The sequence below is a fragment of the Halalkalibacter oceani genome (assembly GCF_023715605.1).
GTDB classification, from domain to species: domain Bacteria; phylum Bacillota; class Bacilli; order Bacillales; family Bacillaceae_D; genus Halalkalibacter; species Halalkalibacter oceani.
In genome coordinates this window covers 57,672-115,342 of the sequence record NZ_JAMBOL010000012.1, presented here as the reverse complement: position 1 = coordinate 115,342, position 57,671 = coordinate 57,672, and the positions used below count along the sequence as shown (strand labels likewise).

The window sequence follows — 57,671 nt, the reverse complement described above, 5'->3', positions numbered from 1 at the left end:
TGACAAGCGTGTAAAGGGCTTTCTCCGGATTAAATAAAAACCCCGAAGTGATGACGATGAACCCGTTGATCACAAAGAAATAAATCCCTACCGGCCGGTCGCTCACCCTTGATAAAATCAAGGCGATAATATCGACCCCGCCTGATGAAGCCCCCCATTTCAGCGTGATCCCGGCTCCGATTGCCGCGATCACCCCGCCAAAGACAGCATTTAACAGAATATCCGGCGAAAATTCATAAACCGGTAAGAGCTCGAGAAACAATGTCGTCAGTGCGACATTAATAAAGCTGTAGAGCGTAAAGCTTTTCCCGATCTTCAGCCAGCCGACAATCGCGACAGGAATATTCAGGACAAATAACAAGATCCCCGTCGAAACAGGCAGCACCGAAGCCAACAGCTGAGCAATCCCTGTAAAGCCGCTGGCAAATACGTTTGCCGGAATGAGAAAAAAGTTAAGGGACGCTGCTAAAAAGAGCGCACCGATCGTCACAATAATCAGCTTCTGAATTTCTTGCATCCATTGAATTGACTTCATTTATGACGATACCTTTCTGCCGAGAAGATGCTCTTCGCACCAGCTAACCGATTTAAGGACGGCTGTTCTCGTAACCTTATGAGGCGTATTCGCCTCGGCGGAAAAATGAAGATGATCGGGCTTGTCCTGATAGCTCGCTGCGATGGTCTCGTGCAGCTTTTCAGAAAAAAGAAACGGGATAACCTGGTCTTCCGTCCCGTGCCAGATGAACAATGGACGACCCGCCAGCTTATCAAGCTGCTGCGACAGATCAAAAGGGCGTATTTGTGAAAGCACCCGCTGCTTTAACTCTGTGTCAAGCAGTTCCCCATCCTGCTCAAGCATCGCGATCTGCGCTTTCGCATACGTCTCATAATAAGCGGTGCCCATGAAAGAAACGGCGGTCTGAATCCATGGATAGGCGGCGAGCGCGCCATACATTGTAATCGCCCCCATCGATGTTCCGATCACGCCGAGACGATTTGCATCGACGCTTCCTTCAGCCACTAAAGCGTCCTTCATCTGCTCAAGCTCCTTAATCGAGGTCAGCACAATCTCCCAAAAGGCGAGATCCCGCTCCCTTCCGAAAAGACGCCCCTCTCTTTCTCCATGATGGAGCGCGTCAGGAAGTAAGACACGAAAGCCCTTTTCAGCCAGAAGATAGGCGACATGAAGATTGTGTTCTTTCGCGCTTGTGTAGCCGTGCAAAAAGAAAACAGCCGGCGCCCCCTGGTCTTCCAATTTAGCTTTCACGACGTCGAGCACCGGAATATGTGCTATATTTCTATTGCGAATAATAACCATTCTATCCACTCCATCCTTCCAGTCTTTTTCCTTATTATAGCATTCCCATAATCGGATTACATACTTCGCCGAAATCATAAAGAGCCCGAGACAAAAGGTTCTGATTCTCCCCTTTCGTCCCGGGCTTAAGCAGCGATGGAAAACGTCATCCGGAACAAAGCCTTCCATCGCTGCGATGTGTTTTATCGCAAACATGGCTTTCGCCACAGCCTACAGCTGTTTTAGTCAACTATGACTGTTGTTGCTGCTGCTTTTCATTATAATACTGGACACTTGTCATCGCGCCTTCATTGACCATTTTATTATCGGCATAGTCATGTGGATGAGAGTGCCCAAGCTTTGTTTGTTTTTCCTGTTTTGTGTTTTCGGCCGTTCGACCGGTTAGTTTTGAATAGGTTTCAAGGGCTGCTCGTTTGGCTTTTTCTCTCGTGTCAGGATTACGCAAAAGCACTGTCGCCGCGCCTGCCGCACTCGCTACCGCCGTTGCCATTAACGTTTTTTTCATTGCCATGACCATCTCCACCTTTCCTTAGTTAGGTTACCTATTACATTCCCCTCCGCAAGGAATGGTAAACCTTTTCTTATAATTCCAGCAAAGTAGCACATCCTATACGTGTAGAAAGAAGGTGAACGATGACGATGGCCACAACGGGAGACAATAACAAAAAGAAGCAGGATTCCAATGCCCGTAATCAGCAAAAAAATGAACAGGCAGCGGAAAATGCCCGCCACGGAAAACATAGCTATTCGAAAAAAAGTGATCATCTCTGATCACTTTTTTTCCTCTTCTTCATCCTCAGGCAAAAGCTCAGCCTGCTGTTCGCCAAAGCCGCGAAGATGATGATCCCAATAGGCGATTCTTTCAATCACCTGATCCTGATCGGCAATAAACCAGATTGAGCCATTTTCGACATCATACACGATAATTTGCTTGCCATCCATTCGATCACGAACGTACTGATTGCCGTACAGCCGGTACACATCGCGAAGCTCGTCCCCTACCTGCACCCCTTTCGAAGTCGGAAACCGGTCCGATGAGACGAATAAATAGCTGACTCTATCATCCTGTATCTCGACCTGCAGCTCAGGAACTTCCTCCGTCCGTTCATATCCGTAGCGGTCCTTATACGTATAAGGAACCATCTCACCGATAAAGCCGTTCAGCTCGGCAGCCTGACCAAATCCTGTGTTCCAGTGCACATCAGGATAAAGCCCGGACACTTTTTGCCGCGAATCACCGACGACCAGCCCGGCAATTTCCATAAAAGCAGGCGTATTCACTTGCAGAATGTCATCGTTTTGATAGTAATACCCATCAAACCCAAGTCGAATCACGTCTTCGAGCCTGATCATTTCGCGGTTATTTTTCTCAACGAATGGAAGGTCACGCAAAAGGGGAACGGCTTCAAGCGGATTCATCTCCTGCTCCTCATCTTCCCCTTGCCCGCTGCGCGTTTCCTGCTGCCCGCTCCGTTTTTCACGCAGAAACTCGTTTATTTCCCGCGAAGTAAACGCCCATTCATCGTCGATAAAATGCAGATTCATTAAAATCGGACGCAATGGAACCAATAAACTGCCTGCTTCCTCTACTACCTCTCCCTGATAGCGTTGTTCTTGTCCATCTATGTAAAAATAAATCTTCTCAGCCGCCACACCCTTTGCGGCAAAGACAAGACAACAGAAAAGCATTATGATGCCGTATGTCACTTTCATCTTCATGATTGGCCCATCCTCCAGTCGTCACAACCTCTGAAAACCTATTACTAGTTTACTAGAAATAAAGCAAAAGCACACGTCCTAACTTTGACAAAATTCGTGCGTCCACAGGCGACGTAATACCTATGAACAAAGGATCAGAGAAGATTATCAGCGAGAAAGCCGTATAAGACAAGCAGGGAAGAAACGAGTTCTCCTGCTTGTCATGACATTCGGGCGGGTTTATGCCTTCCCTTACTTTTCCTTTTTCAATTCCTCCGGTGAACGGACAACCCATTCCGCGCCCGATACCGTTTCGCCTGTCCAGGCAAGCATTCCGCCAGCGTAATTTTTCACATTCGTAAAGCCTTGATTTTGCAAATAAAGAGCGACATTCTGACTTCTGTTTCCACTTCGGCAAACAAAGAGATAATCTTGATCTTTATCAAGATCAGGTGCGACAGCCGGAATCGTCTGCATAGGAATTAACGGCAGTCCTGGAATATGAGCTTCTTCATATTCATCCAGTTCGCGCACATCAATAATAATCGGACGGTCTTCCTGCTTTAACAGCTCTTTTAATTCTTCCGGTTCCACTTGAATGATCCCATCTTGTTCAAATGCCATCATTACCACTCCTCGATCTGTTTTTTCTTCCTCTTCCACGATACAAATCCGCTTCCGCGATGTCAATTCGTCGGCTTGCTGCGCAGTCTCCATAAGCGATACGTATGGGAGACAATCACCTTGCCTACAGCATAGGTCGGTACGGCGAGCAATAAACCGAGCAAGCCGGCAAAACGGCTCGCCACAAGCAATAAGAGGATGATCGTCAACGGATGGATATCAAGCTTTCTTCCCATTATTTGCGGTGAAATTAAATTGCTCTCAATTTGCTGGACAATCACGACGACGATCACGACCCATAATGCCATAAACGGCGAATCAATGAAGCCGACAACGACGCCGGGAAAGGTGCCGATCCACGGACCGACAAAAGGAATGACATTCGTAAACATCGCCACGAGAGCCAGGACGAGCGGATAGTCGAGCCCGATAATCAAGTAGCCGATATAGACGAGCACACCGACACAGAAGCTGACGATAATTTGTCCCTGGATATAGGAGCTTAGCGCCTCATCCATGTCGTGCAGCACACGGCGTCCTTCCTGCTGCTGCTTCGTCGGGAAAAATTTGAGCACCTGCTTCGGCGCTTTATCCCCCTCCTTCAGCATATAAAACAGGACAAACGGAATGATAATGAGAATGATCACGACATTGGCGATAAAGCCGATAAAGCTGGCAATATTTGAGCCGACAGTCGAAACGATCCGATTCAAGTAATCGGCAAGCTGGGACGTAATCTCCTCAAATGTGACCGTCTCTCCCGGCTGGAAACGGGCAATGTATTCATTTTCCTGTAAATTGATGAACATATCCCGGATCTCATTAATGAAGATTGGCGCGTTTCGCACTAAACTGTTAAACTGCTTCTGCAATTCCGGTCCGACAAGCAGGATTAACGCAGTCAACAACGCGATCGCACATAAATACAACGCCAAAATGGCCAGGCTGCGCGGCATCCAGCGTGACAAAAAGTTGACAAACGGCCGCAGCAGATAGAACAACACCCCCGCCAAAATAATCGGAGCAAACAATGTTTGCACGAGAACAACAATCGGTTGAAAAATCCAATCGACTAATGTTCCCAAATAGATGATTAGAAAAATAAGCGCAATTCCATAACCGATACGGAATGCTTTCGATTGTGGCATAAGCAAAATCCCTTCCTGTTGACAGTTTTTTTCATTATACCATCTTCACCCCCATCCTACCCCTTTTATGTCCAGAAGAAACCGTCTCGGTCACAAGCCCGACGTTTAAAGCGGGAAATGAAGGGTATCTACTTTATACAATCCTTATTTAGGAGGGAGAACGATGGCTAATAGAAGAAACGTTGACGTCGAAGAACGTCATGTGGAGAAAAAAGAAAACAATAGTATGGTCATGGCGACTTTTATTAAATATGCAGCCTATTTGATTATCTTTTTCGGGATTATCTGGTTTTTGATTGAGTATGTTTTTCCAATGTTTTAACCATTTCTCCCCGTCCCCCCTAGCTGGAAGGTCCCACATGTCGGACTTTCCGGCATTTATTTTGTCAATACGGAGCGGACTAGGTCTAAATTCAGGATTGAATTTCAACCTGAATGTTGTAGAATTTAACTGATAGGACTTATCCTACATACTGCCGTAAGAGGAAAGCTCACTATCCTCTGTGTGGAAAATCGTTCACACACGATGTAAAAGGGGGAAGAATAATGAAAAAGCAATGGATGGTGCTCTTTGCCAGTTTCCTACTTCTCGCGCTCGCTGCGTGTGGACAAGGAACAACATCACCAGAAGAGCCCGAGCCGGCTCCTGATAACATTGAATTAGAAGAAAATGAAGACCTATCAGGAGAAGAAACACCTGCAGATGAAGAAGAACCAGTAACAGATGAAACACCTGATCAATCCGAAACTCCAGACGGTGAAGCTCAGGACAACAGCGTCCCTGTGGAGCTCGTTTTCTCCGACGATCAGGTCATGGATATGTTTAGAGTAGAACGGCAAATCGAAGCGGCAGAAGATGAAGTTTTTGTCGCTACCCTGCAAGAATGGGTTGCCGGTCCGACCGAAGATGAGGAAGGGCTTGTATCCTTAATCCCTGACAATGTCGAAGTACAGTCCGTCGAAGAAGTTGAAGGTGTCGCTCATGTTTCTTTCTCCGCTGAACTGCTGGACGCGCAGGCCGGATCTGGCACGGAAGAAATGATTCTTCAGCAAGTGGCCATGATTATGAAGCAATTCGGCTTTAACGAAACGCAAATTTTAATCGATGGGGAAAGCCATCCGGAACTGTTTGGTCACGTTGATACAAGCGTACCAATCGTCGCCGACAGTCTTGAAGACTACGAAAAAGTCGAATAAGAAAACCTCGCAGCAGCTTTTCTTAGAAGCGGCGTACGAATAATACTTTTTTTTAGAAAGAAGAGCCCTGGTTAAAAGGTTGAACTCACCTTTTGACCAGGGCTTTACGCGGTAAGCGAAGTCTGCGCCTGCTGTATAGAAGCCCTCTATTTTTCTATCTTTTTTGACTATTCCATTTTTTTATTGTTATACTTGACGTGATGTTTATTTACAAAGGAGGATGATCTGTTTGGCACAACCTAAATATGTTCTGGATATTGACAAAATCAAGGAAATTCCAGCATCAGAACGGGCGAAGCTAAAAGAAATCACAGAAAAATTTGTTTTTCGCGTCAATGAATATTATCTCGGTTTAATTGATTGGAATAATCCGAACGATCCCATTAGAAAGTTGGTTATCCCCAACGAAGGCGAATTAGAGGAATATGGGCGTTGGGATGCTTCTGATGAAGATACGAACTACGTCGTTCCCGGCTGTCAGCACAAATATGAAACAACCGCTTTGCTCATTTGTTCAGAAGTATGTGGGGCTTATTGCCGCTACTGCTTCCGCAAGCGGCTTTTTCGCAATGATGTCAAAGAAGCGATGTCCGATGTCAAGCCCGGTCTTGACTACATTGCCAACACATCTTCGATTAACAATGTGCTCCTGACAGGGGGCGACCCATTGATTCTCGCCACAAAAAAGCTGCGGATGATTATCGAACAGCTCCGTCAGATCGAGCATGTAAAGATTATCCGCATCGGCTCAAAGCTGCCGGTTTTTAACCCGATGAGAATCTACGAGGACGAGGCCTTGCTTGACCTCATCCGGCAGTACTCCACAGCTGAAAACCGCATTTATATTATGGCCCACATCAATCACCCGGTAGAAATTACGAAAGAAGCAAAGCAAGCATTTGATGCCTTGCACGACGCTGGCGCGATTGTCGTCAATCAAACTCCCGTTTTAAAAGGGATCAATGACGACCCGGACGTGCTGGCCGAATTGCTGGACAAGCTTTCATGGGCCGGGGTGACACCTTATTACTTCTTTATCAACCGCCCTGTCGCCGGCAATAACGATTTTGTTCTCACCTTGAAAGAGGCTTACCAGATTGTCGAAGCGGCCAAAGCGAAAACGTCCGGTTTAGGCAAACGCGTCCGCCTGTCGATGAGTCACACCTCCGGTAAAATTGAGATTTTGGCGATTGAAGATGGCAAGGCTTATTTAAAATATCATCAGTCACGTGACAATAACTATGGGAAGTTTATGGTTCTCGACTGCCCGGATGAGGCAGCCTGGTTCGATGATTTGCCAGGCAATGAACAATACTGGAGTCCACCAAAGAAAAAAACAGATCAAGTCATCTCTGTCAACGAGCTGCCCGAGATGCCGCAAAAGCGTAAAAAGAAGCGCAGTTCCGCGGCTATTTCTTAACAATTCCATGAATTGCGCTGCCATGTTAATAACCTTTTTCTTCATGATTCACTCTAGGAAGACAACGTTCGACATGATACACTAAAAAAAAACGCGTAGCGGCTTTTCTTTAGAAGTGGAGTGAAGAACGGTTGAAATGGATGACACTTTTTGGCATGCTCTGTTTTCTTTGTGCCTGTCAAACTACGGAATCCGCAGTGGATTTACAGATCGAAAATCAAAATAGCCATTTGGATGTCGAATTTGAAACGATTGAAACCGGGGACTGGGACGGGCAGCAAGGATTCTTTATCACGATCAGTGTGACTTCCGTAATGGAACAGTATCAGGCTGATGAATTTTCTTATGCCCTTGATTCGCTGTTGACAGATGAAAACGGCGCAACATATGAAGCACTCCATAGCGAAACCCTTCCACTGGAAAACGAAACAGAACAGGTCAAGGTGCGCCAATTTTACACACCGGAGCTGCCGGATGATCTTAGCCATCTCGATATTACAGTATTTGCCAAGCCTCTTTACTATAAAAGAGAGCTTGTTATTCCCGAAATGACAGATGGCACAACAAACCGGTTTGTCAATGATCTTCTCATCAACAAGGCCGAAACGGATGGCAGGCGTCTCATGATTGAAATTAGCGATATTCAGCCGATCAGCGGACTGAGCCTGTCGTTAATTCAGGATAACGAAGAAATCTATCCGGTCTTCTCGACGACGAATTATCTTGAAGATACCAATCAGCTTATCGCAAGCTATGACTTCGCCACCCCACTGCCGGACTTATTCACCTTAAAACTCACCCGCTTGCACCTCGAGGAACAAATTTGGAAGCTGCCGCTGACGATTCCAGTGGGATAGCGCCACTCAGAGGCTTATTACCTTTTGTCACAGCCTTTAAGCAATGAACGGAACCGCCACGATCTTTTAAAGCCCGTTGTGAGAAACCCACTCACAACGGGCTTGTGGCGTGTGAAGCCATTGCCAGTAGGTCCAAAGCTGGTTTTGTCTCAAGCTCTTTTTGGTTTAGCAACCTCGCTACCGGGATTGGACACGCTTTCCGCAGACGGCGATGCTTGTTTTTGCTGCATGAATCTGAAAAACCTACATAGATGAAAATACCGCATCTATAGAGGGTAAGCCCTTTCATATCCCTAATAAAATCAGATCTAATGATTTAATAAATTTCCATATAACTCATATTTTAAGCTATATTTGGTTGTTTTTCCAATTAAGGAATGCTATGCTCCATAAAGGAGTGAGAGCTCGTAATGGGTAAGAAATTTTTTGTGTGTATTTTCATCTTTTTATGTTTCTTTGGCATTTATCAGGTTTTGGGAGCAACAGAGGAAGTAAACAATGACTTAAGAAAAGACATGATTGAGTATATGGAGGTGTTAAAAAATAATAAAGATACTTTAGATGATTTCAGCCTGGAAACTCTTGAAGCATACGAATCATTAAGTACGAAAGAAAAAAATGAGTTCTTAGATTCAATCGCTGATCCAAAAGCGACTGAGGCTTTATTATTTGGTGATGAGGAAGAACGTAAGAAATATCGTATCGAAGTTGAGGAAAAAATTAGTTTCGACCTAGATGAATCTACTATTCTACCGTTTAGTGATATGACAGAAACTAGAACCACCGTTATGGTAAGGGCTGGGGTGCCTGTAACACATTTAGAAATAACTTTAAGTTACAATTACAGCAACGGGAGGGTTAACCACACTAATTGGGTCGAAGGTTCCCAAACTAATAATGATATTACAACGTCATATGAACTTTACAACAATGAAGATTATATAAGAAACGGTTACGCTTATGGTAGCTTATATTACAATGTTTATACAACACAGTTCCCTACAATAAGCGCAGCTCATAGACAGCAAATTCGCATTGACACATCAAATAACTCTTATCTTTCATGGATAAGATTATAATAGCAAAGAAGAGAATAGAGTGAGAATCCGAATTATCTTCAGCTAATGGCGGAAAAGGTTAGGCTCGAGGTAATTTTACAGGAACAGCCCCCCAGATGACGTCTTCCTTTGCGTTAATAAGTCTTAAGTAAGGAGGGGGTAGACTTGCTTAGAAAAATCATCGTCAATTTGTTTTGTTTCGCAATTATTCTCTATATCGCCTCTGGAATCCTGAATACCTTTGCAGGCAGACCGGACATTGAGCTACAGGTTAAGGATGACGCTTTTGTGATCTCATCCTCAAAACAAGGAGGCCAATGGGCAATTGATGACATTACCACGCTCGATATTAGGAATCAATTACCAAATTCCATTTCGAAGATTGAGGGCACATCAATTTGGAATTCTCGTATCGGGCAGGATCAAGTTTCAACAATAGATGGCAAAGAGGATTACCATGTCATATTTTTCTTGTCCGAAGACAGCTCGCCATTTATCACGATCGAACTGACGAGCCAAACGTTGATTTTTCTAAATCAGGATTCGGAGGCAGAGACGTTAGAATGGTACAATGAACTGCGCAAAGCAATGAACGATACAGCTTCATAACCAGGCCAGGGGAAAAGCTTGATTTCACCTTTCCCCCTGGCTCTTTATTCTTAGTTACGGCTTGACGACAGCCCGCTTCGTCAGCATTCGCATCACGCTGATCAGCCCAAATGATAAAAGCAGGCTGATGATCATGCCGACGGCTGGAGAAATGTCGGTTACCGGCAGAAAATCAAACTGCTGCTGTCCGACCCTGCCCCATACAAAGTCAAAAATCGAAATAATGACAATCCCGATCGCGATAAAAACGAGACCGATGAGCCAATGAAACAGATAAAAGCCCGCGCTGATCAGCCAGCCGACGAAATAAAAGACGATCAGCTGGAAGAAAGCCATCACAAACGTCATCCCGAGGCTTTCTTCGCTTAGTCCCCAGCCGAAGAATATTCGCTCTGCTCCATGAAGAAGGCCGGTGACAATCACGAGAAAGACACTTAACAGCACAGCCGCAGCGGCCACCCCGCTAAAATAATCACGCCGCGTGACCCCGTTTGAGACAAAATAGGTTAGCAATCCACCCATTGATAAGATTCCGAGCACGAGCATATAAATCCGATTTGCCTGCATCGCGCCCTGTAAAAGCGACCACTCCCATTCCCCAGTCGGATTCGCCGCGAATACCGCGACGCCAATGATCGCAAGGATGCAAAAGGCAAGATACCAGACCGTCCACGTCAAATACATGGAAAAAATGCCACGCATCACTTTTTTCGCTTTCTGATTCATTCCTCTTCCTCTCCTTCCGTCAAGTGAATAAACAGCTCCTGTAAGGCAATTGGTCCGATTTCCAAGCCATTTTGGATCGCCTGCTTCCGCTCTTCTGTTGTAAGCTTTTCATAAATCATCGCTGATTTTGTCCCGCCAAGGCTTTGCTGCTTCAGCACGTTCCGGCCGGCGATGAACGTTTCCACAACCTCTTTCGCCCCTGTTACCGTCGCTCCTTGCTCCAGCAATTCATCCGTTTTTTCATGAAGCAGCAGCGAGCCGTCCTTTATTACGAGCACTTCCTCAAACAGCGAATCCATTTCGGAAATTAAATGCGTCGACAAAATGATCGTCCGCGGGTGCTCCATATAATCCCGCAGCACTTCTTCATAAAAGCGCTCACGAGCAGGGGCATCGAGACCTAAATAAGCTTCATCAAAAATCGTAATCGGGCAACGGCTTGCCAAACCAATTGTAATGCCGAGCGCCGCCTGCATCCCGCGCGATAGTTTGTCGACTCGCTGCGTGAGCGGCAGTTTAAACCGTTGCGCCAGATGCTCGGCATACTGCTGATCGAACAGCGGCCTCAGCTTGGCAACATCCTTCAGCCATTTGGCGACCGTATCCGTTTCATATTCACGCTTTTCTTCACGGACAAAAACCACACTTTCCATAATGCCGGCATTTTCATACGCGTCGACTCCATCGACCATCATTCGTCCGGAAGTCGGCTTTTGAAAGGCGGCGAGCAGCGACAATAAAGAGGTTTTCCCAGCTCCATTACGTCCTAACAGCCCGTATATTTTTCCACCTTCCAGCTCAAAGGAAATATCGTTCAAAACGGTTTTCTTTCCAAACTGAAGCGTCACATGCTCTGCTTGAATCCTTTTCGTCATCACTATTCATCCCCTTCTTCAACGGATTGAATCATCGCCTGAACCTCTGCGATGGAAATGCCAAGCTTTCTTGCTTCCTGAACCGTTCTCCATACATATTCGTCTTTAAATCTTTGTCGGCGTTCCTCCAGCAGCTTGCTTCGCGCTCCTTTTGCAACAAACATCCCAATCCCTCTTTTCTTGTATAAAATTCCTTCATCGACGAGCTGATTAATCCCTTTTAAGACGGTCGCCGGATTGATTTGATAATGAGCGACTAACTGATTCGTAGATGGCGCTTTTTCTTCTTCCTGAAGCTGACCAGCTACTATCTCCTCTTCAATCATTTCCCGGATTTGCTGAAAAATCGGCCGATTCTCATCTAAGGATGACCGCACATTGGTTCACCACCTTTACGTTACATGGTTAGTTAGTTATGTAATTAACCATATAACAGTTACACCTTTACTGTCAATAGGAGAAAGAAAAAATAGGTGAACGTCATTAGGATTGTTCCTCATTTTTTGGTAAACTAGTGAGAAGTAAAGTTCGTTTAAGAGAATAGAGGGATTGTCAAAATGAAAACCGTCGTCACGACGTTGAATGCGAAATACATCCATACATGCTTAGCCCTGCGTTGTTTAAAGGCATACGCCGAACCGGATTTCCCGGTCGAAATCGTAGAGTATACGATCAAGGACCCGACTTTGTCGATTGTGGCCGACCTCTATGAGCGTAAGCCGGACGTGATTGGGTTCAGCTGTTATATTTGGAATATCGAAGAAACGATCAAAGTCATTAATCAGCTGAAAAAAGTGCTGCCGAAAACAAAAATCGTGTTGGGCGGTCCCGAGGTTTCCTACGATTCGAGAGAATGGATGGACACATTGCCCGCCGTCGATTTTATCGTCATCGGCGAAGGGGAAGAGACATTTAAGCAGTTTTTAGAGGAGCTGTCGACAACAGAAAAATATCACCTCGTTTTCGGACTTGCCTACCGCAAGCAGGATGAAGTGATCATCACCGCTCCGCGTCCTAAGTTAAAGCTCGGCGATCTCCCGTCTCCTTATCGCTTTACCGAGGATTTGCCTGCTCTCGGCCAGCGTGTCACTTACTTTGAAACGAGTCGCGGCTGTCCGTACAGCTGCCAATTTTGTCTATCCTCGATCGAAGTCGGTGTTCGTTATTTTAATATCGAACAGGTCAAGGCTGATCTTCTTTTTTTAATTGAAAACGGAGCGAAATTAATTAAATTCGTTGACCGGACATTTAACATTAAACGCGATTATGCCTTGGAGATATTCCGCTTTCTGATTGACAACCATCAGGACTGCGTCTTTCAATTTGAAATTACCGCTGACATTATGCGGCCGGAAGTATTGGCGTTTTTAAATGAGCATGCGCCGAAGGGCATTTTCCGCTTTGAAATCGGAGTGCAGTCGACGAATGACGCGACGAACGAGCTCGTCCAGCGCCGGCAAAACTTTGAAAAGCTGACACGGACAGTGAAAATGGTCAAGAACGGCGGTAAAATTGACCAGCATCTCGATTTAATCGCCGGTTTACCGGAGGAGGATTATAGCAGCTTTAGACGGACGTTTAATGATGTCTTCGCCTTACGTCCTGAGGAATTGCAATTAGGGTTCCTGAAAATGCTGCGCGGGACAGGTTTGAGGCTGAGGGCAAAGGATCATGATTATCTTTACATGGACAATGCCCCTTATGAAATTCTCGGCAATAATGTGCTGAGCTTTGACGAAATTGTCCGGATTAAGCGGGTCGAGGACGTCCTTGAAAAGTATTGGAACGATCATCGGATGGATCGGACAATCGAATACTTAGTTGAAAAGGAATTCGATTCCCCGTTCGATTTTTTCCAGGCATTCGGCGATTACTGGGACAAGCAAGGGTGGTCACGGATCGGTCATCAGCTTGAGGATTTATTTCGCCGGCTTGATCAATTTCTGTCAACGATCACGACAAAAACTCCGCCCGCTGTCATTCGCGCGCTGATGATGGTCGACTTTTTTGAAAACCATAAACATAAGCCGCGTAAAACATGGTGGACGTTCTCCCTCTCAAAGGAGGAGCAGGGGCGTTATATCAAGCTGCTCGCCACAGAGCCGACGCTCGTCTCCGATTCCTTCGCCGCTTTGCAGCTGAGCGAAAAGGAGCTGCACAAGCATACGATGATCGAACGGATTCCATTTTCACTTCCGGCGAAAAAAGATGGCGGATATCGTGAGCAGGAAAGCCTGCTTCTCGCCTACTTTGATCCGAAAGGGATGAAAGCAAACGTCTATACCGTACCGTTTGAAACTCTTTTAGCGGGTACGGAGAGTCGATACAAAGAGGGATAGTCACAATTTCAGAGAGGCTGGGCAAAAGGTTATTTCCCCTTGTGCCTAGCCTCTTTCTTACGATTCATTTGAAGGAGAGAACAAATATTTTGCCTCATGAAGGGATATCCCGCTCCTGAAACCGACTTCGCTACGTTAGTTCTTTGGTCGACAGTCAGGTAAAACAATAGTTATGCCCAGCCCAATGTTAGGATGTTTCATCTTCAAACAATTCGTTACGGCTGATTTATATAGATTTCATGTAGACTTAAGGCGGCTTTTGTCGGGCTGAGCTTGCCGTTCAGCACTTTTTCCTTCAGCTCTGGAAGCTCGCTTTTAACCCGCTCATTGTCGTAAAAGCCGGCAAGCAGCTGTTCCTCGATTAGCGAACGGAGCCAGCTGTCGGCCTGCTCCTGCCGCCGCTGCTCCAGCAGATTCGTTGTCTTCATATGCTGATGGAACTGCTGAATCAGCTGCCAGCATTCGGTGATCCCGCTTTCTTCAAGCGCCGAAATCGTCTTAACCTTCGGCTCCCAGCCTTCCGTTACAGCGGGAAGCAGGTGTAGAATCCGTTCCAGCTCAACGCGGGCCTGTTCGGCGAGCGGCTTGTTTTTGCCGTCCGCCTTATTAATGAGCAGAATATCAACCATTTCCATTATGCCTTTTTTCATCCCTTGCAGTTCATCCCCTGCTCCCGTCAGTATCAGCACGACAAAGCAGTCGACCATTGAGCGGACGGTAATTTCACTTTGACCGACACCAACCGTCTCGACAATAATCACATCATAGCCCGCCGCTTCACAGAGCATCAGCGATTCCCGCGTTTTCCGGGCGACCCCGCCCAATGTTCCTCCCGTTGGAGAAGGACGAATATACGCCCCTGGATGCTTGGAAAGCCGCTCCATCCTCGTCTTATCACCAAGAATACTGCCACGCGAGAGCGAGCTCGTCGGATCAATCGCCAGCACCGCCACCCGATGTCCACGCTCGCAAAGCATCGTGCCGAGCGCTTCAATGAACGTACTTTTCCCCGCTCCGGGCACGCCGGAAACGCCAATTCGTATCGACTGGCCGGTATAAGGCATGATTGCAGTCAAAACGTCCTGTGCCAGCTGTAGGTGCTTCGCGGCATTGCTTTCAACGAGGGTGATCGCCCGGGCCAGCATCGCCCGGTTATTCGCTCTGACACCCTGAACATAGTCCTCCAGCCTCAATTCCTTCCGCTTCGGTAAAGGTTTCTCCATCTCAGGCTCCTCCTTTCTGGCAGAGACTTATGCAAGCAGGTAAAGATATCGTGCTGTTTTAAGACGATGATTCATAGCCAAGGCGACGATTTAATTCCTCGATAATCTTCTGTGCCGCTACCGGTATCACCGTGCCCGGACCAAAAATCGCCGCTGCCCCCTTCTCCCGTAAAAACGGGTAGTCTTGTGGCGGAATGACGCCCCCGATAATCACTAGGATGTCTTCACGCCCAAGCCGCTTTAATTCTTCGATCACCTGTGGCAAAAGCGTGTTATGGCCTGCCGCCAGAGAGCTCATCCCTAAAATGTGAACATCATTTTCAACAGCCTGTAAAGCGGCTTCCTCCGGCGTCTGGAAAAGCGGGCCAATATCAACATCAAAGCCCATATCGGCAAAGGCGGTAGAAATCACCTTCGCGCCGCGGTCATGACCATCCTGGCCCATCTTCGCGATCATAATCCGCGGCCGTCTTCCTTCATGCTCCGTAAACCGGTCCGTCATCTCGCGAATCGTTTTCATTTCTTCCTTCTCCCCGTATTCTGAACGGTAGACGCCGCTGATCGAGCGGATTACCGCTTTATGTCGTCCAACTGCCTTTTCATATGCGAGTGAGATTTCTCCGAGGCTCGCCCTTGCCCGGGCCGCCTCTACTGCAAGCGCAAGCAGATTGCCTTTGCCCGACCGGGCCGAAGCGGTAATCGCCTCAAGACGCTGCTGCACGTCCTCCTCATTGCGGTTCTTTCTGAGCACGTCCAGCCGCTTCATTTGCGCCGTCCGAACAGCAGTGTTATCAATATTCAAAATCTCCAGCGGTTCCTCTTCTTTCGGTCGGTAACGATTGACACCGATGATCACTTCTTTGCCGGAGTCAATATGCGCCTGCCGTCTCGCCGCCGCTTCTTCGATCCGCATTTTCGGCAACCCGGTCTCAATCGCCTTTGCCATGCCCCCAAGCTGCTCCACCTCTTCAATATGGGTCCACGCTTTTTCCAGCAGCTCGGCGGTCAGCGCCTCGACATAATATGAACCGCCCCACGGGTCAAGCACATTCGTAATCCCTGTTTCCTCCTGCAAATAAAGCTGCGTGTTGCGGGCAATTCTGGCCGAGAAGTCGGTCGGCAGCGCAATCGCTTCATCGAGCGCATTCGTATGAAGCGATTGCGTATGACCGAGAGCGGCGGCCATCGCTTCAATGCAAGTGCGGACGACATTGTTAAACGGATCCTGTTCGGTTAAGCTCCAGCCTGATGTTTGCGAATGCGTCCGGAGTGCGAGCGACTTATCATTTTTCGGCTGAAACGACTTCATCAGCTTCGCCCAGATCAAGCGCGCCGCCCGCATTTTCGCCACTTCCATAAAATAATTCATTCCGATCGCCCAGAAAAAGGAGAGCCGCGGCGCGAAGGAATCAATATCCATCCCGGCTTTGATCCCGGTACGCACATATTCGAGGCCGTCAGCAAGCGTATAGGCCAGTTCAATATCCGCCGTCGCCCCCGCCTCCTGCATATGATAGCCGGAGATGCTGATGCTGTTGAACTTCGGCATATGGACGGACGTATATTCAAAAATATCGGCAATGATTTTCATTGAAGCTTCCGGCGGGTAAATATAGGTGTTGCGCACCATGTATTCCTTTAATATGTCATTTTGAATCGTTCCTGACAGCTTCGAGAGCGGGACGCCCTGCTCCTCCGCCGCGACAATATAAAAGGCCATAATCGGCAACACCGCACCGTTCATCGTCATCGAGACCGACATTTGATCAAGCGGGATGCCATCAAACAACAGCTTCATATCGAGAACGGAATCGACAGCCACGCCTGCTTTCCCGACATCACCGACAACACGCGGATGGTCGGAATCATAGCCACGGTGCGTCGCCAAATCAAAGGCGATTGACAGCCCTTTCTGGCCCGCGGCCAAATTGCGGCGGTAAAAGGCGTTGCTTTCCTCGGCTGTGGAAAAGCCGGCATACTGTCTGATCGTCCATGGACGCGCCTTGTACATCGCCGGATACGGTCCGCGGAAAAACGGGGCGATTCCCGCGACATAGTCCAAATAAGGGAGGCCGGCCGTATCATCCTTTTGATAAAACGATTTGATCGGAATCTGCTCCATCGTTTGAAAACTCGTCTTTGCTTCAACCTTTTTCATCCGTCCTGGTGACGGGAAGGACATTTGCTGGAAGTTCGGTTTCCTACTCATCGTCTCCTCCTTTCAGCCAATCCTGCAAGGCATACAAAAAAGTATAAGCATTCGTCCGGCGATCGATCATTCCGTCGAGTCCAGCCTGCTTTAATTTGTCCGTCAAAGACTGATCAGGCCGGCCCGCTATGAAATATTTTTTAGCCGCTGCCTGACTGCGCCAATTTTCAATCAGACCGGGCGCCGTTTTTTCATAAGCCTCATCGTGGCCGCACAGGACGATCATTTGACATTGCGCGAAAAAATCGTCTTGTTCCGGAGCATGAAGTGGCGTCTGACGGACATCAAAGCCCCCGCATTGGAAGAAGCCGGCGATAAAATCAGCTCGCGTCTTATAATCAGCGAGCGCTCCCAGTCCGACAATGAGCACGGCCGGCATTGCGCCCTGTTTGGCGGCAAGCCTCCTGCTGCGGTGACGCAGCTTTTCATAAGGCTCGGCAAGCCGGCGTTGCGGAATCGGGGTAACGATCGCACCGCTTCCTACCTGCTGCTTCAAGCATTGCTGCAGCGTCGAGAACGGTATGCCTTCTTCAAGCAATTGCTCCATCTCTGCCAGCGTTTGCGGCGGGGTGATCCTTGTCTTTGTCTCGGCAAGCTTCTGCTGAACCCGGGCCGCGTACTCATCACCTGACTCTTCCTGTCGCGGCGTGACGGAATCTTCCTTCTCCATCAGGTTGATGTATTGATTATTGCCGACAATCACCTGCTTACGCGTTTCCACCTGCTGAACCCGTTTTTTCCACATTGCTTCAATCTCATCCTGGATCACGCCACGCTGTAACGCTTCGACAATCCCGCCGGCTTCATCAATCTCCAGAAAGCGCTTCCATATTTTTTTAGCGAGCTCCTCTGTCACATGCTCGACATACCATGAGCCACCGCTCGGATCAATTGTTTGCCCAATATGCGCCTCTTCTCGCAAAATAAGCGACGTATTTCGCGCGATCCTTCTTGAAAATGAGGTCGTCTGCTGTAGTGCTTCATCAAATGGACTGACCTCGATGCTGTCAACCCCGGCCACCGCTGCCGCAAACGCTTCGCTCGTCGCCCGTAACAGATTGACATGACGATCCTCGGCTGTTTTCGTAAAAAGCGATGTCCGCGCGTGAATGATCATTTTCTGCGCTTCTTCCCCGGCGCCAAACTCGGCCATGATCGCTGCCCATAACGTCCGGGCGGCCCGGAGCTTGGCGATCTCCGTAAAGTAGTCACTGCCGACAGAAAAGGAAAAGGCAATCGCGCTTCCCGCCTCATCGGCTGTCAGCCCGCTGTCGATCAACGCCGCGACATACTCTGCCCCTGTCGCCAATGCGCAGGCTACCTCCATCGCCGCGCTGGCGCCTCCGTTATGGTAATGATGAGCCTGAACCAATACGGTGCGCAAGCCGGGAGCATCATTGCTCGCCCATCGGACCGCCAAAGCCATTTGCTTATAGGCTTCTGCTAAGGAACAGGTCAGCCTGCCATATTTCGCCAGCACGTGCAGCGGATCGGCTCCGACCACACCAAACAGCGGCTTCCCTTCCTTCGATGACACCAGCGCCAAAGCAGCGAGAAACGGAGTCGCGATTTCTCCGGCATCAAGGTAAAGCGGGTAGCGGCTTGGTTCAATCGCGGAAAACAACTCGCGCATATCGTCAAGATCAAATATTGGCACTCCGCCAACCTGCTCTGTTTCAAGCCCGGCGATGTTGCCGCGCTTCACCTCCTCGGCAACCGCAATATGCAGCACCTCCTGCCCGGCAGCGAGCGCTTGGTGAAGCTCTTCATTCAATTGCTTCGGAGTTGCGGCTGAAAGCGCTTGGCTAATCAGCCAGGAGGAATGCTTCGACCGGGTTCCTCTCGTGAACGGAAATTGCCCCGGCAGCTGATCCTGCAAAAGGAGCTGCTGGACATCCTTTCTTTGATACATCGGTTTAAGAACAATGCCGTCGGGCAACGTCGTCAGCAATGTCTCAAACGATTTTCCTTTCAATGATTTTTCCGTCACTTGTTGCCACTCTTCATAGGATGGGGTCGGGAATTCACTAAATTGAGATAATACGTCGTTTTTTTCCATAGTCATGGCAGCCTCTTTAGGCCCCTTCACTCCCTTCATTTGCACTTTTATTTTTTAAAAGACACAACAGTAAGTGAAATCGCTTTCTTAAAGAGGGATATTTCCATGCTTTTTATCAGGAAGCTTCTTCTTCTTATGACGCAGCATTTCTAATGATTGAACAAGAACTTTCCGCGTATCGCGCGGATCAATGACATCATCGACCATCCCGTGCGCCGCGGCGATATACGGATTGGCAAATCGCTCGCGATATTCGGCAATCTTCGCCTTTCTCATCGCTTCCGGATCAGCGCTCTCGCGGATTTCCTTCGCATAAATGATCGTCGCCGCTCCCTCCGGCCCCATGACGGCAAGCTCGGCATTCGGCCAGGCAAAGACGAGGTCGGCGCCGATCGCCTTGCTGTTTAACGCGACATAGGCTCCTCCGAAGGCTTTGCGCAGAATGACGGTAATCTTCGGCACCGTCGCTTCGGAATACGCATACAAAATTTTCGCCCCATGTCTGATGATGCCGCCATGCTCCTGCTTCACACCCGGAATAAAGCCGCTGACATCCTCAAACGTAATAAGCGGAATATGGAAGCAATCGCAAAAGCGGATAAAGCGGGCGCCCTTGTCGGATGAATCAATATCGAGACCGCCGGCCATGTTTTTCGGATTATTGGCGACAAGACCAACCGTTTCTCCGGCAATCCGGCCAAAGCCGACGACGAGATTTTTTGCAAAACGGGCCTGAACCTCCATGAAATCACCGTCATCGACTATCGCAGTGAGCACCTGGCGGACATCATAAACCTTCGTGCCATCGACCGGAACGATATCGACCAGCTCCTGCACGCGCTCTCCAGTCTCTCTGTTCGCCGCGGACGGCTTGCGAATCGCCTTCTCTTCATAGCTGGAAGGAAGAAATTCCACCAATCGTCTAACGTCAGCCAGCACTTCTTCTTCCGTTGCCGCCGTAAAATGGGCATTGCCGCTTTTCGTTGAATGAACGCTCGCTCCGCCGAGATCTTCATGATTGATTTTGGCCCCGGTGACGCTTTCGATTACCTTTGGTCCCGTAATAAACATTTGACTCGTTTTTTCCACCATAAAAACAAAATCAGTAATCGCCGGCGAATAGACCGCACCACCCGCACATGGCCCGAGAATGACGGAGATTTGCGGAATCACGCCAGAGTAAATCGAGTTTCGATAAAAGATATGGCCATAGCCATCAAGCGAGAGAACCCCTTCCTGTATTCGCGCCCCGCCTGAATCATTCAAGCCGATAATCGGCGCACCGTTCTCCGCCGCCAGATCCATGACATTGGCGATTTTTTTCGCGTGCATTTCGCCAAGTGCCCCGCCAAACACGGTGAAATCCTGGGCAAACAGGAAAACAGACCGGCCGGCGATTTTTCCGTAGCCTGTCACTACCCCATCACCCGGTCCTTCTGCAAGTCCTTCCGCCGAGCTGCGGTGTTCGATAAAAGGGTTTAATTCGACAAAGCTTCCATCATCAAGCAACAGCTCAATTCGCTGTCTTGCAGTCAGCTTTCCACGCTCATGCTGCGCATCGATTCGTTTTTGTCCACCACCAAGCTGCACCTTTTCACGTCGTATCTCTAATTCTTGAATGTGATCAAACATATCCATCTCTCTTTACACCACCTTTTGTTATGTAAAGATTTCTCTTCTCCCATCCAAGCCTACATCTCTCCAGGGCGAAAGCAGCTAGCCAAGCTTATTTGTCAAAAAGAATCTCGCATACTCCGGCTTTGCTAACGCTTCCTTCGTCATGACAGCATGCATAATCAGATCCGCATAAATATCGGCGATTTCTTCAATCGAATACTGGCCCGTTTCCTTGTACCATTTATATGTCCAGTTCGTCATTCCGAAAATCGCCATAGAAGTAATCGGTACCGGGATTTCTTTTCTGAATTCCCCGCAGGCAATCCCTTCGTTAACGACCCGAAACATTTTCTCTTTGTAGCGATCGCGCTTACGTTTAATCGTTTCAAAATACTCCTTGCTTAAATAGAGCGATTCCTGGTAAAACACCGTGACATGCGGGCGGTACAGATCAAACATCATCACAAATGATCTGACTGTTTCATAAAGCCGCTCCGCCGGAGTCGAAAACCGGTTATAGGCATCCTCGGCTTTATCAAGGATGTACGTGATAAAGGAATCGTGGACCGTGTAGAGAAGCTCATCCTTTGATTTAAAATTATGATAAAATCCCCCCTTTGATGTTTCGCTTTCCTGCACAATCCGATCGACGGTCACAGCATGAAAGCCATTCTCTTCAAAAAGTCGTAATGCTGTCTCTATAATTCTCTCTTTTGTAGGCTTTTTCTTCATTTTTATCTCTATATCTCCTTTCACGTAAAGCAAATACCCACAGACTGACTAGTCGGTCGGAAGGTATTAGGATTATTATACGAAATGTTCTGACTTTTGTCAATGTTTCTTTTGCAATCGTTTGCTTTTATTTTATGATCCAAATGTCCATCTCTACTGCCCGTCAAAGAGAAGCCGGCTTTGCTCTCCAAGCTCTAAAAACACCGGCTCTCCGAAGCTGCTGAAAAAGTACGATTTTCACTTTTTCAACAGCTTTTTCGTAATGAGCGTAGCCGTTGCCTGATTTTGAAAGCCTTTGCTACGAGTGGGTTTCTCGTAGCAAGGCGTGCAACGCGCGGAGCCATTACTCTTCTTCGAGTTACGGAAAAAGAGGTTTTTCAGTGGCCTCGGCTCTCCTCACATTTTCAACCCGTCGTGCGAGCGTCATTGTTTCAGCTGACATAGCATTTTAAATTTTCCAACGCTTTTCGCTTTAAACGTGATACTTGCATTTGCGAAAGGCCGAGCTTTTCTGCCGCCTGCTTTTGCGAAAAACCGTCCATCACAGTTAAAAAAATAATCTGCTTTTCCTTTTCCGGTAAGCCACTCAGCATTTCCGCCATGTAGAGAGAATGATGGACTTGCTCAACATCATTTTCATACAATGGGATGACATCCAATAAGGTCAGGTCTTCGTCATCGCGGTGAGTTTGCTTAAACAGGGAAACAGCTTGATACGACTGCCATGCCTGCTGACACTCCTTAACTTCCCTTTCACTTATCTTCAGTGCATCAGCGACCTCCGCCAATGATGGGATCCGTTGAAGTCTGACTGTCAATTCATCTATTTTCTTATGGATACGTGGACCGGTCTCCTTGATACGGCGTGGCACGTGAACACTCCATGTCTGATCGCGCAAATAGCGCTTTATTTCTCCAATAATCGTCGGGATGGCAAAAGCTTCAAAGGATCGTCCGCGATCATGCTGATAACGTTTAATCGCCTGTAATAAACCAATCATTCCTACCTGAATCAAATCTTCATTCATCTGGGGGTGGAGAGTATATCGGTGAGCATATTTCCATACAAGATGTTCATACTTTTTTAGAAAATCCTCAATCCGCTCTTCATTGATAGCATTTACTTCAACCTGCTTTTCCTGCTTTGATACAGTAATCAATGAAATCACCTTCTTCCTCCATCTTTGTACCTATGGTAAGAGAAGAGAAGCGCTCTGTCTATTTTACGCTCCTTTACCCTCCATAGCGTAATCAACAGTTTATTCCTTTACGATCTTCTTGATTGCTTCCTTGCACCCGTCAGCATGGCGTTCCTTCTTCATGCGATAGAGCGGTGAATCTCTGCTTGTTTTTATTATACATTATTTTCGAACCATTCTCCCCACCTGCCATATAATAAAGCGAACAAACGGAAAGGAGGCTGGCCTCACATGAGCTTTCAGCCGGAGCGCATGAAGAAACTGCTTGCTCTCGACCCGTTTTTAGCCTCTGCCTATGAGGAGGTTCGACAACATTTTCATTCGGAGGAAGAAGCTCTTCATTATTTGTTTTTACATTATGTAAAAGGCGAGCCTATTTTTCAAAACGCTTACAACCTTTTAACGTAATTTTGATAGAAGAACGTAAAAATGACGTGAAGAGGCCGGGATAAAGGTTTTTCACCTTTTTCCCAGCCTTTTTCTTACAATCTGTATCTATCCGTACATCCTTTTTAAAGTCTGCGAAGGGGAGAGCCCCGCTCCTGAATTTCACATAACCCAAGAGCCGGTTGACTTTCCTTCCATTCTACAAATGTCAGTCTGTTTATTCATCTTGCTAAACTCTTCTCCCGGTTACAAGGCGGATGATCAGCACGATTAAGGCAACAACGAGAAGCAAATGGATCAGGTTGCCTGCGACTTCAAAGCTGAATCCCAGTAACCAGAGAATTAATAAAATAATTAACAGTGTCCACATCAGTTTCACCTCATTTTACGAATTTTATAGCTGCCAGGGTATTCTAAATTAACGACATAAGCCCGCTTCTATGTCTCAAAGGTTAAATGGAGTTCAAATCCGTTTTCTACAACCGTTTTTCCCTTGCGATGGTCATCAAGTAACTGTTTGTACTTTTTTGAATATTGATGAAATTGTTCGCGGTCATTTGTTTCCAATGCGTGGTCAATCTGATCGAGCAGCCTTTTCTTCTTGTCATGATAGAGCGAGTATTCAAGAATGGCCTGCGCATATAACGACTGAACCGTTGCTTCTGAACGTCTTTGCAAGCTTCTGATAATCTGCAACTGCTTCATAACATTATTATCCATCGCGAACTGGTTATTCATCCTAACCCCTCCTCAGCGTTTTCTTTACTTGATAAATACCCACGAGAACATATCGCGAAACATGGCTTTATCTCTTACTGTTTTTCTGACGCTTTCATAACAGCCCACGCTGGGCAAAAGACATAACCGAATAACTATTAATTTTTCATCAGACGGACATCATAACAGTAACGATTGAATGAGGTTTACGTTATAATAAGAATAAAACCTCTTGGAGTGTGATATTGTTTGGACGAAATACCACTAAGTATGATCAGCCTGTTTTTCATTTTGTTAATCCTGTCTGCTTTTTTCTCCTCAGTTGAAACAGCTTTTTCAAGCGCAAATAAAATCCGTTTAAAAAGCTACGCTGACGAAAATCGTCCCGGCGCAAAGAAGGCGCTTTACATTATAGAGAATTTCGATAAAGCATTATCAACCATTCTCGTCGGCAACAATCTCGTCAACATTGCCGCAGCGACCATTTCAGCACAGCTGGCGACAGATCTCTTCGGGCCGAGTACCGGCGTATTTGTCAGTACATTTGTCGTTACCATTCTTGTGCTCATTTTCGGGGAAATTATGCCAAAATCCTTTGCTAAAGAATTTGCTGAACCATTTTCGTTACGCGTTTCCGCGATTCTCATGGTTCTAATAACGATCTTGACTCCGGTCACCTGGGTGTTCCTGCAGCTAAGAAAGGCCGTTTCTCTGCTTATTCGCAATAAACAGATCACTCCTTCTATTACGGAGGAGGAGTTAAAGGTAATGGTGCAGTTGAGTGAAGATGAGGGTGTCTTAAATGAAAATGAAAAAGAGCTTGTCCACCGCTCTTTAGATTTTGATGATATTCTTGTCGGCGAAATTTTAAAGCCGAGAATGGACATTATCGCCATCAATGTCAATCAATCGGCGGAGGAGATTAAAGAGATCTTTTTCCGGGAACGTTTTTCACGTTTGCCTGTTTACGATGGAACGATCGATCATATTATCGGCATTTTGTCCGAGCGGGATTTTCTTACCGCCTATATTCAAGACAAAAATGTCGATATCCCGTCATTGATCAGGGAACCTTTACTCGTTGTAGAATCGATGAAAATTTCGTCACTTTTACCGGAACTGCAGAAAAATAAAATTCATATGGCGATCGTGATTGATGAATTTGGCGGAACATCAGGGCTGGTGACTCTTGAAGATATTCTGGAAGAAATCGTCGGGGAAATATGGGACGAGCATGATGAAACGATCAAGCTTGTGAAGCAGCTCGATCCGAAGACGTATCTTTTTCATGCCGATTATTCACTTGATGATTTCGCGCGGCTGATGAACGTCGAGCTTCCAGATACATCCTATTACACGCTGGGAGGCTGGCTCGTCGAGGAGTTTCAGCGTATTCCCGCTAAGGGGGATGAATTCACCTATGAGCAGCTTTCCTTACAAGTAGAGGAAACGGAAAATCGCAGGCTGCGGCTGATCAAAGTAACGCTTCACTAAGAGAGGCTGGGAAAAAGGTAAAAAAACAACCTTTTTCCCAGCCTCAGCTTTTGTTCCAGGGTCTTACTTTTCCGCTTCTATCTGTTCAATTTCATTCTGCACGATATGAATGACTTCTTTGCGATCATCATCATAAAACAGTAATGACAGTTTATCCTTATCATAGGAGATTAATCTTCCATGCAATATTTGTCTGCCTATTTTTGGTCGAATAATAGTCAATTTCAGCAATTGGTTTCTCTCTATCCAATCTTGTAATGGAAAGTATTCTTCCATTGTCATTTCCTCCTTGCACACCTTTATCCTTAACTATAACCTGCATTAACATTATTATCACGTTGTTTTTGTTACTTATAGAGAGAACCTCACATTTCATATCTTATGATGAGTATCTTTTATCGTGCTACTATAAGTCTACATTCCTTCGTCTTCAAATCGTTTCAGGTCGTTTTTATGGCCGATCACGATTAAAATATCCCCCTGCTGGATTCGATCCGTCGGCGTCGGGGCGATATTAATATCATCCCCTCTTTTGATCCCAAGAATCGTACAGCCGTACAAAGCGCGGATATTTAACTCAACGAGTGATTGATTGGAAACCTTGTCTGTCGCGATCAGCTCGACGATGCTGTAATCAGGCGAAAGCTCGATGTAGTCGACAATTTTTTCCGAAATGATATGCTGAGCGATCCGGATGCCCATATCCTGCTCCGGATGGACAATCCGATCAGCGCCGATCTTTTCCAATACGCGCTGATGATAGTAGTTTTGTGCTTTCACCCACACTTTTTCAACACCGAGCTCTTTTAACAGCAGCGTACAGAGAATGCTTGACTGTATATCATCCCCAATCGCGACAATGACATAATCAAAATTGCGGATTCCCAATGATTGGAGCGCTTTTTCATCCGTGCCATTGGCGATTACGCTGTGGGTCGAATGGCGCGTAATGTCGTTGACTTTTTCTTCTCGTGAATCAATTGCCAACACTTCATGGCCTAATTTATAAAGCTCTTTACAAACACTGCTTCCAAAGCGCCCCAGTCCAATGACAGCAAATTGCTTTTTCATCCCGTTCTCCCTACCTTTCCTTTCGCTTATAGCGGCTGTGCTGACGCTTTCTCAATCTTTCAAGCGGATCAGCCTTGTTCGGCGTGTCAGCCTTTTTTGCCCGCAGCAGCTGATCGCCTGCCAGTTCAATGTCAAGCTGAAGTCCTTCTTTCACCGGAAACGAAAATGCCTCTTTCGGAAAAATCATTTCTTTTTCCTCTGTTCCGACCAGCAGCACAACAAAGGCCTGATCGACAATCCGGTCTATGACGGCTTTCACGATGATCACCCCATTACTTTATTCATCATGCTCCAAAATTATTTCATAAGACGTTCCATCGGTTTCGACAACGATTTTCCCGTGCTGATCGGTTCCGTACAATGGAATATTCTTTTCCTGAAAAAGCTCGACAACTTCGGCATGGGGATGCCCATATTCATTCTCTCTGCCAGCTGAATAAATCCCTGCTTCAGGCTTCACCGCTTCCAGAAAAGCCGGCGTCGTGGAAGTCGAAGAGCCGTGATGACCCACCCGTAAAATGGTCGACTGCAAATGAGCAGAGCGCTCGATAATTTCTTCCTCAGCCTCTGCTTCCGCATCACCCATCATTAAAAACGAAACGTCGCCAAAATGAACCTGAACGGCAATCGAACCGTTATTAAGATCCCCTGTCAGTTCTTCCGGGTGCAGAACCTCAAGCAGCAGCGAACCAATTTCAAATTCCTCGCCGGCCCGTGGTTCATAGTAATCTGCTCCCGAAGCTTCAATAGCAGCCACCATCCGTTCAAATGTTTTCGTCGTGTGACTGTCGCCGGACATCCATACTTCTTCCACCGGAAAGGCATCCAGCACTTGATCAGCCTGGCCGATATGATCAGCGTGAGGATGAGTCGCAATAAACAAATCAATCCGCTCCACCCCACTGTCCTCCAGCAAAGACACAACCTCCTCCCGGTCGTGCCGCCCGGCATCAATCAAGATCGTCGCCTCTTCCGCTTGAAACAGAGTCGCATCCCCCTGCCCGACATCAAAAAAGGTGACGATCAACTCCCCCTCTGTCACTGGAGGCGGAGTAGGGGGCGCCACTTGTTGCTCCGGAAAACAGCCGGCACAAATCAAAAGCAAGCCGAGCATAAAACCAGTTATCGTCCATTTGTCCTTATTCATCTCTGTTTTTCCTTTCACAGCAAAACCCCACTTGCCAGTTCATCAGCAAATGGGGACAATTTCTTATTTCTCAACAATCAAAAACCCGACCTTTTCCTCTATTACGCCACATCAAAAAGGGAAAAGCGCCCTCCCTTCGATGCTGGCAACGGCTTCTTCTTCACGCTGCATACAGGGAAGAAACCCGCTTCCCTGTATGCTTTTTAAAACCGGGTGCTGACTACGCTCGTTGCTTCGACCATCCTCAAAAGGGAAAAGCGCCCTCCCCTCGATGCTGGCAACGGCTTCTTCCGCACGCTGCATACAGGGAAGAAACCCGCTTCCCTGTATGCTTTTTAAAACCGGGTGCTGACTACGCTCGTTGCTTCGACCATCCTCAAAAGGGAAAAGCGCCCTCCCTTCGATGCTGGCAACGGCTTCTTCCGCACACAGCATACAGGGAAGAAACCCGCTTCCCTGTATGCTTTTTAAAACCGGGTGCTGACTACGCTCGTTGCTTCGACCATCCTCAAAAGGGAAAAGCACCCTTTTGAGGATGGTCTAGCCTAATACTTTTTTGATGGCTTCTAGGACGCGGTCGGCTTGGAATGGTTTGACGATGAAGTCCTTTGCGCCTGATTGAATCGCGTCGATAACCATCGACTGCTGTCCCATCGCGGAACACATGATAACTTTCGCTCCGCCGTCAATTTGCTTAATTTCTTTAAGTGCCTGAATGCCGTCCATTTCAGGCATTGTAATATCCATCGTGACGAGATCAGGATTCAGTTCCTTATATTTCTCGACAGCTTCCGCGCCGTTTGCCGCTTCGCCAACAACTTCAAAACCGTTTTTCGATAAAATATCCTTAATCATCATCCGCATAAATGCTGCATCATCCACAATTAAAATTGACGCCATACGACCACCTCATTACCTTTTCTCCATAAATTATGATTCTGATTCCAGAATAACCTTTTCTAAATTCAACAGGGTAAACAATCTGTTATCCAGCTTGACAACCCCTCGCAAATATTCCGCCTCCACGCCGCCGACAACTTCCGGCGTAGGTTCAATTTTCTCAAGCGGAATGTCAAGCACATCATTTGCGCCGTCTACAATGACCCCGATTTCCAACTCATCTTTCGCGATGACGAGAATACGAGTCGATTCATCAAAGCTCTTATCCTCTAAGCCAAATCGTTTACGCAAGTTGATGATCGGTGTAATCACCCCGCGTAAATTCATCACTCCCGTAACAAAGGGAAAGGTTCTCGGAATCCGCGTTACAGGCTGCATCCGTTCAATCGATTGAACATAATCCACTTCAATCGCGTACTCTTCATCTCCTAACTGAAAAACGATCACTTTTAATTCTTGTTTCGTAGCAATTTCATTGGACAACGTGACGGCCTCCTCTGGTAAGATTACTTGATTAACGCATTCGAATCAACGATTAAAGCAACCTGTCCATTTCCAAGTATGGTTGCTCCTGAAATGGCAAAAACATCCTTCAAATAGTTTCCAAGTGACTTTAATACAATATCATGCTGACCAATTAAGGAATCAACAACGAGACCGGCCACTTTCTCCCCTTTATGAACAATCACGAGGGAATAAAATTCATCATCCGTCTGCTCGCCCGGTACCTGGAAAATATCTTTTAGGAAGACAAGCGGGACGACCTTCCCACGGAAATCAATCACTTTCTGGTTATGTGCGCTATATACATCCTGCTTGTTAACGATCGCGGTTTCCACAATTGAACTGAGCGGAATCGCGTACTTCTCATCCTGCAGTTCAACAAGCATGACATCAATGATAGACAGCGTCAAAGGCAATTGAATCGAGAAAACAGAGCCTTTGCCGAGTTCTGAATTCACCGTTACTACCCCGCCTAATGATTCAAACGTATTGCGGACGACGTCCAACCCGACTCCGCGGCCGGAAACATCGGTAATTGTTTCGGCAGTGCTGAAGCCCGATGCAAAAAGCAATCCAAACACTTGCTGATCTGTCAGCTTATCGGCATCTTCTTCGGAAACCACGCCATTGGTCAATGCTTTGTTAAGTACTTTTTCACGATCAATGCCTGCACCATCATCTTCAATTTCAATGTAGACATTGTTTCCACTATGATATGCTTTCAGGCGTACTGTTCCCTCTTCCGGCTTGCCAAGCTGACGGCGTTTATCCGGAGTTTCAATCCCGTGGTCAATCGAATTTCTGAGCAAATGAACGAGCGGATCGCCAATTTCGTCAATGATCGTCCGGTCAAGTTCCGTTTCAGCTCCGATAATCTCAAGATTGACTTTCTTATTTAAATCTTTGGATAGGCTTCTGACCATGCGCGGAAAGCGATTGAACACCTGCTCAACCGGCATCATTCTCATATTCAGAATAATCTCCTGAAGATCGCCGGAAATTCTTGACATGCGCTCAACCGTTTCATTTAATTCATTGTTCTTCAATTCACTGGCGATTTGTTCAAGTCGGCCGCGGTCGATGACCAGCTCTTCAAATAAATTCATTAACACATCGAGCCGCTCAATATTAACACGAATCGTTTTATTATGCTCAGGCGCCGCCTTCTTCGGCTGGGAAGAAGCTGCTTCCTTCGCCGCCGGCTTGCTGGCCTGCGCCGACTTTGCTGCCTGTGCCGGGGTTGGCGCAGGGCTTGCAGGCTTTTCCTCTTCATGCGAAAGCTTCAGTTTATTTTGATCAACCTGCTGAACATGAACATTGGTAATCTCAGAAACTTTTAAAATCCGTTTCTTAATTTCTTCTCCTTCAATCTTCGTAATGACGGTGACGAGGAAATCCTGGTCAAATTTTTCCTCTTCCAGCTCTTCAGCTGGAGGGGACGACTTAATGATTTCACCAATCTGTTCGAGCACCTCAAACACCATGAAGACCCGGGCTGCCTTTAACATCGCATTTTCGTCAAGCGTGACCTTTACCTGATACGTAGTATAGCCCTGCTCATACGATTGCTGCAGGACCGTCCGCTCGAACTCATCATACGTTTCGGACAACGCTTCTTCCCCAGCTACTTCCTGCTTTTCTTCTTTCACCGGCGCTTCTGCCGTCGCAGCGATGGAAGGCTCACCCTTTTCAATTCTTTCAAGCTGGGCGACGACTTCACTTACATCATGCGTTCCGGTTCCGCCACCGGCAATATCGGTTACCATTGCTTCTAAATCATCGACGGCCGCAAACACGACATCCAGGACTTCTGAAGTAGCCTGAAGCTTGTGATTGCGAATTAAATCCAGGACATTTTCCATGTTATGCGTTAAGTGAGCCAAGTCCTCAAAGCCCATGGTAGCTGCCATGCCTTTCAGTGTGTGAGCGGAACGAAATACTTCTCCTACAATCGAAATGTCATCAGGTGCTTGTTCTAACTTTAAAAGATTGTCATTAATGGCCTGAAGATGTTCCTGACTTTCATCAAGAAAGACATCTAGATATTCTGAGTTAACCAAATTCCTATTCACCTCGATGTTTTCCGAAAAGGTCTACTTACAACGCAAACAATATTCGGATCTTTTTTCTCATAATAGCATATTTTTCATCTAAAAAAGTAGATTCTCGCTAGGAAATAAGAAATAGTTTAAAAGAATTAGATATTTTTGTCGATTTTTCAGGAGAACGACCCTTTTTCTCCCGCTAAAAACGATTGATATTCCTCCACCGACAGCGGTCTGGAATGGAGATAACCTTGCACGCTGTCACAGCCCTGTTCACGCAAATAAGCGAGCTGTTCTTCCGATTCCACCCCTTCGGCAATGACCGATATTTTCAAAAAATGAGCGAGATTAATTATCATCGCGATCACCGCTTCGCTATTTTTCCCCTTGCCGAGATTCCGGACAAACGACTGATCGATTTTCAATTCTTGGATCGGCATTTGCGCCACATATTGGAGCGAGCTGTAGCCAGTGCCAAAATCATCCAGGCTGATCTTAATCCCTAATGTACGCAGCTGGCGTAAAACCTCCAGCGTCCGTTCAAAATCAATCGTCACGCTTTCGGTTACTTCGATTTCAAGCAAATGTGGAGGAAGCTTCGACTCCGCCAATACTTCTTCCACCGTTTCCACGATATCTTTTTGCAGAAACTGGCGCAACGAAAGATTAACAGACATCGTTATAGGCGGATAGCCCCGGTCAATCCAGCTTTTTTTCTGATGACAGGCCTCTTTTAAAATCCACTTGCCAATCGGTACAATCAGACCTGTTTCTTCGGCAATCGCAATAAATTTCTCCGGCGGGATGAATCCTTCCTCAGGATGCTGCCAGCGCACGAGCACTTCCTCCCCGCAAATCGTTCTTGTATGGACATCGAACTTCGGCTGAAAATAAAGCGAGAATTCCCCTTTGTCCAACGCCCGCCGCAAATCATTTTCGACATAGAACCGTTCGTAGAAATAATAGCGCATATCACTTTCATAGAATTGATAGCTGTCGCTGCTCTTCGTTTTCGCGCGGAACATCGCCACATCAGCCGCCTTAATCAGCCCTTCTCCGTTCTTGCCATGCTCCGGAAACAGTGAAATCCCGATGCTGCCGGTCAAGGTAAACTCGTAGCCGTTAATAAGCAATGGCTGGCGGATACGGGCCAGCAGCTGCTTTGCGATCTGCCTAATGTCATCCGGCTCTGCCTGGCCGGGAAGGATCACGACAAACTCATCCCCGCCCATGCGTGCTAGAATATTGGGTGGAAAAAGAACGTCCCTAAGCCGCACGGCCAGTTCTTTTAAAGCTTTGTCCCCGAAAAAGTGACCGAGCGTATCATTGACAAACTTAAAGCGGTCTAAATCAATAAACATAACGGTGAGCTTCTCTTCCTTAAGGATCAGCTGCTCCAGCTGTTCTGCCACATAGCGGCGGTTTGGCAAACCCGTCAGCCCATCCTCATTCGCCATTCTTCTTATTTTTTCTTTTGCTTGTAAATGCTCGGTCACATCTTGAACGATTCCGGTTACCCCTTCTACCCTGCCGTCGGCATAGTGCGGCATAACTGTCATCGAAGCGACTATCTTATCCTGCTGCCGGTTTTTCAGCTCGATTTGAAAGCTGGCGACCTCTCCTTTGATCGCCTCTCTCATAAACAGATCAATGGATGAGCGCTGTTCTTCGCCAAGGATGTCAAAAATCTCCATTGAAAGCAGTTCCGTTTCGCTAAACCCCGTTAAGCGGATTGCCGCAGGATTGACCTCCGTAAATTGCCCGCAGCGATCTAGCATAAAGATTGCATTCGTGCTATAGCGAAATAACGAACGGTATTGCTGCTCGCTATCGTGCAGCTTTGTTTTCAATTTAGTCAGATTCATTTCATTCATCGCATTCTCCTTATCACCTTCAGCTCTATCCTTCCCCTTGTTCCATACGCCGCTTTCCTCTTTCTCACATCGCTCATGTAGCCTGCTACCGCCTTGCTCACGTTTGAAGTTGAATACGTTGATACTCTTCCTTCCCGGCCTTCTTTTCCCGTAATGACCTCAATAGCTGAATCGCACGCCGGATTCTGTTTTCCTGCTCTTTCGTCACATTCAGCTGATGAAGCGGCTGCCGCGCGTCCCGTAACACGTAGAGCGACACAGCTACGTCCTTCATTCCTGTTTGCTGTTCATAGGCTATTTTGTACAATGTAAGCTGGTCACGATAAACAGTAAGCAGCTCACCGCCTGAGGACTGAATACGATTCGTCTTGAAATCGATGATTTCATGCCGGCCTTCACGTTCGACGATTTTATCGATCTCGCCAATCACTTCAACGCCTTCCATTTCCGTCGCAAACCGCCATTCATTCGCAACCGGGCTGCCGAGCTGCCGCCGTTGCTCCTCGCTGTAATTCATCAGCAATCTTTTCATCGCCGCCATATAGGCCCGTTCATCATCGACCTCTTCGCCCGCCAGAGCTTCTTCCATTGCCGCGGCAGGGGAAAAGCCATAGTCCCGTAACTCACAGGCCCGGTGAATAAGCGTCCCCAGCTTTGAAGAGTCAAGTCCTGTTGCTTTACTGCGCTCCTCCTGTTCATCCGCTTCAAACGTCAGCGACTCAGGCAAGCCAACGACAAAGCGGTAAAAATAGTTGAGCGGATCGCGGCAAAAGCTCATAATTTCTGAAACGGTAAGCGTTAAGGATGGCGCGGCTCTTTGAACGAGCTGTGGTGGCGCGTACTGGAGCTCCGCTCGTTCAGGCTCTTTTTCAGGGCGTTCAAACTCCGTCACTCGTTGGATTATCTGCTCCAAATCTGTCGCGGCACAGGCTTCCTCGATCATCGTCATCCATGAATGCGACGTCGTCGCCTCACCCATCATGACGAGATAATCGCGCGCTCTTGTCATCGCCACATACAATAAGCGCTTCGTTTCTTCCTTTGCTTCCAACGCGGCCCGTTCTTTTACGAGTGGAAAGCCCGGTGACTGATAACAGATCGGCTTTTCATCTAACTGATCGGCTTCCTTTTCGAGATTGAGCACAATTCCAAGCTCCGGATCGAACCGAATGCGCCCTTTATCCGTCTGTGTCGTCCGTTCCAGCTGCGGGAGAAACACAATCGGGAACTCCAGCCCTTTTGAAGCATGGACGGTCATAATCTGCACGACATTTCCTTCAACCTGTTCTACCTCTGCTTCTCCTTCTTTCTCGCTTAAAACGATCACTTCCTCCAGTTCGGCCAGCATCGTCTCCAAATCAAGCGCGCGCCTTTCCGCCAAAAGTCCGATCAGCTTTTCGACATTTCTCACCTTCTGCAGCCCTTGCTTTTGAAGCAGGAGCATGGCTTTCAGCCCAGTCTGCTGAAACAGTTCGGTCAGGACGGTCGCAGGAGAGTGCTGAACAGCGAGCGGGACCCAACGTTTCAGCCACTCTCTCAGCTGTGCAAAGCTCGCGCTCACCCGCTCAGAAAGGTCGGCATGAAAGGGATGCGTCTCATCATAGACAAGCTCAAATAGCGCCTCAGTGTCCTGCAACCCCCGCTTGACTTCAAACAATTCAGCAAGCGTCAAGCCACAAAGCGGACCCCGGAGCAGGGCCAGCAAATGAACCTCTTCAAACGGCCGGTTCAACCAGCGAAGCAGCGTGATGAAATCAATGATCTCCTGCCGTTCAAAAAAGCCAATTCCGCCGCTGACGACATAAGGGATGCCGTGGTCATGTAAAGCGCGCTCCAATGCTAACAGCTGGGTCCGCGCAGGAATGAGAACAGCGACGTCGGCCCAGGTCGGCCGCACCCATTCATCCCCTTTTTGCACGAGCGGTTCCCCCGTGCGGATCATCGAAGCTAGGCGTCCTGCTAAAAGTGAAAAAGCGTCCTCCTCACGCTCGTCCTTTTCCGGCAGAGTCGCCAGCTCAACGCAAGGCTTTTCTTCCTCGCGGCGGCGGACCACCCGCAGCGGCGCATACACCGTTTCAAACGGATGGACACGCTTTTCTGTCATTACATGAGAGAACAGCCCGTTAACCGCTTGAATGATCGACGCTTCCGTTCGATAGTTCGTGTTCATTAAAATCGCTTCGGCGCTTTCCTCCGTGCCGGCAAAGGCTTCTTTTTCATTCATCAATATTACATTCGCTCCGCGAAAGCGGTAAATCGACTGCTTCTGATCGCCAACGATAAACTGATAAGCTGGATTGATTTGCTCAAGCATCGCCAGCTGCAGCTGATTCGTATCCTGAAATTCATCGATCATCATATGACGAAATTGCTTCTGGCAAGCGCTGCGAATCGCAGGGTGGCGCAGCAAAGCGACTGCTTTTTGCTGCAAATCATTAAAATCAAGCAAGCCCGCTCTTTCCTTTTCCCAGGCGTAACGAGCAGCGAATTGCTGCAGCAGTCCGACGACCGCCTCCATGCAAGTGACGGTTTCCTGTTCGTAGCGCGCTCCTATGCCGATGCTTTTCCAGCTCTCTTTCAAAGGCTTCCAATGTTCAGCGCAGAGCTGATAAAGCGCCGGCGCCTTCTCCAGCCAGCGTTTATCAATTTTCGGCGGCATGATCGCCTCCAGCTTGGCAAAGTAGGCGTGCGCCTCCCCCTCCTTCGGCGGCATGATCGTCGCAAAAGCCGCCGCTATCCGTTCGACATGGGCCTGCTGGGCTTTCGTCAGCTCCACCGGATCAGGAAAAGACCGAATACAGGCAAGAGCCTGTTCATGAAAGGCTGAGACGAGGCGGTGCTGCTCAAGCAGCAGCTGTTCTTCCTGCAGCTTCAACATACTCGCCGGATCAAGCGTCTCAATCGCCCGTTCATCGACGACCAATTCACGAATCGTGTCATGCAGCTGTTCGATCGTTTCGATCAGCTGCGTCTTGCTCATCAGCTCAAGCAACGGGGCAGCCTGCTGAAAACAGATCGGTTCCTCCAGCATCTCCTTCGCGATCGCTCTCTTCTTTCTTCGGGCTTCAACTTCATCAAGGACCCGCGTTGCCGGAATCAGCTTGGCCGTCATCGCGTACTGGCTGAGCAAGCGTTGACAGAAGCTGTGAAAAGTCGAAATATACGCCCGCTCCAGCGCTTCTTTTTGCTCCTGCCAAAAGCGGCGGGCCTCCTCTGACTCCGCCCCGGCTTCCTTCTCCAGCAGCCGCTGGCGAATCCGGTCCTTCATTTCTCGGGCCGCCTTATCCGTAAATGTAATCGCGACAATTTCCTCCACTCCGGCGCCGGCCGGATCATCCGGATCGAGCAGCCGCCGTTCGCAAAGACCGACAAACCGCTCCGTCAAAATCCGCGTCTTCCCCGATCCGGCGCCGGCCGACACTAAAATGAAAGGCTTCGTGCTGGAAATCGCCTGCCGTTGTTCTTCGTTAAATTGCATCTTTCGTCTGCTCCCCTTCTTCATGCTTTGACCGCATGGTCTGCTTTTTGCTCTTCTGTCACACGGCACACCGCTCTGTAGGGACAACTGGCGGCGCACTCCTGCGGCTCGACGGGAAATTCACTGTGCATCCCCGACCACAGCGCTTCAACACGTTCCTTTAGGTTATAGGCATCAAGATATTGACCTGTGCCAAAGCTTTCCTCACGATTTTTGCAAAAAGATGATACCGAATACGGGGAGTGTTTTCCGATCAGCTCTTTGCGCCAAATTCCATTGCCAGCCCGTTTTGCCGGCTCGCGCAATGAAATATAGCTTGCGCCGTCAGCCCGGAGCTGTCGCTTTGTCTGTCTTTCAAGCTGTTCCCGGAGACCGAACGCGTATAAAGGCAGCTGGAGCTTAAGGCCGGAGCGGACTTCCTCGGCGGAGACGCTCGCTTTCCCGGTCTTGTAATCGTAAATCACTATCGCTTCCCCACTCTTGTCAACCCGGTCGACTTTTCCGGTCAGAATCAATTCCGTGCCGCCTTTCACAGAAAACGGCATCCGAACCGAAGTCTCCATCGCCTCAATCGCCATCTCTCCAAGCGCTTCGTTATCCCAAAAATGCTTCCGCTCAGCCTGCCACCATCTGTCCAGCCGCTTTTTCCACTGCTGCTTTGTCTGCTCAAGATCAAGGCGTGAAAGACCTCGGTTTTGCTCCTCAACAGCAACCCATTTCTGCTCAAACCGTTCCTGAAGCAGCTCCGGTACGCGCTCCAGCTGCTCAGCTCCTGCTTTCGCAAATGGAAGACGAATCAGCTGAAGCTCGGTATAAATCTCCTCGATCAGCTCATGGACAAGCTGTCCGATGGCGAGTGGAGACACTTGCTCCTCCGCCGCTTCAGCCTCCTTTACTTGAAATAGCCGTTCCAGCGCATAGCGGAAAGGACAGCGGGCATAGCTTTCTAGTGCGGTGACGGCGACTGTCGCAGACTTCTTCTCAAGCCGAAGCGGTTCTCGGCCGTCGGCGAGGCGCTCCAGTCTTGTCGCGATCTCCCGCAATGGCTGAGGCTCATCTTCCATCCTGTAGCCCTGACCAAGATGAAAAGCCAGCTTTTCATGATGATCCCGCTCTGTGTAGCTGTTCTTTCCTTTCATCCGTGCTTCCCATGACCATTCCCGCTCCGCCCTGCGAACGTCCTCCAGCAAGGGCGATGGCAGCTGCGGATGAAGCGGATCAACCCCTTTCACATAGGTAAAGGTAATCGATTCACAGATGCTATCGAGCTGCTGCAAATAAGCAAGCTGCTTTTGACGCAGCTGTTTTTGCGTCGGCGCGCTAAAACGGATCGCACTTTCATGAAGGTCCCGCTCCTGAACATAGCCGCTTAATTGCGACAATTGTGGAAAAGCTCCTTCATTCATGCCAACGACATAGAGCTTTTTTCCGCGGAACAAACCGACATCGCGCCACGTATGAATCGCTACTCCATTTTCTGCGCGGCGCTTGTCGGTTACTTGCAGCCGTTCACCAAGCTCCTTCAGCCAATTGGCAAAAAGATCAAGCGACAGCGTCAGCTCTCCGGCAAGCCCCCGCTCCTCAAGCAGCTCTGCTGTCATTTCCAGCCGCTTGCAAAGAAGCTCCCATGCGCGGTATTCACGGGCAACCGCCTGCAATGTCTCCAGATCGTCGTCCGCCTTTAGCTGCGCTCTCCAGCTCGAAACAACGGGCAGCTCACGTAACCAGACGAGCATCTGTCCGACATAGCGGCTAAACAGATCCTTCTTTTTCCATTTCAACCTGGTAATCGCATGAAAGAGCTGCTCGTCCTCCTCCTTGATCCACTCACCTGTTTGCAAAAAGCATTGTTTCTGCTTTGCATACTCAAGGCCGGAGCGCTGATAAAGCGCAAGAATATGCTCGACAAGCGGCAGCTGCTCCCATCTCGAACGAACAGAGCGCGGCTGACGGAGGCACGCCAATAAGAAAGCATGTAGCGCCGTCGCTGTCAACGGACGCTTTTTAGCCGTCTGAAGCGGAAGCCCGTACTCAGCGGCAAGCCGCTCCAATTCCTCTCTCCCACGCTTTTCGTCGACGAGCAGCACGGCAACATCATCTAGGGAAGGCGCCGCGAGAATTTCTTCGATGACACCGCGCCATTGTTCTTCCGCCGTTGTCGCCGCCACAAGCTCTTTTTCAACAGTGACCTGAACTGAAACAGGCTCCTGACGCTGATCTGAAAAGCCGAGCGACACAAGCTCATCAGCCGTATGGCCGACAATCTGATAAGGCTGATCAGCAGGCAGATAAATTTCGATCGGCACATCGGCTTTTTGTAATGCTTCAAGCAACAACGTTTGGAGCGGGCTAAAATCAACGTAACCGTCAATGATGATCAAGGAGATGTCCAGCCTCGTGCTCCGTTGTTCTAACAGCTGAATCGCCCGTAAAATAATATTTTCCGGATCGAGCAGCTTCCGTTCCTTTACTACCTTTTGTTCGTATTCCGTGAAAAGGCTCCGAAGAGGCTCCAAGGCCGCTGGCAATTGCTCAGCCGTTAACCCGAGCCGCTTTACTTGTCCGTATGTATCCGCATAGCCAAGCGCCCTGCCACTGTCAGCTTCGCCCTCAAAGGTCTGTTCTTCCCGGAGAAACTGTTCAAAAAACAACGATCTTTCCTGCTCCGTTAACGGATAGTAGACTTCCTCCGCCTGCATGAGCAAATAGCGGGCAATGTCATCAAAGGTGATCACCGCCAAACCGGGCTGCTGCTTTCGAGCCGTCTTAAGCCACATCGCCGAAGGCAGGACATAAAAAGCGGGACAATTCTTTTGCTTTTGGACCGAAAAAGCATACTCAAGACGCTTTTTAGCAGCCACTTCCTTACTAGATGTACTACGGACGTATTGCTCGCTCATTTAACCCCCTCCTTCCTCTCGCAATAAGGGCATTGTTTTTTTCTAGTTTACCATTTCGCCACGTTGATCGCTCTATCATTTCTATAGAGGCAGGGTCAAAAGGTTGTTTTTTTACCTTTTGATCCTGCCCTTAAGCAATGAGCGGAACCGCTACGATCTTTTAAGCCATTGCCAATCGGTCAAAAAACTAGTTTTGTCTCAAACCGGCGAAAGCGCCAGCAAAAAAAAGCTGCTTCAAAACGCCTCAGCTCAGGCACCTTGAAACAGCTTTTACGTTTAAAATGAAATGACTTCAAATCCAAGCAAAATGACGAGCACTAACGAAATCAACAGAATGGCCCAATACAAGCCGCCTTTTTCCATCGTTCCTTTTTGCGTGCGGACCAGAATCATTTCCATCGCGTAAATCATTACGATCGCAATAATCCCTTTGATGATAAAAGCAGCCGGAAATTGATACGCCATTAACAGACCGACGCCTGAAACAATCTGAATGATGTAAAACAACCGCAGGATCATATGGACAATCTTTCCGCCTTTGCGAATCCCGCCCTTTACCAAGAAATAACTGACGAAAAACAGCAGGACTAGGATCGCCCAGGAACCGATATGCGATTGATAAAAAATATTAATAAGTTGCTGTGACACAGACTACTTCCTCCTTACCAACAATTGTTATCTTTATTCTAAATGAGTGAACGGCAAATGTACAATCGGAACAAAAAGATTATCCGAGAAATTTAGCGATCCTTCACAGATTGTTTACATTCTCTTAACGTTTGTCTGCTATCGTGTAACTAGACCTATTCCATTTGGCATACATGATCGATACTGTGATAAAGGGGTTCTGCTGTTCATGAAAAAATTGTATGTGTCATTGCTGCAAAAATTCAGCCTCCGGGCGAGACTGCTTGCGATTTTCGTCTCTCTTTTATTCCTCTCTGTGACTACAACCGGTGTAAGCGCTTATTTACAGGCGAAAGATGTTACGATGAATTCAATTGAAAACCGGCTGATGCGCGAAACGGAACTGATGGGCTATATCGCCACAAACCTCCAGTTTCTTTATGTCAGCGACCAGGATTACTTTATGCAGCAGCTTGAAACAAACATCCGACAGCAGCGGACCAAGCTGGAGGAAGACGGCATAACCGCTTATTTTTTAGCGATTTCAGACCATACGGCAACTCCTTTCCTCGCTCAGGATTTTCCTGATATTGTGTTACCCGAGCCGTTTATCGACAAAATAGAAGAGATGGGAAATGGCTCGTTTCATGAATTTTTAAACGGGGTGGAGTATACGGTTTCCTTTCAGGAAATGGATGAAATTGAAGGGATTTATGCGTTGCTTGTCCCGACAGATTCCTATATGGGACCGATTCAGCAGATGGCGAATATGACGTATTCCATTATCGGCGCCAGCATTATCATCGCGACGATCTTTCTGATGTTATTTGTCAAAAGCTTAACAAAACCGCTAATGGTCATGCGTAATGCAATGAAAGAAGTACGTAACGGCAACTTTCAGCAGCAAATGGAGCTGAAAACAACCTTGCCGGAATTTATCTCCTTACATAAAAGCTATGATGCGATGATCAGTCAAATCAGCAGCCTGCTGCAGGACATTAAGGAAATGACGAAGGAGCTTGATACACAGGGGCAGGAATTATCGAATTCCTCCGAGGAGGCGCTGACTACGAGCGAGCAATTGATTGAAACCATTAATATCGTGAAAGAAGGCGCCGAACAGACCGCTTCCAGCTCAGAGCTGAGCGTGATCAGCTTTAAAACAGTGAAAGAAAAAATCGAAACAATGATCGGCAATATGGACAAGGTCTACATGAGCTCGGCAGAAATGAACGACTCGGCGAAGCTTGGTGAAGGCCATATGACCCAGTTGATTGAAACGAATCATACATTTGAAATAGACTTCACTCATTTAACGAATACGATTAAGCAAGTTAAAACCTACTCCGCCTCCATCGGCAATCTCGTCGGACTAATCCAGGGAATTTCCGAGCAAACGAAACTGCTCGCCTTAAATGCGACAATCGAGGCGGCCCGCGCCGGCGAATCAGGGAAAGGCTTTGCCGTCGTCGCCAATGAAGTCCGCAAATTGGCCGAGCAGTCCACTCAGGCGACGGAGGAGATTACATCGTCGATTGCCAAGATGGAGGATGTTACCTTTGAAGCGACAGAAGAGTTTGAGCAAATGCTGGCAAAAACAAAGACCAATCTTGAAATCGCCAACCATTCAAAGACGGCGTTTGATGAACTGATGCAGGAGATTTCCAAGGTCAGTCAAAGGCTGCAGGACATGCAGTCCGAGCTGAAAACAGTAGAAACATTACTGCCTGAGCTTGAGCAATCATCGCTCAGCTTCTCCTCCGTCTCTCAGGAAACGTCAGCCAGCGCCGAAGAAATGATTACGACAAGTCAGTATCAAATGGACCACATGAAGCAAACGCACGAAATCGGCTCAAAGCTTTCCCATCTGTCGCAATCATTAAAAGCATTGACCCAACAGCTGCAGGCTTAAAAATAGAGGCTGGAGAAAAGGTTGTTTTTTTACCTTTTGCCCAGCCTCGCGCTTTTCAAGCTGCCTGCTTCTTTATTTTTTACTGCGCTTCCTTTTCCATAGGAAACCGATCACAACGAGTACACCCATCCCGCCAATTGCGCCGGCCCACCAATTTACCGGAGAGCTCTGTTCGATCACCAGTTCAACATCATGCAAAGGCTGTGTTCCTTCACCGAGCTGCCGCAAATCTTCTTCCGCCGCATCGAGGTGAGCCGTCCGGCTGCATATAATCGCTTCAAGCGGCGAAATGTCCGCATGCCACGATGACTGGTTCGCATACACAAGATACTCCTCGCCTACGACAAAGTCAATCCCGCAATCTCCACCACCTAATCCTGTGGCAATGATGATCTCCGTCTGATCGACGCCTTTCCAAGCCCGGTCAACCGAAAAGTGGACAGCTTTCGCCAGGTAACCATCGGCTCCCTTCTGCTCCTTCACGTCAAGCACCTTTCCGCTAAAAACAGCCTCGGCCCGCTCCAGCGCTTCCTCCACTCCAGCATTCTCTAAGCACGAACAAGCGCTTGCCGACAACGGAAATAAACTGCAAAGCAGCAAAATGAGCAGCCCGTACAAGCTGACCTTTTTCATAAAAAATTCCTCCCCAGCTTTTTTTATGAAACGCCTCGATCGCGGAATTGGTTACAGCAGAAAGACGAGCGAAGGCTTCCCTCCCTACAAATCCGTTGTGTTTCGTTGAGTCCTAAAGACCGTGGACATTAGGTAAGAGAAGCTTCCTTTTGTCCAAAGCCACTGAAAAACTTCCTTTTTCGTAACTCGAAAAAGCTACTGAAAAAGTGAAAATCGTACTTTTTCAGTAGCTTCCTTTTGTCTATGGACTTTAATTCAAATCGAAATGTTTGCCGTTTACTTCATAGACGACCCATTCAGACAGGTTCGTCGCGTAATCGGCGATTCGTTCAATATAGCGGCCGACGAAGGCGAGCTGCGTCACCTGGTCGATTTCCACGTCACTGTTATCAAGCTGAAACAGCTCGCGAATGATTTTTCCATATAAATCATCAACCCTGTCATCCTGCATCGCGACTTTTTGCGCCAACAGCATATCCGATGCTTCATACGCCTTTAACGCATCATGCATCATGGCCTCGGCGATGGAAAACATCGTCTCGAGCTTTTCCTTAAACGAAACGAGTCCCTGTTCCTTCATCCGCTGTGACTGCTTGGCGATGTCGACAACTAAATCCGCGACTCTTTCTAAATCACTTGATACTTTCAAGGCGACGATCAGCTTGCGTAGATCAGTCGCCACCGGCTGTTGCTTGGAAATCAGCAACGTCACTTTGTCGTGCATGCCGATTTCCAATTGATTAATAAGATGATCATGTTCAATAATCTGATCCATAGTCGCATAATTCATCTCCGCAAACGCCTGCCGCATCCTATGGATTTGCTTTTCTACCTGACTGCCCATTGTGAGCAGCTCCTGCTTGACATATTCAAGCTGTGAATGAAATGTTCGCATGAAGGTTCACACTTTCTTATCCGAAACGGCCTGTAATGTAATCTTCCGTTCTTTTATCAGCCGGGTTGGAAAAAATAATATCCGTTTCATCAAATTCCACGACTTCCCCGTTCAGGAAAAATGCCGTTTTATCAGAAATACGGGCTGCCTGCTGCATGTTGTGAGTCACGATGATGATCGAGTAATCCTGTTTCAGCTCTTGAATAAGCTCCTCTACTTTTAACGTAGATTTTGGATCAAGCGCCGAGGTTGGTTCATCCATTAAAATAACATCCGGCTCTATCGCCAGGCAGCGGGCAATACATAGGCGCTGCTGCTGTCCGCCGGAAAGACCGTAGGCATTCTCATTCAATCTGTCCTTGACTTCATCCCAGATCGCCGCGCCGCGTAAGCTTCGCTCGACGATCTGATCTAAAATTTTCTTATTGCGAATCCCGTGGATTCTTGGTCCGTACGCGACATTATCATAAATTGATTTTGGAAAAGGATTCGGTTTTTGAAAAACCATCCCGACCCGCGTTCTCAAATCTTCGACCTTAAACGATTTATCAAGAATATTTCTGCCGCGGTAGCGAATATCGCCGGAGATTTTCACGCTTGGCACGAGCTGAACCATCCGGTTCAATGTTTTGATATACGTTGATTTCCCGCAGCCGGACGGTCCGATAATCGCCGTTACTTCCTTCTCACAAATCGAAAGATTAATATTTTTCAACGCCAAATCCTTGCCGTACCACAAATTTAAATTTTCTGTATCGTAGACGACATTTGATTGTTGCACCTTTTGCTCGACCTGCTCATTTCCTTTTTGAAATTCAATTTCTTTTTTTTCCTTTACAGATACCATCCCCATGTTTTTTTACCCCCTGTTATTAATAGCGTCTTTGAAACTTATTGCGAATAATAATCGCAGCCGAGTTAAGAAGAAAGAGCACCAACAGCAAGACAACAATCGTTGCAGCCGCTAAATTGGCATACTCCGCCACTAAAGCCGAATCGATCGTCCAATAATAAATTTGTACCGGCAATACGGTAAAGCGGTCCATTAAGCTGCCCGGAAACGGAATGAGCAAAGCCGGAATACCAATAACAATTAATGGCGCCGTTTCCCCAATTGCCCGCGATAGCGAAAGGATCGCCCCTGTTAAAATCCCCGGCAATGCGGCAGGTAAAATAATGTTTTTAATCGTCTGCCACTTCGTCGCGCCCATCCCGAAGGATGCTTCACTTAAATGGTTCGGCACGGCACGGATCGCTTCCTGGCTTGCGACGACGACAATCGGCAGAACGAGCAGGGACATCGTCAGCCCACCGGCCAAAATAACCCCGCCTAAATCCATCAATCTTACAAAAACGGTTAAACCAAGAATCCCGAATACAATCGAAGGAACACCGGCAAGGTTGGAAATATTCGTTTGCAAGAAAGAATGCAGCCGGCCTTTTTTCGCATACGCTTCTAAATAAATCGCTGTTCCGACGCCGAGCAGCATCGTCACCGGGGCAACGACGAGCATCAGCCAGACTGTTCCGAGGATCGCGCCCATAATACCGGCCTTATTCGGATCAGTCGACAGGCGCCCGGTCAGAAAGCCGCTGTTAATCCAGGACAGCCCATCCGCCGCGACACGATAAATCAAAATAGCGAGAACGATGAGACCGAAAACCGTCGCCAATAAAAATACCGATTTTGCCGCTGTATTGATGACAAGACGTGTATTCATTCGTTGCTGAACTTGTTCAAGATTAATATATTTCATCTTAATATTCCTCCCTGAAGCGGCGGGAGATATACCTTGCAAGCAAATTCATTAAAAAGGTGAAGACAAAGAGCGTCATCGCCACCGCATATAAGCTGTAATATATCGTAGAGCCGGCCGGAGCATCGCCGCCGGTTACTTCAACAATGTACGCAGTCATCGTCTGCATAGATTGAGTAATGTCAAACGTAAAATTCTTCGAGCTTCCACTCGCAATTGTCACGATCATCGTTTCTCCAATTGCCCGTGAAATCCCAAGAACAAATGAAGCAATAATTCCGGATATCGCTGCCGGAATAACTACTTTTCCAGTTACCTCAAGCTTTGTCGCTCCAAGTGCTAAAGCTCCCTCGCGCATCGCATTCGGTACAGAGCTCATTGCATCCTCGGATAAAGACGCAACCATCGGAATAATCATAATCCCCATCACAATCCCGGGACTTAAAATGTTCGTCGGTTCAAGACCGGGAATAATCGCCCGCAAAATAGGGGTGACAAACGTAAAGGCAAAGAATCCGTATACGATTGTCGGAATTCCCGCTAATACTTCCAATAAAGGCTTAAATGTTCTTCTTACTTTTTCAGACGCATACTCACTCAAATAAATAGCTGTCATTAATCCAACCGGAATCGCGATACACATCGCAATCACCGAGGAAATCATCGTTCCCATAATCAAAGGCAAAACGCCAAATTCAGGATTTTGGCTTAACGGTCTTAAAACAGTTCCAGTGAAAAATTCAACAAGTGACACTCTGCGGAAAAACTCGAACGTCTCTGTGAGAAGGGTGAACAAAATGCCGATTGTCGTTAAGACAGAGATGGTGGCAATTAAAAGCAGCAGCTTCGGCATAAGTTTTTCCATCAGTTGGCTTATACTTCTTGCCTGCTTCTTTTCCTCGATCAATTCCCTCACATTAACAGCGTTCCCCTTTTTCATACCGCTGCTTGCTTCCATTGTTAAGAGCACCCTTTCTGGTGTTACACCCGCTACTTTTACATGTAATAAGATGAGAACCTGCTAACAGCTCTCATCCTATTACGGTTATCTCGTTTATTTATTGATTACAGGCCAGCAAGGAAATCTGCATATTCCTGAAGTTCAGCCTCAGGAAGTGGAGCAAATCCTGTCGGACCAGCAAATTCATTTACGTTTTCAATTACGAATTTTGCATAGTCTAAAACTTGCGGCTTTTCTCGTGCCATATCAACATTCAAGTACGTGAATACAGGACGTGTGAATTGAGCATAGTCGCCATCTTCAGCGATTGTGTCAAGTGATGGTTCTACAGGACCTTCACCAAAGTCAACGCTCACTGCTTGTAAGGAATCCTGGTTATTCACATAGTATCCGAAGCCGAAGAACGCGATAGCGTTACGATCCTCAGAAACAAGGTTTACGAGAGTTGAATATTCTTGTTGGAGATTAACGCCTTCTACTAAATCAGCTTCTTCAAGAACATTTTCATAGAAGAACTCATATGTTCCGTGGTTTTCGTTTGGTCCCATTGGGTTAATGTCCTCATCCGGGAAGCTTGGATCAAGATCTGACCACTTTGTTACGCCGCCATCTGCTTTGAAAATGCTGATCAATTGCTCGTCTGTTAATTCAGTTGCCCAGTCATTTTCTGGATTAATAACGAATGTTAACCCGTCAAGTGCCACCTTGAATTCTTTCACTTCAAAGCCAACCGCTTCTGCCTCTGCCAACTCTTCATCTTTAATTTCACGAGAGGCATCGTTGAAATCAGTTCCATTTTCAACCAGGAATCTACCGAAACCAGCGCTTGTACCAGCACGGCTTACTTCAACAGATACATTTGGCTGTTCATTTGTCATATATTCTTCAGCAAGTGCAGCCATTAATGGATAAACAGTACCTGAACCGTCGATTACTACACTACCTTCTAATTCAGCTGTTTCTTCTCCCGCTGCATCTTCTTCAGTACCTTCGTCACCAGTAGCAGGCTCAGTTGCTTCTTCAGAACCAGGATCTTCTCCCTGTGCTGGTTCCTCCGAACCGCCTCCACATGCTGCGACAATCACCATTAGTGCCGCCATGACTAGGAACAATAATAATTTTTTTGAATTCAATGAATTGTCCTCCCTTTTCTATCGATAAAATGGTTGTCGAGAAGCTTTTCCCTCTCACAATTGCTAGTATAGTAGCCCAATATTAAGAACGTTTAATCGTCATGTAAAGGTTTTGTAAACGCCTGTCAAATGAACGCGGTTTCTGTCGTTCTAATGAATTTGCCCTCTCCTTGCCTAAAGCAAAATAAAAAGAACCACATCTCTAAAAGATGCAGTCCTTCTCGCTCATATAATTGGCATTACTTCACAACTAACACGGGCAGGTTGGCTCTTTTCACCACTTTATGACTGACGCTTCCAAGAACCATCGTTTGCAGCCGGTTTAAACCGCGGCTGCCGACTACAAGGCAGTCATACTTTCCTTCATTGGCAAATTTAACGATCGCCGGTCCCGGCACTCCATGGATGAACCGTGTTTCATAGGTGACACCGGCTTTCTCTATCAACTCCATAACCGGGGCAAGCTTATCTTTCCGTTTCTTTTCCACCTCATACTTGCTGTTCGCAGCTAAAACATCCGTTTTTGCTGTCGTGCCATCCACGACATAAACAATCATAATCGTTGCTGAAAAAGTTTGCGCTAAATTAGCCGCATATTCAGCAGCACGGCAAGAATGATCCGAGCCATCAGCCGGAACTAAAATCCGCTTGAACATACGCATGATCCCTCCCCTTCTTTCCATCGTAAAGATCCGGTAAAGAATTGTAAAGAAAAACCAGGCTCTCCACAAATGTTTTGTGCGGATAGCCTGGTTCAGCCTAGTGTCCGGAAGCCTTCGACAGACCCCCAATCCGTTTTTTCAGTTGTTCGCTCTCTGCATTTAAGCCGACAAATTCGACACGGATACCCTCCTGGGCGTATTTTTCTTCAATTTTATCCAAAGCGCCGATTGCCGAGTCATCCCATAAATGAGCATCACTCAAATCAATTTCAACAAGCTTGACCGCGACTTTATAGTCAAACTGATTGACAAAATCGGTGACAGAAGCAAAGAAAATCTGTCCGCTTACTTTATAAACCTGTTTATCTAATTGATGGATATACGTCTGCTCAAGTTCGACTTTTGAAATTTTCGCAGCAAAGAATACCATACTGAGCAATACACCGGCAAAGACCCCGATCGCCAAATTATGCGTAATTACTACGGTCACGACCGTAACGACCATGACAAAGGCGTCCGTGCGCGGCAGTTTATGAAGGTGACGGACCGAGCTCCAATCGAAAGTACTTAAGGAAACCATGAACATCACTCCGACTAAGGCCGCCATCGGAATTTGCACGACCAGTCCGCCGAGAACAATAATCAAAAACATCAGAAATACGCCGGCGACAAGAGCTGACAGTCTGCCGCGCCCGCCTGATTTAACATTGATCACGGATTGACCAATCATCGCACAACCGGCCATCCCGCCAAAGAACCCCGTCACAATATTGGCGATTCCCTGCCCGCGGCTTTCTTTATTTTTATCACTTTCCGTTCCGGTCATATCGTCGACGATATTGGCCGTCAACAGTGATTCAAGCAGACCGACGACCGCCAGCGCCAGGGAATAAGGAAAAATAATCGCCAACGTTTCAAAAGTCAGCGGAATCGCAGGTATTAAAAAGAACGGTAATTCCTGGGTCAACGCCCCCATATCGCCGACAGTGCGAAGATCCAAGTCCATGAAGATCACAAAGGCGGTAATCGCGATAATGGCCGCCAGCGCGGACGGAATCGCCTTCGTAATTCGGGGCAGCCCGTAAATAATGACGAGAGTGGCGATGACAAGGGCATACATGACCCAGTTCGCTCCCTCAAATTGCTCGAGCTGCGCCATAAAAATCAGGATCGCCAGCGCATTGACAAAGCCGACCATCACCGAGCGCGGGACAAATTTCATCACTCGGGCAAGCTTACAGACGCCGAAGATGATTTGCAGCACCCCGGTTAAAATGGTTGCCGCCAAAAGATACTGCAGCCCGTGATCAGCGACGAGGGTAACCATGACGAGCGCCATCGCTCCCGTGGCTGCGGAAATCATGCCTGGACGCCCGCCAACAAAGGCAATCACCACAGCAATGCAAAAGGAGGCATACAACCCGACCATCGGATCAACACCAGCGATAATCGAGAAGGCAATCGCTTCAGGGATTAAGGCAAGAGCGACGACAATTCCGGCCAAAACATCGCCCTTCACATTGCCAAACCACTCTTCTTTCATAGATTGAACGGTCAATTAAGCACCTCTTTCCTATTCAGTTTTTTAATCGACTTTTGACTCTCACAAAAGTCGGGGTCCGTTATGAACAAAAGGTATTTTATCATTATTGAGACTAAAATCAAATCGCGATGTAAGCGTTTATCATCCTGTTTATCCACTTGAATTCTTTTGTTTTCAAATGATTTCTTCCTATCCTTCCTTTCTCATTCTTCGTTCCACTTTCAGGGCTGGAAAAGTCTTCACAAAGAGAGCTTGAGATAACAAAGAGAGTAGGGGCCGGGATAAGGTAAAAACAACCTTTGCCCAGCCCCTCGCTGCCACCTGTTAACTTGACTGCTCTTCTTTAAACTGTTTGATGCGGGCACCGATCTGATCGCGCACCCGTCTGAACACTTCCCACTTCTCTTCTTCTGTTCCTTCAGCCTGAGCCGGATCATCGAATCCCCAATGCTCCCGTTTTTTATTAGGCGGCGTTGCCGGGCAGACATCATCGGCGTGTCCGCATAACGTCACGACAAGATCCGCTTTTTGCAGCAGCTCCTGATCAATCGTATCAGAAGTTTGTCCACTAATATCAATCCCGACTTCCTTCATTGCCGCCACCGCTTTCGGATTTACCCCATGAGCTTCAATGCCGGCGCTGTACACGTCGAATTCCTCGCTAAGGCAGGCTTTCCCCCAGCCTTCGGCAATCTGACTCCGGCATGAATTGCCTGTACAAAGAAAATAAATGATTGGTTTTGTCATTGTCATCCCTCCTATCCTAAAATGGTCAACCAGAGATACAAGCCGCATAACGTAATGAATAAAGTGGGAATCGTCAGAATGATTCCGACTTTGAAATAATAGCCCCAGGAAATGGTCATCCCTTTTTTCGCCAATACATGGAGCCATAACAGCGTCGCCAATGAACCGATCGGCGTGATTTTCGGACCTAAATCGGAGCCGATGACATTGGCGTAAATCAACGCCTCGCGCATCAGCCCGGATGTATTCGTCTCGGCAATCGCCAGCGCGTTGATCATCACGGTTGGCATATTGTTCATGACAGAGGAAAGCAGCGCCGCCAGAAATCCCATCGTCAGCGTCCCTACAAACAGCCCTTCATCGGCTGCCGACTGAATAAATGCCGCCAGCATATCGGTTAAGCCAACATTGCGCAAGCTGTAGACGACGACATACATTCCGATGGAGAAGACAACAATCGCCCACGGCGCTCCTTTCATGATGCCGGCGGCGCGCAGCTGTGGATTCTCCCGGCTGACAAGGCGAAAGATACCATAAAAGAGAAAAGCAATCGGCATCGCGATAAAGGAGACCGGTACGTCAATAAATTCGCTTGCGAAATAACCGGCCAACAGCAAGGCAAGAATATACCAGGAAAGCATAAACAGTTTCTTATCCTTAATCGCTTCCACCGGCTTTTTCAGCTGATCCAATGGATAGTGGCGCGGAATATCTTTACGAAAATAAAGATAGAGAACGAGCATACTCGCCGCCAATGCAAATACGTTCGGTACGACCATGCGGGTCGCGTACTCGATAAAGCCAATTCCAAAGAAATCTGCCGAGACGATATTAACGAGATTACTGACAAGGAAAGGCAGGGAAGTCGTATCAGCGATAAAGCCGCTCGCCATCACAAACGGGAGCACCATCGCTTCTTTAAAGTGCAAAGCCCGAACCATGGCCAAAACAATCGGCGTTAAAATAAGCGCCGCCCCGTCATTGGCAAAAAGTGCGGCGACGACCGCCCCCAATACGGAGACATACAAAAACATTTTCAGCCCACTGCCATTGGCGAAGCGTGCCATATGTAAGGCTGCCCATTCAAAAAATCCAATTTCATCCAGAAGTAATGAAATGATAATAATTGCGACAAACGTTACGGTCGCATTCCAGACAATTCCTGTGACCGTTGCTACATCCTGCAAATCAACAACACCGGCTAGCAGCGCCAGACAGGCCCCAATCGTCGCTGACCAGCCGATCGAAAGACCTTTTGGCTGCCAGATGACAAGCACAAGCGTCACCAGGAAGATTGCAGCTGCTACCCACACTTCCATTCTCCCACTCCTTTACTAAAGCTATTTATTTACAGCAGACGCGCAAGCCCCGCTCCGCTAAGTCGAGCAGCCTGCTTTTCTGTTCAGGCAGGTGGCGGACGACGCTTTCGACAAGCGGGTATAAGGGATGCGTTTGATTGATTCGATAAAAAACCCATTGACCTCTACGCTCTTCCTCTACGAGCCCGGCATCACGGAGCTTGCGTACATGCTGGCTGACAGCAGGCTGGCTCATGCCAAACAGTTCGACAAATTCACAAACACAGCATTCATCTTCCATCAAACAGGTAACGATTGTTAGTCTCGTTTTATCTCCTAACAGCTTGAAAACCTTTGCCGCCGCGTCCATTTCAACCGGAGCAACCATTTCGCTCATCCTCACCTTTCCTTCCTCTATTTTTCGTTTATTATATAACTATATACTTATATAATCAATTGCTTATTTTATTGGACAAAAAAGAAGTGATCCACACTATTTGTAGATCACTCCATCGGCTCTCTCTCGTCTTACTCTCCTGCCAGCTCGTATTGCCAGCCTGTTTTCGCTGTCGCCACAGCCCCTTGATAGTCGTCCAGAACCTCGCGAATCAGCTGCTGATGCTTCCCGTGGTGAGGCAAGTGACTAAGAAGCACTTGACGCGGCTGAGCCCGTGCGGCGAGCTTGCCGACGCAGCTGCTCGTCATATGCCCGAATTGCGTCACCTTCTCTCCTGCATAGCCACTGCATTCGGCTATCAGCAAATCAGCACCCGCAGAAAAATCAGCAAGCTGATCAAAATAGCTCGTATCCGCTGTATACACGAGCGATGCTCCGTCCGTCACTGTGATTTTCATTGCGTAGCACGGGACCGGGTGCCTTGTCCGCAAAAATTGAAACGTAAACGGGCCGATCATTGCCTGTTCTTCCTCTTTATATTCGACCCCGGTTGTGACATGCTGAAATGTCAGCCCGGCAAACTGTTCTTCATCCATACGATGCCCGTAAATCGGAAGCTGCTTATCCGGATACTCGGCAGCTTTTATAATGCTCGCGTATTGCAGTGGCCCAAGATCCGCTTTATGGTCATGATGATAATGAGAGAGAACGACCGCATCGAGCTCTTCTACTTTACAATACGACTGGAGCTTAGCGAGCACCCCGCTGCCACAGTCAATTAGCAATTTACATTGTTCGTGCTCAAGCAAATACCCTGATGTCGCCTCGTCTTTTTCGGGAAAACCGTGCCAATAGCCAATTACCGTTACTTTCACGAGCTTCACCCCCTGTTTCTTCCATCGTAAAAGAACGAACTGATCCCGTCAAATTGTTTTCAGCTTCCACCTGAGAAAACCCAGCTCCCGTTGCTCACTCATAAGGCAATTGCTGTTTCAGTCGTTCCCGTTGTCGTTATGAAAAGCCGTGACCCTTACAGCTGCAAAGCTTTTGCCATTTCGCAGTGGATTTCTTTCATAATTCTTTCATTGGCGTTTTGTAAACTGAAATCCTATTGTACACGAGAAATAGTTTACGGGGGTTTCTATATGCTAAAAGCCATTATCATCGATTATGATGAATTGTCAGTCAAACAGGTAAAGAAGAAGCTGACCATGAGAAACGAGATCGACATTTGCCGTTCGTTTTCCTGCCTGCGGGACGCCTATGATTATATGCAGACTCATCCCATTCAGCTCGCATTTCTTAACGCCGCGATGCCCGAAGTGAAACGGCTGACACTTTCCGATCTGCTTCACCAGCCTGAACCGGCCAAAAAAGCTACCTTTGTCACGCGGTATGAGCATTACACGGTTCAAATCTTTGATTTATATGCACTCGATAGTCTAATGGCGTCTATCGTCGGCCACCGACTTACGAACAGATCCCCGTTCCCGAAAAATAGTTACCAAGAAAAAATGAAGCTAACCCAGAAGGAAAGAGAGGTCGTTCAATTACTTACAGAAGGGCTGTCGAACAAGCAGATCGCAAATCAGCTTCATGTGTCAACCGAGACTGTTAACTCCCATATAAAAAATATTTACAGAAAGCTTAATGTGCATAATCGGATTCAGGTTTTTCAGCGCGCCCGGCAATTAAATCTTTGCGAGTAATGCAATCCCAACGGCCTGGTTTCGACGGCCGTTCATGCTTTCCTTTCGAGGAAAGGCTCTTATACAAATAAGAACAGGTAAAGGATCCCGAACCAGGCATACGGGAGCAAAAGCCACAGCAGCGAACGGCGATGTTCCTTCTTCTTAAAACCATTCCAGCTCTTTACAGACGCCAGAACAATTGCGACCAAATAAACAATAAGCAAGCAAAAAAATACGGATAACACCTTTCCTGAGAAACCCCACATCACCACCCCAATAAAGAGGGAAGCGGCGAAAAACAGCTGGCTGGCAACAATCAGAATCAACAACAAGTTTTTTTTCATTCTTCCCATATTCAATTCCCATCATCCTTGCTCCAGCTTCGTAAGGCAATGCCGGTTTTACTCATCATCGTTCATTTCGTTGCGGATACCGGAGGCAGAGATAAGACGATCCGCGAGACGGCTGAACGGCAACGATTGCAGCCATACCTTTCCGGGGCCGCGCAATGTGGCGAAGAAAAACCCTTCTCCGCCAAAGAAAGCCGATTTGACGCCGCCGACAAATTCAATATTATATTCAACTCCCTGGGTCAGCGCGACCAGGCACCCCGTGTCGACCCGGATTCCTTCCCCCGGCCGCAGCTCCCGCTCGTAAAGCGTTCCTCCGGCATGGAGAAAAGCCACTCCATCCCCTTCCAGCTTTTGCATGATAAAACCTTCCCCACCGAAAAATCCAGCTCCGAGCTTGCGTTGAAAGGCAATCCCTAATGAAACTCCTTTCGCCGCGCATAAAAATGCCTCCTTCTGACAGATGATCCTTCCGTCCAGTTCACTTAAATCCATAGGCACGATCGCGCCCGGATAAGGAGCGGCGAAGGAAACCTTTTGCTTTCCCTGATGTTCGTTTGAAAAAAGCGTCATGAACAGGCTTTCGCCTGTTAACAATCTTTTACCGGCCCCCCATAATTTCCCGACGAAGCCTTTCCTTTCATTACTTCCATCGCCAAAAATCGTCTCCATGTTGATTCCATCCTCCATCATCATGAAAGCCCCGGCTTCCGCGACGACGCTTTCACCCGGATCAAGCTCGATCTCGACAAATTGCATATCATTTCCGTAAATATGATAATCAATTTCATGCGCGTTCATCTTCATTCTCCTTTTTCTGTTCCTGCTATAAACTCACTATAAGGCAACATTTTTCATATAAAAATCCCCTGATTAGGGGATTTTTTTCGGCAGGGGGATGACTTATAGTTAATAAGCAAAAAGTCTTATGATTCTAGGAGGAACAACAAAGATGAGAAAAAAAATGAAAACATGGCTCGTTGCCGTACTCTCTTTCCACTTGATTCTTTTGCTTGCAGCATGCGGAGAAGAAGTCGACAGCAGCACTGAGGAAGAGGCGCCGTCCGAAGTCGAAAGCTCCGATGAAGATACCGCCGAAGAGGAAGCTGGTGAAGAAACCGCCGGGGCCGAAGGAGTACAAACGTACACGAATGACCAATTCGCTTTCAGCGTTGAATACCCGGGGGATTGGACTTTGCAGGAAGTAAACGAAACAATGCTCGGTTTCGTCTCCTCACGTGAGAGCGAGGATGATCCTTTTATGGAAAATGTATCAGTCCAATTAAATCATTTGGACGGTCAGTCCCTGTCGCTGGAGGAGCTGACTGAGATCTTGCTTGCCAATGTTCAAAACGAAGTACCGGATTTTGAACTGACCTCCTCGGAAACAGTAGAGGCGACTGATGAAGCGCAGCCAGATGTACACTATCTTGAATACACAGGCACACAGGGAGATCTTCAATTGGCTTATGAAGCATTACTGTTCATTAATAATGACAGGGCATTTGTTTTCACATACACGGCTGAGATGAACAATTTCAACCAATATTATGAGGCCTACACTCAGATCATCGAATCGCTCACATTCTAATGAAAATGCATTTCAGTTGTTTAGTGGTCATGCTGGTGCTGTTTTTGGTTTCCTGCAGTTTCAGTTTTACTACTGCCCATTATTCTGACTTGCAATTTGCAGCTGAGATTGATTCATCTAACCGGCCGGTCATACGTGCAGATCATTTCACAGTAGATTCACCCATCGTTCATTTGACAGGGATTTTGAACAACGCCCCGGACGGCACCGTCATGAAAGCCGTTTGGGTTTATCTTGAAACAGAACCGCCAACAGAAATTGATTTTTATGAACTTGAATCGGTGCATGTCACGGCAAATTTCAGCTTCCATGTTTCAAGGCCGGATAATGGCTGGCCTCCCGGAGACTATGAAGTGCATCTTTATATTGATGATAAACTGAAAGAGACGCTTACTTTTCAGGTAGTAGAGAACTAACGACGACTTGCGCATAACCGGTTTTATCTACAATGTACAGGCATAGATGGATGCGTCTCTTCCATCTATGCCTTCTTTTTTAGCCTGGCGAACGATTACTTTTTTGCAGCTTCTTTTCACCCCTATCCTTTCCCAGTAAATGATGGGTCCTCTTTCGTTTCTTCCTCATCACGATTTACGATCCCATGTGAAGGGTATAGAATAGCAGTTACCAATCATTTTTGAGGAGGATGGAAACGATGACGATTTTTTCTACTTTCGCTCTTGCTGAGCAGCACGCCTTAGTCACTGGAGCGACAGGAGGAATAGGAGCGGAAACGGCAAAAGTGCTGGCTGGCATGGGAGCTGCTATCACGATTAGCGGACGGCGGCGGCAGAAGCTCAACGCGCTCAAACAGGAGATCGAGCAGCAGGTGCCGGACGCTTCGATCTATGTGCATGCTGCGGATCTGACAAATGCCGAACAGCGGGATGAGCTTTGTGCAGCAGCCAAGGATGAGCTGGGACCGATTTCGATTCTCGTCAATTCGGCTGGTGTCTCCGGCGGGTCTGTTGTTGAGCGGCTGACTCAGGACGATATGGAGCGGATCATGCACATTAACTATACGTCGACTGTTTTGCTGACACAGCAAGTGTATCGGCAGATGAAAGAGAAAGGGCATGGAGCGATTATTAACGTTGCGTCATTATCCGGCTTACGCGGTACATATGGAAATACAGCCTATGCCGCTTCAAAATTTGCCTTAATCGGCTTTACCCATTCCTTCGCGCTTGAAGCGATTGAACATCACGTCCGGGTCAATGCCGTTTGTCCAGGCTACGTCGAAACCGACATGGCGCTTGAAGCAATCAGACGGAAAGCAGCCCACAGTCGAACGTCTTTTGAGCACCAAATGACAAAAGCGAAGGAAAGCATCCCTTCAGGTCATTTTACGAGCCCGCAGGATGTGGCAAACACGATTGCCTTTCTCGCTTCAGCAGCCGCTGATAACATCATCGGCGAATCAGTCAAAATTTCCGGTGGCAGCGTGCTGCGCTAATAAAAAAACGGGGAGGAAAGCCAGCCACTTTCCCCCTCGTTTTATTTATATATACGTGATGAAAGGACGACAAGCTCAAACGCCGGCCTCCCCCTCCGCCTCTTTCCTGGCGTAACGCAAAAGCACGACCCCGCAGCCAAATTGGCGTGTTTCCAGCAAGCGCAGCTGCCGGTACTCTGTTAATTCAGGAAACATCCGCTTCCCGCCTCCAAGCACAATCGGGTGAAAGTAGAGGCGGTACTCATCGACTAAGTCATGCTCGATAAACGAAGCGGCGATGCTCGCCCCGCCTAGGTCCATATCCCGGCCTTCTTCAGCTTTTAAAGCGCGAACCGCTTCAGGCAGATTGTCACGTATAATCCGCGCATGTTCCCCGACCTGTTCCAACGTAGTGGAAAAGACAATTTTTTCCGATTGATTCCAAATACGGGCATACTCTTTTTCGACAGCCGCTGCCTCCGGATTGTCTCCGGCTTTCGTCCAATACCCGGCCATATTCTCATACATGCGTCGCCCGTAAAGATGAGTATCAATTTCCTGCTCAAAGTCATTGAAATGCTGATGCAGCTCTTCATCCGGCACCGACCAGTCAA

59 protein-coding genes (2 of these 59 cut by a window edge) are annotated in these 57,671 nt (G+C 47.6%); 15 read left to right on the top strand and 44 right to left on the bottom strand.

Going from position 1 to position 57,671, the window contains the following annotated elements:
* From M3202_RS13865 to M3202_RS13855, 3 genes are all read right to left on the bottom strand, one after another.
* Positions 1-535, bottom strand: the 5' portion of a protein-coding gene (locus M3202_RS13865; protein WP_251223927.1) for a YitT family protein. It extends 302 nt beyond the left edge of the window; only the first 535 of its 837 coding nucleotides appear in the window; the start codon lies at positions 533-535; the stop codon falls past the left edge of the window.
* Positions 536-1,318 carry an alpha/beta fold hydrolase gene (locus M3202_RS13860; RefSeq protein WP_251223926.1) on the bottom strand — a complete coding sequence of 261 codons (783 nt, stop codon included), beginning with the start codon at positions 1,316-1,318 and terminating at the stop codon, positions 536-538. It lies immediately after the preceding gene.
* A 229-nt stretch (positions 1,319-1,547) separates the two neighbouring features.
* Positions 1,548-1,829 carry a YbyB family protein gene (locus M3202_RS13855; protein ID WP_251223925.1) on the bottom strand — a complete coding sequence of 94 codons (282 nt, stop codon included), beginning with the start codon at positions 1,827-1,829 and terminating at the stop codon, positions 1,548-1,550.
* A gap of 122 nt (positions 1,830-1,951) precedes the next feature.
* On the opposite strand from M3202_RS13855, the gene M3202_RS13850 reads away from it, so the two are divergent.
* Positions 1,952-2,089 carry a DUF3941 domain-containing protein gene (locus M3202_RS13850; RefSeq protein ID WP_390188855.1) on the top strand — a complete coding sequence of 46 codons (138 nt, stop codon included), beginning with the start codon at positions 1,952-1,954 and terminating at the stop codon, positions 2,087-2,089.
* On the opposite strand, the gene M3202_RS13845 is transcribed toward M3202_RS13850, so the two are convergent.
* The 3 genes from M3202_RS13845 to M3202_RS13835 all read right to left on the bottom strand — a co-directional run bounded on the left by M3202_RS13845 (position 2,090) and on the right by M3202_RS13835 (position 4,788).
* Positions 2,090-3,037, bottom strand: a complete 948-nt coding sequence (locus M3202_RS13845) for a hypothetical protein (protein WP_251223924.1) — start codon at positions 3,035-3,037, stop codon at positions 2,090-2,092.
* Between the two features lie 231 nt (positions 3,038-3,268).
* Entirely contained in the window at positions 3,269-3,640 is a 372-nt protein-coding gene (locus M3202_RS13840; protein ID WP_251223923.1) for a rhodanese-like domain-containing protein, read from the bottom strand.
* 62 nt (positions 3,641-3,702) lie between these two features.
* Positions 3,703-4,788, bottom strand: coding sequence for an AI-2E family transporter (locus M3202_RS13835; RefSeq protein ID WP_251223922.1), 1,086 nt, complete (start codon positions 4,786-4,788; stop codon positions 3,703-3,705).
* Between the two features lie 163 nt (positions 4,789-4,951).
* Here M3202_RS13835 and M3202_RS13830 point away from each other — a divergent pair, with 163 nt between their 5' ends.
* The 6 genes from M3202_RS13830 (at position 4,952) to M3202_RS13805 (ending at position 9,929) form a co-directional block, all read left to right on the top strand.
* On the top strand, positions 4,952-5,110 hold the full coding sequence (locus M3202_RS13830; RefSeq protein WP_251223921.1) for a hypothetical protein: 159 nt from the start codon (positions 4,952-4,954) through the stop codon (positions 5,108-5,110).
* A 224-nt stretch (positions 5,111-5,334) separates the two neighbouring features.
* Positions 5,335-5,985 (top strand): GerMN domain-containing protein, encoded by a 651-nt coding sequence (locus M3202_RS13825; protein ID WP_251223920.1) that lies wholly within the window; start codon positions 5,335-5,337, stop codon positions 5,983-5,985.
* Positions 5,986-6,214: 229 nt separating this feature from the next.
* Positions 6,215-7,405, top strand: a complete 1,191-nt coding sequence (locus tag M3202_RS13820) for a KamA family radical SAM protein (RefSeq protein WP_251223919.1) — start codon at positions 6,215-6,217, stop codon at positions 7,403-7,405.
* Between the two features lie 131 nt (positions 7,406-7,536).
* Positions 7,537-8,262 (top strand): hypothetical protein, encoded by a 726-nt coding sequence (locus M3202_RS13815; protein WP_251223918.1) that lies wholly within the window; start codon positions 7,537-7,539, stop codon positions 8,260-8,262.
* 410 nt (positions 8,263-8,672) lie between these two features.
* On the top strand, positions 8,673-9,341 hold the full coding sequence (locus tag M3202_RS13810; RefSeq protein ID WP_251223917.1) for a hypothetical protein: 669 nt from the start codon (positions 8,673-8,675) through the stop codon (positions 9,339-9,341).
* Between the two features lie 144 nt (positions 9,342-9,485).
* Positions 9,486-9,929 carry a hypothetical protein gene (locus M3202_RS13805; RefSeq protein ID WP_251223916.1) on the top strand — a complete coding sequence of 148 codons (444 nt, stop codon included), beginning with the start codon at positions 9,486-9,488 and terminating at the stop codon, positions 9,927-9,929.
* Between the two features lie 54 nt (positions 9,930-9,983).
* On the opposite strand, the gene M3202_RS13800 is transcribed toward M3202_RS13805, so the two are convergent.
* Genes M3202_RS13800 through M3202_RS13790 form a run of 3 tightly spaced genes read right to left on the bottom strand, consistent with a single transcriptional unit; the run spans position 9,984 to position 11,907 of the window.
* Positions 9,984-10,655: a hypothetical protein gene (locus M3202_RS13800; protein ID WP_251223915.1), complete on the bottom strand. Its 672-nt coding sequence runs from the start codon at positions 10,653-10,655 to the stop codon at positions 9,984-9,986.
* Positions 10,652-11,530, bottom strand: a complete 879-nt coding sequence (locus tag M3202_RS13795; protein WP_251223914.1) for an ATP-binding cassette domain-containing protein — start codon at positions 11,528-11,530, stop codon at positions 10,652-10,654. Before M3202_RS13795 ends, M3202_RS13800 begins: the two co-directional genes overlap by 4 nt.
* Positions 11,531-11,532: 2 nt before the next feature.
* Positions 11,533-11,907: a GntR family transcriptional regulator gene (locus M3202_RS13790; RefSeq protein WP_251223913.1), complete on the bottom strand. Its 375-nt coding sequence runs from the start codon at positions 11,905-11,907 to the stop codon at positions 11,533-11,535.
* Positions 11,908-12,087: 180 nt separating this feature from the next.
* Here M3202_RS13790 and M3202_RS13785 point away from each other — a divergent pair, with 180 nt between their 5' ends.
* Entirely contained in the window at positions 12,088-13,869 is a 1,782-nt protein-coding gene (locus tag M3202_RS13785) for a B12-binding domain-containing radical SAM protein (protein WP_251223912.1), read from the top strand.
* Between the two features lie 215 nt (positions 13,870-14,084).
* On the opposite strand, the gene meaB is transcribed toward M3202_RS13785, so the two are convergent.
* The 6 genes from meaB to M3202_RS13755 form a co-directional block, all read right to left on the bottom strand.
* Positions 14,085-15,092 carry a methylmalonyl Co-A mutase-associated GTPase MeaB gene (meaB, locus tag M3202_RS13780; RefSeq protein WP_251223911.1) on the bottom strand — a complete coding sequence of 336 codons (1,008 nt, stop codon included), beginning with the start codon at positions 15,090-15,092 and terminating at the stop codon, positions 14,085-14,087.
* 58 nt (positions 15,093-15,150) lie between these two features.
* Entirely contained in the window at positions 15,151-17,274 is a 2,124-nt protein-coding gene (scpA, locus tag M3202_RS13775) for a methylmalonyl-CoA mutase (protein ID WP_251223943.1), read from the bottom strand.
* A 19-nt stretch (positions 17,275-17,293) separates the two neighbouring features.
* Positions 17,294-19,366 carry a methylmalonyl-CoA mutase family protein gene (locus M3202_RS13770; protein WP_251223910.1) on the bottom strand — a complete coding sequence of 691 codons (2,073 nt, stop codon included), beginning with the start codon at positions 19,364-19,366 and terminating at the stop codon, positions 17,294-17,296.
* Positions 19,367-19,447: 81 nt separating this feature from the next.
* Positions 19,448-20,998: an acyl-CoA carboxylase subunit beta gene (locus M3202_RS13765; protein ID WP_251223909.1), complete on the bottom strand. Its 1,551-nt coding sequence runs from the start codon at positions 20,996-20,998 to the stop codon at positions 19,448-19,450.
* Between the two features lie 78 nt (positions 20,999-21,076).
* Complete coding sequence (locus tag M3202_RS13760; RefSeq protein ID WP_251223908.1) at positions 21,077-21,709, bottom strand: TetR/AcrR family transcriptional regulator; 633 nt, start codon at positions 21,707-21,709, stop codon at positions 21,077-21,079.
* A gap of 431 nt (positions 21,710-22,140) precedes the next feature.
* Positions 22,141-22,878, bottom strand: a complete 738-nt coding sequence (locus tag M3202_RS13755; protein ID WP_251223907.1) for a SigB/SigF/SigG family RNA polymerase sigma factor — start codon at positions 22,876-22,878, stop codon at positions 22,141-22,143.
* A 261-nt stretch (positions 22,879-23,139) separates the two neighbouring features.
* Between M3202_RS13755 and M3202_RS13750 the strand changes: the two genes are divergently transcribed.
* Positions 23,140-23,316, top strand: coding sequence for a hypothetical protein (locus M3202_RS13750; protein ID WP_251223906.1), 177 nt, complete (start codon positions 23,140-23,142; stop codon positions 23,314-23,316).
* A 208-nt stretch (positions 23,317-23,524) separates the two neighbouring features.
* On the opposite strand, the gene M3202_RS13745 is transcribed toward M3202_RS13750, so the two are convergent.
* Complete coding sequence (locus M3202_RS13745) at positions 23,525-23,665, bottom strand: lmo0937 family membrane protein (RefSeq protein WP_251192523.1); 141 nt, start codon at positions 23,663-23,665, stop codon at positions 23,525-23,527.
* Positions 23,666-23,733: 68 nt separating this feature from the next.
* Positions 23,734-24,033: an IDEAL domain-containing protein gene (locus tag M3202_RS13740; RefSeq protein WP_251223905.1), complete on the bottom strand. Its 300-nt coding sequence runs from the start codon at positions 24,031-24,033 to the stop codon at positions 23,734-23,736.
* A gap of 228 nt (positions 24,034-24,261) precedes the next feature.
* Here M3202_RS13740 and M3202_RS13735 point away from each other — a divergent pair, with 228 nt between their 5' ends.
* The gene (locus M3202_RS13735) at positions 24,262-25,506 is read left to right on the top strand and encodes a hemolysin family protein (protein WP_251223904.1); all 1,245 of its coding nucleotides are present in this window, start codon (positions 24,262-24,264) and stop codon (positions 25,504-25,506) included.
* A 63-nt stretch (positions 25,507-25,569) separates the two neighbouring features.
* Here M3202_RS13735 and M3202_RS13730 read toward each other — a convergent pair whose 3' ends face one another.
* The 12 genes from M3202_RS13730 to M3202_RS13675 form a co-directional block, all read right to left on the bottom strand.
* Positions 25,570-25,782 (bottom strand): hypothetical protein, encoded by a 213-nt coding sequence (locus tag M3202_RS13730; protein WP_251223903.1) that lies wholly within the window; start codon positions 25,780-25,782, stop codon positions 25,570-25,572.
* Positions 25,783-25,920: 138 nt separating this feature from the next.
* Positions 25,921-26,577 carry a potassium channel family protein gene (locus M3202_RS13725; protein WP_251223902.1) on the bottom strand — a complete coding sequence of 219 codons (657 nt, stop codon included), beginning with the start codon at positions 26,575-26,577 and terminating at the stop codon, positions 25,921-25,923.
* Between the two features lie 10 nt (positions 26,578-26,587).
* Positions 26,588-26,836: a hypothetical protein gene (locus tag M3202_RS13720; protein WP_251223901.1), complete on the bottom strand. Its 249-nt coding sequence runs from the start codon at positions 26,834-26,836 to the stop codon at positions 26,588-26,590.
* 18 nt (positions 26,837-26,854) lie between these two features.
* Complete coding sequence (locus M3202_RS13715) at positions 26,855-27,724, bottom strand: ComEC/Rec2 family competence protein (protein ID WP_251223900.1); 870 nt, start codon at positions 27,722-27,724, stop codon at positions 26,855-26,857.
* Between the two features lie 111 nt (positions 27,725-27,835).
* Entirely contained in the window at positions 27,836-28,159 is a 324-nt protein-coding gene (locus M3202_RS13710) for a hypothetical protein (protein WP_251223899.1), read from the bottom strand.
* 105 nt (positions 28,160-28,264) lie between these two features.
* A complete protein-coding gene (cheY, locus tag M3202_RS13705; protein ID WP_251223898.1) occupies positions 28,265-28,624 on the bottom strand; it encodes a chemotaxis protein CheY in 360 nt (119 codons plus the stop codon).
* 30 nt (positions 28,625-28,654) lie between these two features.
* Positions 28,655-29,107 (bottom strand): chemotaxis protein CheW, encoded by a 453-nt coding sequence (locus tag M3202_RS13700; RefSeq protein WP_251223897.1) that lies wholly within the window; start codon positions 29,105-29,107, stop codon positions 28,655-28,657.
* Positions 29,108-29,130: 23 nt separating this feature from the next.
* Complete coding sequence (locus M3202_RS13695) at positions 29,131-31,188, bottom strand: chemotaxis protein CheA (protein ID WP_251223896.1); 2,058 nt, start codon at positions 31,186-31,188, stop codon at positions 29,131-29,133.
* A 158-nt stretch (positions 31,189-31,346) separates the two neighbouring features.
* Positions 31,347-33,047 carry a putative bifunctional diguanylate cyclase/phosphodiesterase gene (locus M3202_RS13690; protein WP_251223895.1) on the bottom strand — a complete coding sequence of 567 codons (1,701 nt, stop codon included), beginning with the start codon at positions 33,045-33,047 and terminating at the stop codon, positions 31,347-31,349.
* Between the two features lie 97 nt (positions 33,048-33,144).
* Positions 33,145-36,525, bottom strand: a complete 3,381-nt coding sequence (locus M3202_RS13685; protein ID WP_251223894.1) for a UvrD-helicase domain-containing protein — start codon at positions 36,523-36,525, stop codon at positions 33,145-33,147.
* 20 nt (positions 36,526-36,545) lie between these two features.
* Positions 36,546-39,425 (bottom strand): PD-(D/E)XK nuclease family protein, encoded by a 2,880-nt coding sequence (locus M3202_RS13680; protein ID WP_251223893.1) that lies wholly within the window; start codon positions 39,423-39,425, stop codon positions 36,546-36,548.
* Positions 39,426-39,701: 276 nt separating this feature from the next.
* Positions 39,702-40,073 (bottom strand): DUF1516 family protein, encoded by a 372-nt coding sequence (locus tag M3202_RS13675; RefSeq protein ID WP_251223892.1) that lies wholly within the window; start codon positions 40,071-40,073, stop codon positions 39,702-39,704.
* A gap of 208 nt (positions 40,074-40,281) precedes the next feature.
* Here M3202_RS13675 and M3202_RS13670 point away from each other — a divergent pair, with 208 nt between their 5' ends.
* A complete protein-coding gene (locus tag M3202_RS13670; RefSeq protein WP_251223891.1) occupies positions 40,282-41,964 on the top strand; it encodes a methyl-accepting chemotaxis protein in 1,683 nt (560 codons plus the stop codon).
* Between the two features lie 72 nt (positions 41,965-42,036).
* Here M3202_RS13670 and M3202_RS13665 read toward each other — a convergent pair whose 3' ends face one another.
* The 12 genes from M3202_RS13665 to M3202_RS13610 form a co-directional block, all read right to left on the bottom strand.
* Entirely contained in the window at positions 42,037-42,597 is a 561-nt protein-coding gene (locus M3202_RS13665) for a hypothetical protein (protein ID WP_251223890.1), read from the bottom strand.
* 250 nt (positions 42,598-42,847) lie between these two features.
* Positions 42,848-43,492, bottom strand: coding sequence for a phosphate signaling complex protein PhoU (gene phoU, locus M3202_RS13660; RefSeq protein ID WP_251223889.1), 645 nt, complete (start codon positions 43,490-43,492; stop codon positions 42,848-42,850).
* Between the two features lie 16 nt (positions 43,493-43,508).
* Positions 43,509-44,345, bottom strand: a complete 837-nt coding sequence (pstB, locus tag M3202_RS13655; RefSeq protein ID WP_251223888.1) for a phosphate ABC transporter ATP-binding protein PstB — start codon at positions 44,343-44,345, stop codon at positions 43,509-43,511.
* A gap of 19 nt (positions 44,346-44,364) precedes the next feature.
* A complete protein-coding gene (pstA, locus tag M3202_RS13650; protein ID WP_251223887.1) occupies positions 44,365-45,249 on the bottom strand; it encodes a phosphate ABC transporter permease PstA in 885 nt (294 codons plus the stop codon).
* 1 nt (position 45,250) lies between these two features.
* A complete protein-coding gene (gene pstC, locus M3202_RS13645) occupies positions 45,251-46,207 on the bottom strand; it encodes a phosphate ABC transporter permease subunit PstC (protein WP_251223886.1) in 957 nt (318 codons plus the stop codon).
* A gap of 107 nt (positions 46,208-46,314) precedes the next feature.
* Complete coding sequence (locus M3202_RS13640; RefSeq protein ID WP_251223885.1) at positions 46,315-47,343, bottom strand: PstS family phosphate ABC transporter substrate-binding protein; 1,029 nt, start codon at positions 47,341-47,343, stop codon at positions 46,315-46,317.
* 239 nt (positions 47,344-47,582) lie between these two features.
* The gene (locus M3202_RS13635; RefSeq protein ID WP_349775620.1) at positions 47,583-48,005 is read right to left on the bottom strand and encodes a universal stress protein; all 423 of its coding nucleotides are present in this window, start codon (positions 48,003-48,005) and stop codon (positions 47,583-47,585) included.
* Positions 48,006-48,102: 97 nt separating this feature from the next.
* Positions 48,103-49,548 carry a SulP family inorganic anion transporter gene (locus tag M3202_RS13630; protein WP_390188857.1) on the bottom strand — a complete coding sequence of 482 codons (1,446 nt, stop codon included), beginning with the start codon at positions 49,546-49,548 and terminating at the stop codon, positions 48,103-48,105.
* Positions 49,549-49,872: 324 nt separating this feature from the next.
* A complete protein-coding gene (arsC, locus tag M3202_RS13625; protein ID WP_251223883.1) occupies positions 49,873-50,295 on the bottom strand; it encodes an arsenate reductase (thioredoxin) in 423 nt (140 codons plus the stop codon).
* Positions 50,296-50,306: 11 nt separating this feature from the next.
* Positions 50,307-51,614, bottom strand: coding sequence for an arsenic transporter (locus tag M3202_RS13620; protein WP_285890482.1), 1,308 nt, complete (start codon positions 51,612-51,614; stop codon positions 50,307-50,309).
* Between the two features lie 25 nt (positions 51,615-51,639).
* Positions 51,640-51,990: an ArsR/SmtB family transcription factor gene (locus M3202_RS13615; RefSeq protein WP_251223882.1), complete on the bottom strand. Its 351-nt coding sequence runs from the start codon at positions 51,988-51,990 to the stop codon at positions 51,640-51,642.
* Between the two features lie 131 nt (positions 51,991-52,121).
* Positions 52,122-52,865, bottom strand: coding sequence for an MBL fold metallo-hydrolase (locus M3202_RS13610; protein ID WP_251223881.1), 744 nt, complete (start codon positions 52,863-52,865; stop codon positions 52,122-52,124).
* A gap of 270 nt (positions 52,866-53,135) precedes the next feature.
* Between M3202_RS13610 and M3202_RS13605 the strand changes: the two genes are divergently transcribed.
* Entirely contained in the window at positions 53,136-53,699 is a 564-nt protein-coding gene (locus M3202_RS13605; protein ID WP_251223880.1) for a response regulator transcription factor, read from the top strand.
* 59 nt (positions 53,700-53,758) lie between these two features.
* Here M3202_RS13605 and M3202_RS13600 read toward each other — a convergent pair whose 3' ends face one another.
* Both M3202_RS13600 and M3202_RS13595 read right to left on the bottom strand, forming a co-directional pair.
* Positions 53,759-54,040 carry a hypothetical protein gene (locus tag M3202_RS13600; RefSeq protein WP_251223879.1) on the bottom strand — a complete coding sequence of 94 codons (282 nt, stop codon included), beginning with the start codon at positions 54,038-54,040 and terminating at the stop codon, positions 53,759-53,761.
* Positions 54,041-54,082: 42 nt separating this feature from the next.
* Positions 54,083-54,832 carry a TIGR00266 family protein gene (locus M3202_RS13595; protein WP_251223878.1) on the bottom strand — a complete coding sequence of 250 codons (750 nt, stop codon included), beginning with the start codon at positions 54,830-54,832 and terminating at the stop codon, positions 54,083-54,085.
* A 151-nt stretch (positions 54,833-54,983) separates the two neighbouring features.
* On the opposite strand from M3202_RS13595, the gene M3202_RS13590 reads away from it, so the two are divergent.
* The 3 genes from M3202_RS13590 (at position 54,984) to M3202_RS13580 (ending at position 57,078) form a co-directional block, all read left to right on the top strand.
* Positions 54,984-55,622 (top strand): PsbP-related protein, encoded by a 639-nt coding sequence (locus M3202_RS13590; RefSeq protein ID WP_251223877.1) that lies wholly within the window; start codon positions 54,984-54,986, stop codon positions 55,620-55,622.
* A 29-nt stretch (positions 55,623-55,651) separates the two neighbouring features.
* Entirely contained in the window at positions 55,652-56,038 is a 387-nt protein-coding gene (locus M3202_RS13585) for a hypothetical protein (protein WP_251223876.1), read from the top strand.
* A gap of 239 nt (positions 56,039-56,277) precedes the next feature.
* The gene (locus M3202_RS13580; protein ID WP_251223875.1) at positions 56,278-57,078 is read left to right on the top strand and encodes an SDR family NAD(P)-dependent oxidoreductase; all 801 of its coding nucleotides are present in this window, start codon (positions 56,278-56,280) and stop codon (positions 57,076-57,078) included.
* Between the two features lie 75 nt (positions 57,079-57,153).
* Here the strand turns inward: M3202_RS13580 and M3202_RS13575 are convergent, their stop codons facing one another.
* Positions 57,154-57,671: the 3' portion of a dihydrofolate reductase family protein gene (locus tag M3202_RS13575; protein WP_251223874.1), read on the bottom strand. Its footprint extends 82 nt past the window's final position; only the last 518 of its 600 coding nucleotides appear in the window; the start codon falls outside the window, past its right edge; the stop codon is at positions 57,154-57,156.

Coding starts and splice junctions, on each gene's coding strand:
- M3202_RS13785 (WP_251223912.1), top strand. CDS start 12,088: ATGAAAACCGTCGTCACGACGTTGAATGCGAAATACATCCATACATGC.
- M3202_RS13810 (WP_251223917.1), top strand. CDS start 8,673: ATGGGTAAGAAATTTTTTGTGTGTATTTTCATCTTTTTATGTTTCTTT.
- M3202_RS13855 (WP_251223925.1), bottom strand. CDS start 1,829: ATGGCAATGAAAAAAACGTTAATGGCAACGGCGGTAGCGAGTGCGGCA.
- M3202_RS13670 (WP_251223891.1), top strand. CDS start 40,282: ATGAAAAAATTGTATGTGTCATTGCTGCAAAAATTCAGCCTCCGGGCG.
- M3202_RS13615 (WP_251223882.1), bottom strand. CDS start 51,990: ATGAGCGAAATGGTTGCTCCGGTTGAAATGGACGCGGCGGCAAAGGTT.
- M3202_RS13760 (WP_251223908.1), bottom strand. CDS start 21,709: ATGAAGAAAAAGCCTACAAAAGAGAGAATTATAGAGACAGCATTACGA.
- M3202_RS13685 (WP_251223894.1), bottom strand. CDS start 36,525: ATGCAATTTAACGAAGAACAACGGCAGGCGATTTCCAGCACGAAGCCT.
- M3202_RS13770 (WP_251223910.1), bottom strand. CDS start 19,366: ATGACTATGGAAAAAAACGACGTATTATCTCAATTTAGTGAATTCCCG.
- phoU (WP_251223889.1), bottom strand. CDS start 43,492: ATGCGAACATTTCATTCACAGCTTGAATATGTCAAGCAGGAGCTGCTC.
- M3202_RS13690 (WP_251223895.1), bottom strand. CDS start 33,047: ATGAATGAAATGAATCTGACTAAATTGAAAACAAAGCTGCACGATAGC.
- M3202_RS13765 (WP_251223909.1), bottom strand. CDS start 20,998: ATGGATATGTTTGATCACATTCAAGAATTAGAGATACGACGTGAAAAG.
- arsC (WP_251223883.1), bottom strand. CDS start 50,295: ATGACAAAACCAATCATTTATTTTCTTTGTACAGGCAATTCATGCCGG.
- M3202_RS13590 (WP_251223877.1), top strand. CDS start 54,984: ATGAGAAAAAAAATGAAAACATGGCTCGTTGCCGTACTCTCTTTCCAC.
- M3202_RS13710 (WP_251223899.1), bottom strand. CDS start 28,159: ATGCTGTGTGCGGAAGAAGCCGTTGCCAGCATCGAAGGGAGGGCGCTT.
- M3202_RS13840 (WP_251223923.1), bottom strand. CDS start 3,640: ATGGCATTTGAACAAGATGGGATCATTCAAGTGGAACCGGAAGAATTA.
- M3202_RS13750 (WP_251223906.1), top strand. CDS start 23,140: ATGAGCTTTCAGCCGGAGCGCATGAAGAAACTGCTTGCTCTCGACCCG.
- M3202_RS13740 (WP_251223905.1), bottom strand. CDS start 24,033: ATGAATAACCAGTTCGCGATGGATAATAATGTTATGAAGCAGTTGCAG.
- M3202_RS13845 (WP_251223924.1), bottom strand. CDS start 3,037: ATGAAGATGAAAGTGACATACGGCATCATAATGCTTTTCTGTTGTCTT.
- M3202_RS13715 (WP_251223900.1), bottom strand. CDS start 27,724: ATGAATAAGGACAAATGGACGATAACTGGTTTTATGCTCGGCTTGCTT.
- M3202_RS13725 (WP_251223902.1), bottom strand. CDS start 26,577: ATGAAAAAGCAATTTGCTGTCATTGGACTGGGGCGCTTTGGAAGCAGT.
- M3202_RS13835 (WP_251223922.1), bottom strand. CDS start 4,788: ATGCCACAATCGAAAGCATTCCGTATCGGTTATGGAATTGCGCTTATT.
- scpA (WP_251223943.1), bottom strand. CDS start 17,274: ATGTCCTTCCCGTCACCAGGACGGATGAAAAAGGTTGAAGCAAAGACG.
- pstC (WP_251223886.1), bottom strand. CDS start 46,207: ATGGAAGCAAGCAGCGGTATGAAAAAGGGGAACGCTGTTAATGTGAGG.
- M3202_RS13620 (WP_285890482.1), bottom strand. CDS start 51,614: ATGGAAGTGTGGGTAGCAGCTGCAATCTTCCTGGTGACGCTTGTGCTT.
- M3202_RS13730 (WP_251223903.1), bottom strand. CDS start 25,782: ATGGAAGAATACTTTCCATTACAAGATTGGATAGAGAGAAACCAATTG.
- M3202_RS13605 (WP_251223880.1), top strand. CDS start 53,136: ATGCTAAAAGCCATTATCATCGATTATGATGAATTGTCAGTCAAACAG.
- M3202_RS13585 (WP_251223876.1), top strand. CDS start 55,652: ATGCTGGTGCTGTTTTTGGTTTCCTGCAGTTTCAGTTTTACTACTGCC.
- M3202_RS13795 (WP_251223914.1), bottom strand. CDS start 11,530: ATGACGAAAAGGATTCAAGCAGAGCATGTGACGCTTCAGTTTGGAAAG.
- M3202_RS13800 (WP_251223915.1), bottom strand. CDS start 10,655: ATGAATCAGAAAGCGAAAAAAGTGATGCGTGGCATTTTTTCCATGTAT.
- M3202_RS13850 (WP_390188855.1), top strand. CDS start 1,952: ATGACGATGGCCACAACGGGAGACAATAACAAAAAGAAGCAGGATTCC.
- cheY (WP_251223898.1), bottom strand. CDS start 28,624: ATGGCGTCAATTTTAATTGTGGATGATGCAGCATTTATGCGGATGATG.
- M3202_RS13745 (WP_251192523.1), bottom strand. CDS start 23,665: ATGTGGACACTGTTAATTATTTTATTAATTCTCTGGTTACTGGGATTC.
- pstB (WP_251223888.1), bottom strand. CDS start 44,345: ATGGGGATGGTATCTGTAAAGGAAAAAAAAGAAATTGAATTTCAAAAA.
- M3202_RS13830 (WP_251223921.1), top strand. CDS start 4,952: ATGGCTAATAGAAGAAACGTTGACGTCGAAGAACGTCATGTGGAGAAA.
- pstA (WP_251223887.1), bottom strand. CDS start 45,249: ATGAAATATATTAATCTTGAACAAGTTCAGCAACGAATGAATACACGT.
- M3202_RS13665 (WP_251223890.1), bottom strand. CDS start 42,597: ATGAAAAAGGTCAGCTTGTACGGGCTGCTCATTTTGCTGCTTTGCAGT.
- M3202_RS13635 (WP_349775620.1), bottom strand. CDS start 48,005: ATGCGTATGTTCAAGCGGATTTTAGTTCCGGCTGATGGCTCGGATCAT.
- M3202_RS13595 (WP_251223878.1), bottom strand. CDS start 54,832: ATGAACGCGCATGAAATTGATTATCATATTTACGGAAATGATATGCAA.
- M3202_RS13860 (WP_251223926.1), bottom strand. CDS start 1,318: ATGGTTATTATTCGCAATAGAAATATAGCACATATTCCGGTGCTCGAC.
- M3202_RS13680 (WP_251223893.1), bottom strand. CDS start 39,425: ATGAGCGAGCAATACGTCCGTAGTACATCTAGTAAGGAAGTGGCTGCT.
- M3202_RS13825 (WP_251223920.1), top strand. CDS start 5,335: ATGAAAAAGCAATGGATGGTGCTCTTTGCCAGTTTCCTACTTCTCGCG.
- M3202_RS13580 (WP_251223875.1), top strand. CDS start 56,278: ATGACGATTTTTTCTACTTTCGCTCTTGCTGAGCAGCACGCCTTAGTC.
- M3202_RS13630 (WP_390188857.1), bottom strand. CDS start 49,548: ATGAAAGAAGAGTGGTTTGGCAATGTGAAGGGCGATGTTTTGGCCGGA.
- meaB (WP_251223911.1), bottom strand. CDS start 15,092: ATGGAGAAACCTTTACCGAAGCGGAAGGAATTGAGGCTGGAGGACTAT.